Annotated in this window: 56 protein-coding genes, 3 tRNA genes and 1 other annotated feature (1 of these 60 running past the window's edge); of the genes, 20 read left to right on the top strand and 39 right to left on the bottom strand. The window is 52.6% G+C overall.

Annotated elements, in window-relative coordinates; all coding sequences use genetic code 11:
* The 4 genes from nhaR to dnaK form a co-directional block, all read right to left on the bottom strand.
* On the bottom strand, positions 1–251 hold the 5' end (the start) of the coding sequence (gene nhaR / locus RYZ59_RS09185; RefSeq protein ID WP_137383775.1) for a transcriptional activator NhaR. 649 nt of this gene lie to the left of the window's left edge; only the first 251 of its 900 coding nucleotides appear in the window; its start codon is at positions 249–251; the stop codon falls past the left edge of the window.
* 38 nt (positions 252–289) lie between these two features.
* Complete coding sequence (nhaA, locus tag RYZ59_RS09180; protein WP_318047594.1) at positions 290–1456, bottom strand: Na+/H+ antiporter NhaA; 1167 nt, start codon at positions 1454–1456, stop codon at positions 290–292.
* A 206-nt stretch (positions 1457–1662) separates the two neighbouring features.
* Entirely contained in the window at positions 1663–2796 is a 1134-nt protein-coding gene (gene dnaJ / locus RYZ59_RS09175) for a molecular chaperone DnaJ (RefSeq protein ID WP_181509547.1), read from the bottom strand.
* A gap of 85 nt (positions 2797–2881) precedes the next feature.
* Complete coding sequence (gene dnaK / locus RYZ59_RS09170) at positions 2882–4804, bottom strand: molecular chaperone DnaK (protein WP_003829739.1); 1923 nt, start codon at positions 4802–4804, stop codon at positions 2882–2884.
* A gap of 383 nt (positions 4805–5187) precedes the next feature.
* On the opposite strand from dnaK, the gene RYZ59_RS09165 reads away from it, so the two are divergent.
* The 3 genes from RYZ59_RS09165 to satP all read left to right on the top strand — a co-directional run bounded on the left by RYZ59_RS09165 (position 5188) and on the right by satP (position 7048).
* Positions 5188–5592 (top strand): DUF2541 family protein, encoded by a 405-nt coding sequence (locus tag RYZ59_RS09165; protein WP_318047596.1) that lies wholly within the window; start codon positions 5188–5190, stop codon positions 5590–5592.
* Positions 5593–5618: 26 nt separating this feature from the next.
* The gene (gene msyB, locus RYZ59_RS09160; protein WP_271441687.1) at positions 5619–6332 is read left to right on the top strand and encodes an acidic protein MsyB; all 714 of its coding nucleotides are present in this window, start codon (positions 5619–5621) and stop codon (positions 6330–6332) included.
* A gap of 149 nt (positions 6333–6481) precedes the next feature.
* Entirely contained in the window at positions 6482–7048 is a 567-nt protein-coding gene (gene satP / locus RYZ59_RS09155) for an acetate uptake transporter (protein ID WP_137383779.1), read from the top strand.
* A gap of 32 nt (positions 7049–7080) precedes the next feature.
* On the opposite strand, the gene RYZ59_RS09150 is transcribed toward satP, so the two are convergent.
* The 3 genes from RYZ59_RS09150 to tal form a co-directional block, all read right to left on the bottom strand.
* A complete protein-coding gene (locus RYZ59_RS09150; RefSeq protein WP_318047601.1) occupies positions 7081–8388 on the bottom strand; it encodes an MFS transporter in 1308 nt (435 codons plus the stop codon).
* A gap of 123 nt (positions 8389–8511) precedes the next feature.
* Complete coding sequence (gene mog, locus RYZ59_RS09145; RefSeq protein WP_318047602.1) at positions 8512–9099, bottom strand: molybdopterin adenylyltransferase; 588 nt, start codon at positions 9097–9099, stop codon at positions 8512–8514.
* Between the two features lie 110 nt (positions 9100–9209).
* On the bottom strand, positions 9210–10163 hold the full coding sequence (tal, locus tag RYZ59_RS09140) for a transaldolase (RefSeq protein ID WP_137383782.1): 954 nt from the start codon (positions 10161–10163) through the stop codon (positions 9210–9212).
* A gap of 274 nt (positions 10164–10437) precedes the next feature.
* Between tal and RYZ59_RS09135 the strand changes: the two genes are divergently transcribed.
* Both RYZ59_RS09135 and yaaA read left to right on the top strand, forming a co-directional pair.
* Positions 10438–11868, top strand: a complete 1431-nt coding sequence (locus RYZ59_RS09135) for a sodium:alanine symporter family protein (protein ID WP_318047604.1) — start codon at positions 10438–10440, stop codon at positions 11866–11868.
* A 77-nt stretch (positions 11869–11945) separates the two neighbouring features.
* Positions 11946–12719 (top strand): peroxide stress protein YaaA, encoded by a 774-nt coding sequence (gene yaaA / locus RYZ59_RS09130; RefSeq protein ID WP_318047605.1) that lies wholly within the window; start codon positions 11946–11948, stop codon positions 12717–12719.
* A 46-nt stretch (positions 12720–12765) separates the two neighbouring features.
* Here yaaA and RYZ59_RS09125 read toward each other — a convergent pair whose 3' ends face one another.
* The 7 genes from RYZ59_RS09125 to yjjY form a co-directional block, all read right to left on the bottom strand.
* On the bottom strand, positions 12766–13083 hold the full coding sequence (locus tag RYZ59_RS09125; RefSeq protein WP_318047607.1) for a DUF2502 domain-containing protein: 318 nt from the start codon (positions 13081–13083) through the stop codon (positions 12766–12768).
* 266 nt (positions 13084–13349) lie between these two features.
* A complete protein-coding gene (thrC, locus tag RYZ59_RS09120) occupies positions 13350–14636 on the bottom strand; it encodes a threonine synthase (RefSeq protein WP_318047609.1) in 1287 nt (428 codons plus the stop codon).
* Positions 14637–14639: 3 nt separating this feature from the next.
* Positions 14640–15569, bottom strand: coding sequence for a homoserine kinase (gene thrB / locus RYZ59_RS09115; RefSeq protein ID WP_318047611.1), 930 nt, complete (start codon positions 15567–15569; stop codon positions 14640–14642).
* 1 nt (position 15570) lies between these two features.
* Complete coding sequence (gene thrA, locus RYZ59_RS09110; protein ID WP_318047613.1) at positions 15571–18033, bottom strand: bifunctional aspartate kinase/homoserine dehydrogenase I; 2463 nt, start codon at positions 18031–18033, stop codon at positions 15571–15573.
* A gap of 23 nt (positions 18034–18056) precedes the next feature.
* Positions 18057–18183, bottom strand: a sequence feature (Thr leader region).
* Entirely contained in the window at positions 18113–18178 is a 66-nt protein-coding gene (gene thrL / locus RYZ59_RS09105) for a thr operon leader peptide (protein ID WP_032337689.1), read from the bottom strand. (Overlaps the previous feature by 66 nt.)
* Before the next feature lie 206 nt (positions 18184–18389).
* Positions 18390–19076 carry a tRNA/rRNA methyltransferase gene (locus tag RYZ59_RS09100; RefSeq protein ID WP_202039563.1) on the bottom strand — a complete coding sequence of 229 codons (687 nt, stop codon included), beginning with the start codon at positions 19074–19076 and terminating at the stop codon, positions 18390–18392.
* Positions 19077–19475: 399 nt separating this feature from the next.
* Positions 19476–19616 carry a protein YjjY gene (gene yjjY / locus RYZ59_RS09095; protein WP_001541509.1) on the bottom strand — a complete coding sequence of 47 codons (141 nt, stop codon included), beginning with the start codon at positions 19614–19616 and terminating at the stop codon, positions 19476–19478.
* A gap of 95 nt (positions 19617–19711) precedes the next feature.
* On the opposite strand from yjjY, the gene arcA reads away from it, so the two are divergent.
* Positions 19712–20428, top strand: coding sequence for a two-component system response regulator ArcA (gene arcA / locus RYZ59_RS09090; RefSeq protein WP_001194359.1), 717 nt, complete (start codon positions 19712–19714; stop codon positions 20426–20428).
* A 60-nt stretch (positions 20429–20488) separates the two neighbouring features.
* Here arcA and creD read toward each other — a convergent pair whose 3' ends face one another.
* From creD to creA, 4 genes are read right to left on the bottom strand one after another with little or no spacing between them, the layout of a single operon-like run.
* Positions 20489–21835, bottom strand: coding sequence for a cell envelope integrity protein CreD (gene creD, locus RYZ59_RS09085; RefSeq protein ID WP_318047615.1), 1347 nt, complete (start codon positions 21833–21835; stop codon positions 20489–20491).
* A 57-nt stretch (positions 21836–21892) separates the two neighbouring features.
* On the bottom strand, positions 21893–23317 hold the full coding sequence (gene creC / locus RYZ59_RS09080; RefSeq protein WP_318047617.1) for a two-component system sensor histidine kinase CreC: 1425 nt from the start codon (positions 23315–23317) through the stop codon (positions 21893–21895).
* Positions 23317–24006 carry a two-component system response regulator CreB gene (gene creB, locus RYZ59_RS09075; RefSeq protein WP_318047619.1) on the bottom strand — a complete coding sequence of 230 codons (690 nt, stop codon included), beginning with the start codon at positions 24004–24006 and terminating at the stop codon, positions 23317–23319. Before creB ends, creC begins: the two co-directional genes overlap by 1 nt.
* A gap of 12 nt (positions 24007–24018) precedes the next feature.
* A complete protein-coding gene (gene creA, locus RYZ59_RS09070) occupies positions 24019–24492 on the bottom strand; it encodes a protein CreA (protein ID WP_137383793.1) in 474 nt (157 codons plus the stop codon).
* A gap of 211 nt (positions 24493–24703) precedes the next feature.
* Between creA and robA the strand changes: the two genes are divergently transcribed.
* Positions 24704–25573 carry an MDR efflux pump AcrAB transcriptional activator RobA gene (gene robA, locus RYZ59_RS09065; protein WP_137383794.1) on the top strand — a complete coding sequence of 290 codons (870 nt, stop codon included), beginning with the start codon at positions 24704–24706 and terminating at the stop codon, positions 25571–25573.
* Here the strand turns inward: robA and gpmB are convergent.
* The gene (gpmB, locus tag RYZ59_RS09060; protein WP_137383795.1) at positions 25570–26217 is read right to left on the bottom strand and encodes a 2,3-diphosphoglycerate-dependent phosphoglycerate mutase GpmB; all 648 of its coding nucleotides are present in this window, start codon (positions 26215–26217) and stop codon (positions 25570–25572) included. The two genes, robA and gpmB, sit on opposite strands and share 4 nt — an antisense overlap.
* Before the next feature lie 71 nt (positions 26218–26288).
* Here gpmB and yjjX point away from each other — a divergent pair, with 71 nt between their 5' ends.
* On the top strand, positions 26289–26804 hold the full coding sequence (gene yjjX / locus RYZ59_RS09055) for an inosine/xanthosine triphosphatase (RefSeq protein WP_318047624.1): 516 nt from the start codon (positions 26289–26291) through the stop codon (positions 26802–26804).
* A gap of 55 nt (positions 26805–26859) precedes the next feature.
* Here the strand turns inward: yjjX and trpR are convergent, their stop codons facing one another.
* Together trpR and sltY are read right to left on the bottom strand one after the other, a co-directional pair.
* A complete protein-coding gene (gene trpR, locus RYZ59_RS09050; RefSeq protein WP_005123945.1) occupies positions 26860–27186 on the bottom strand; it encodes a trp operon repressor in 327 nt (108 codons plus the stop codon).
* Positions 27187–27275: 89 nt separating this feature from the next.
* Positions 27276–29213 (bottom strand): murein transglycosylase, encoded by a 1938-nt coding sequence (gene sltY / locus RYZ59_RS09045; RefSeq protein WP_318047627.1) that lies wholly within the window; start codon positions 29211–29213, stop codon positions 27276–27278.
* A 206-nt stretch (positions 29214–29419) separates the two neighbouring features.
* Between sltY and ettA the strand changes: the two genes are divergently transcribed.
* Positions 29420–31087, top strand: coding sequence for an energy-dependent translational throttle protein EttA (gene ettA, locus RYZ59_RS09040; protein ID WP_202039571.1), 1668 nt, complete (start codon positions 29420–29422; stop codon positions 31085–31087).
* 100 nt (positions 31088–31187) lie between these two features.
* Here ettA and nadR read toward each other — a convergent pair whose 3' ends face one another.
* The 3 genes from nadR to serB form a co-directional block, all read right to left on the bottom strand.
* Complete coding sequence (gene nadR / locus RYZ59_RS09035; RefSeq protein WP_411961646.1) at positions 31188–32417, bottom strand: multifunctional transcriptional regulator/nicotinamide-nucleotide adenylyltransferase/ribosylnicotinamide kinase NadR; 1230 nt, start codon at positions 32415–32417, stop codon at positions 31188–31190.
* Positions 32418–32567: 150 nt separating this feature from the next.
* Positions 32568–33950 (bottom strand): DNA repair protein RadA, encoded by a 1383-nt coding sequence (gene radA / locus RYZ59_RS09030; protein WP_318047628.1) that lies wholly within the window; start codon positions 33948–33950, stop codon positions 32568–32570.
* Between the two features lie 11 nt (positions 33951–33961).
* Positions 33962–34930: a phosphoserine phosphatase gene (gene serB, locus RYZ59_RS09025; protein WP_101741335.1), complete on the bottom strand. Its 969-nt coding sequence runs from the start codon at positions 34928–34930 to the stop codon at positions 33962–33964.
* Between the two features lie 116 nt (positions 34931–35046).
* Between serB and RYZ59_RS09020 the strand changes: the two genes are divergently transcribed.
* Both RYZ59_RS09020 and lplA read left to right on the top strand, forming a co-directional pair.
* Positions 35047–35688 (top strand): YtjB family periplasmic protein, encoded by a 642-nt coding sequence (locus RYZ59_RS09020; protein WP_137383800.1) that lies wholly within the window; start codon positions 35047–35049, stop codon positions 35686–35688.
* A gap of 21 nt (positions 35689–35709) precedes the next feature.
* On the top strand, positions 35710–36726 hold the full coding sequence (gene lplA, locus RYZ59_RS09015; protein ID WP_318047632.1) for a lipoate--protein ligase LplA: 1017 nt from the start codon (positions 35710–35712) through the stop codon (positions 36724–36726).
* A gap of 99 nt (positions 36727–36825) precedes the next feature.
* Here lplA and deoD read toward each other — a convergent pair whose 3' ends face one another.
* The 4 genes from deoD to deoC all read right to left on the bottom strand — a co-directional run bounded on the left by deoD (position 36826) and on the right by deoC (position 41232).
* A complete protein-coding gene (deoD, locus tag RYZ59_RS09010) occupies positions 36826–37545 on the bottom strand; it encodes a purine-nucleoside phosphorylase (protein WP_000224864.1) in 720 nt (239 codons plus the stop codon).
* A 203-nt stretch (positions 37546–37748) separates the two neighbouring features.
* A complete protein-coding gene (gene deoB, locus RYZ59_RS09005; protein WP_042312511.1) occupies positions 37749–38972 on the bottom strand; it encodes a phosphopentomutase in 1224 nt (407 codons plus the stop codon).
* Between the two features lie 51 nt (positions 38973–39023).
* Positions 39024–40346: a thymidine phosphorylase gene (deoA, locus tag RYZ59_RS09000; protein ID WP_318047636.1), complete on the bottom strand. Its 1323-nt coding sequence runs from the start codon at positions 40344–40346 to the stop codon at positions 39024–39026.
* Positions 40347–40452: 106 nt separating this feature from the next.
* Positions 40453–41232 (bottom strand): deoxyribose-phosphate aldolase, encoded by a 780-nt coding sequence (gene deoC, locus RYZ59_RS08995; protein ID WP_217501068.1) that lies wholly within the window; start codon positions 41230–41232, stop codon positions 40453–40455.
* Positions 41233–41493: 261 nt separating this feature from the next.
* Between deoC and RYZ59_RS08990 the strand changes: the two genes are divergently transcribed.
* On the top strand, positions 41494–43044 hold the full coding sequence (locus RYZ59_RS08990) for a YjjI family glycine radical enzyme (RefSeq protein ID WP_318047639.1): 1551 nt from the start codon (positions 41494–41496) through the stop codon (positions 43042–43044).
* Positions 43016–43879 carry a YjjW family glycine radical enzyme activase gene (locus RYZ59_RS08985; protein ID WP_318047640.1) on the top strand — a complete coding sequence of 288 codons (864 nt, stop codon included), beginning with the start codon at positions 43016–43018 and terminating at the stop codon, positions 43877–43879. The genes RYZ59_RS08990 and RYZ59_RS08985 overlap by 29 nt, the downstream gene beginning before the upstream one ends.
* A 130-nt stretch (positions 43880–44009) precedes the next feature.
* Here the strand turns inward: RYZ59_RS08985 and RYZ59_RS08980 are convergent, their stop codons facing one another.
* From RYZ59_RS08980 to holD, 8 genes are all read right to left on the bottom strand, one after another.
* Positions 44010–44786 (bottom strand): metal-dependent hydrolase, encoded by a 777-nt coding sequence (locus RYZ59_RS08980; RefSeq protein ID WP_318047642.1) that lies wholly within the window; start codon positions 44784–44786, stop codon positions 44010–44012.
* Positions 44783–45856, bottom strand: a complete 1074-nt coding sequence (locus RYZ59_RS08975; RefSeq protein WP_318047644.1) for a patatin family protein — start codon at positions 45854–45856, stop codon at positions 44783–44785. The genes RYZ59_RS08980 and RYZ59_RS08975 overlap by 4 nt, the downstream gene beginning before the upstream one ends.
* A gap of 242 nt (positions 45857–46098) precedes the next feature.
* Entirely contained in the window at positions 46099–46260 is a 162-nt protein-coding gene (locus RYZ59_RS08970; RefSeq protein WP_003019081.1) for a DUF1328 domain-containing protein, read from the bottom strand.
* 128 nt (positions 46261–46388) lie between these two features.
* Positions 46389–47006 (bottom strand): molecular chaperone OsmY, encoded by a 618-nt coding sequence (gene osmY, locus RYZ59_RS08965; protein ID WP_137383807.1) that lies wholly within the window; start codon positions 47004–47006, stop codon positions 46389–46391.
* 298 nt (positions 47007–47304) lie between these two features.
* The gene (prfC, locus tag RYZ59_RS08960; protein WP_016151601.1) at positions 47305–48894 is read right to left on the bottom strand and encodes a peptide chain release factor 3; all 1590 of its coding nucleotides are present in this window, start codon (positions 48892–48894) and stop codon (positions 47305–47307) included.
* Between the two features lie 92 nt (positions 48895–48986).
* Positions 48987–49664, bottom strand: a complete 678-nt coding sequence (gene yjjG, locus RYZ59_RS08955) for a pyrimidine 5'-nucleotidase (RefSeq protein ID WP_170974406.1) — start codon at positions 49662–49664, stop codon at positions 48987–48989.
* A 17-nt stretch (positions 49665–49681) separates the two neighbouring features.
* Entirely contained in the window at positions 49682–50128 is a 447-nt protein-coding gene (gene rimI, locus RYZ59_RS08950; RefSeq protein ID WP_271441712.1) for a ribosomal protein S18-alanine N-acetyltransferase, read from the bottom strand.
* Positions 50097–50510 (bottom strand): DNA polymerase III subunit psi, encoded by a 414-nt coding sequence (holD, locus tag RYZ59_RS08945; protein ID WP_318047648.1) that lies wholly within the window; start codon positions 50508–50510, stop codon positions 50097–50099. The genes rimI and holD overlap by 32 nt, the downstream gene beginning before the upstream one ends.
* Positions 50511–50612: 102 nt before the next feature.
* On the opposite strand from holD, the gene rsmC reads away from it, so the two are divergent.
* The 4 genes from rsmC (at position 50613) to RYZ59_RS08925 (ending at position 52141) form a co-directional block, all read left to right on the top strand.
* Positions 50613–51644 carry a 16S rRNA (guanine(1207)-N(2))-methyltransferase RsmC gene (gene rsmC / locus RYZ59_RS08940; RefSeq protein WP_318047650.1) on the top strand — a complete coding sequence of 344 codons (1032 nt, stop codon included), beginning with the start codon at positions 50613–50615 and terminating at the stop codon, positions 51642–51644.
* Between the two features lie 177 nt (positions 51645–51821).
* Positions 51822–51908 (top strand) — tRNA-Leu (locus RYZ59_RS08935).
* Between the two features lie 28 nt (positions 51909–51936).
* Positions 51937–52022 (top strand) — tRNA-Leu (locus tag RYZ59_RS08930).
* Between the two features lie 33 nt (positions 52023–52055).
* A tRNA-Leu gene (locus RYZ59_RS08925) sits at positions 52056–52141 on the top strand.
* Between the two features lie 39 nt (positions 52142–52180).
* On the opposite strand, the gene RYZ59_RS08920 is transcribed toward RYZ59_RS08925, so the two are convergent.
* Positions 52181–52417, bottom strand: coding sequence for a DUF1435 domain-containing protein (locus RYZ59_RS08920; protein WP_271441714.1), 237 nt, complete (start codon positions 52415–52417; stop codon positions 52181–52183).
* A 253-nt stretch (positions 52418–52670) separates the two neighbouring features.
* On the opposite strand from RYZ59_RS08920, the gene RYZ59_RS08915 reads away from it, so the two are divergent.
* On the top strand, positions 52671–53747 hold the full coding sequence (locus tag RYZ59_RS08915; protein ID WP_318047653.1) for a GGDEF domain-containing protein: 1077 nt from the start codon (positions 52671–52673) through the stop codon (positions 53745–53747).
* A gap of 108 nt (positions 53748–53855) precedes the next feature.
* Positions 53856–54644, top strand: a complete 789-nt coding sequence (gene fhuF / locus RYZ59_RS08910) for a siderophore-iron reductase FhuF (RefSeq protein WP_318047655.1) — start codon at positions 53856–53858, stop codon at positions 54642–54644.
* 30 nt (positions 54645–54674) lie between these two features.
* Here the strand turns inward: fhuF and RYZ59_RS08905 are convergent, their stop codons facing one another.
* The gene (locus tag RYZ59_RS08905) at positions 54675–56018 is read right to left on the bottom strand and encodes a PTS sugar transporter subunit IIC (RefSeq protein ID WP_318047657.1); all 1344 of its coding nucleotides are present in this window, start codon (positions 56016–56018) and stop codon (positions 54675–54677) included.
* A 365-nt stretch (positions 56019–56383) separates the two neighbouring features.
* Here RYZ59_RS08905 and RYZ59_RS08900 point away from each other — a divergent pair, with 365 nt between their 5' ends.
* On the top strand, positions 56384–56842 hold the full coding sequence (locus RYZ59_RS08900; protein WP_318047659.1) for a YbaK/EbsC family protein: 459 nt from the start codon (positions 56384–56386) through the stop codon (positions 56840–56842).
* A 37-nt stretch (positions 56843–56879) separates the two neighbouring features.
* Here the strand turns inward: RYZ59_RS08900 and bglJ are convergent, their stop codons facing one another.
* Positions 56880–57569, bottom strand: coding sequence for a DNA-binding transcriptional activator BglJ (gene bglJ, locus RYZ59_RS08895; protein WP_318047661.1), 690 nt, complete (start codon positions 57567–57569; stop codon positions 56880–56882).
* Between the last annotated feature and the right edge of the window lie 102 nt (positions 57570–57671).

Here is a 57671-nt window from a genome sequence, read left to right as displayed (position 1 = left end):
ATATCCAGCATCTCCTGGCTTAACGTGAACATTTTATCCGCATAGCGAAAGACTAATTCCCCCAGTTCACTGGGCTCCAGTCCGCGCCCCTTACGCTTGAACAATTTTCCCTGTAAGCGTTCCTCAAGCGCTTTAATCTGCCCGGTAATGGTCTGTGGCGTCAGATAAAGCGCTTCTGCTGCACCAACCACCGAACCTTCTTTATACACATGCCAGAAGTAATACAGGTGGTTGTAATTGATATGAGACATACTCTCTCCCTGAAAATTGTCACAAAAGCGTCAGCCGATCAGGCTGACACGTTCAATCGAGTGCGTAACCAGCAATAACCGATCACTGCCGACAGTAAAGAACCGATCAGTATCCCCAGTTTTGCCCAGTTAATCAGCGCTGGATCAACGCTGCCGAACGCCAGGCTGGCAATGAAAATCGACATGGTGAAACCAATGCCGCACAGAATACCCACCGCCATGATCTGCTGGAAATTCGTGCCTTCAGGCAACTGTGCCAGCTTCAGGCGGAGCGCCAGCCAGCAGAACAGGCTAATCCCCAGCGGCTTACCGATGAGCAGGCCAGCGATAATTCCCAGCGGCAGAATCGAGGTCAATCCATCCAGCGTAACGCCCTGCAGCGAAACACCTGCGTTAGCAAAGGCAAACAGCGGCAGAATCAGATAAGCCACCCACGGATGCAGGACGTGCTCCAGACGCTTCGCCGGTGAGCGCCCATGTTTTTCCTTTAACGGAATGAAGAAACCCACAATCACCCCGGCCAGCGTCGCGTGCACGCCAGATTTCAGTACTGCAGTCCACAGCACCACGCCGACCAGAATGTAAATACCCGTCCGTCTTACGCCACACAGATTCAACGCAGCCAGGATAACAATGGCCAGAGCGGCAACCCCCAACGAAAGCAGTGAAAGGTCGCTGGTGTAGAACAACGCAATAATCACAATAGCGCCGAGGTCATCAATAATCGCCAGCGCCATCAGGAAGATTTTCAGCGCCAGCGGGACACGACTGCCCAGCAGCGCCAGCACGCCTAACGCAAAAGCAATATCCGTTGCTGCAGGGATAGCCCACCCTTCACGAGTGATGGGATCGGCATAGTTAAATGCCAGATACAGCAACGCCGGAACAATCATGCCGCCAATCGCCGCAATGATCGGGAACGCCGCCTGACGCAAACTGGCAAGCGATCCCTGCATCAGTTCACGCTTCACTTCCAGACCGATCAGCAGGAAAAACACCGCCATCAAGGCATCGTTGATCCACAACAGCATGTTTTTGTTGATCTCAAGCGCGCCAACCCGCAGTTGAACGGGCGTCTCCAGAAAGGCGTGGTACCATCCACTGGTGACCCCGATATTGGCCATCAACATAGCTACCGCTGCAGCGATGATCAGAATGATGCCGCCCGAGGCGTCGCTACTAAAAAAACGATGTAGATGTTTCACTTTTATTCTCTCTATTGGGTGAATACTTCGTAATTACTATCTTACACCCTCAAAAAGCTCGTTAAAATTAGATTATTCATGATGGATAGATCGGTTTTTACGATCTAAAAAAGAAAAGTTGATAAAGATTTTCCGAACGGAAAATAGAAATAAAAAAGCCTGAAACTTTTCAGTCCCAGGCTTTTTATTCGAGATAAAACTGCGAATTAGCGCGTCAGATCGTCAAAGAACTTCTTCACACCGTCGAAGAAACTTTTGGAGCGCGGACTGTTTTGTTCGCCGGTCGGGCCGCCAAAGCTGTCCTGCAGATCTTTGAGCAGTTGCTTCTGCTTGTCGTTCAGGCCCACTGGGGTTTCAACCACCACGCGGCACAGCAGGTCGCCCTGAGCGCCACCGCGTACAGACTTGACGCCCTTTCCACGCATGCGGAAAAGTTTTCCAGTTTGCGTTTCGCCCGGAATTTTTAGCTTCACGCGACCGTCCAGCGTCGGGACTTCAATCTCGCCGCCCAGCGCAGCCATCGCAAAGTTAATCGGTACTTCGCAGTACAGGTTATTGCCTTCACGTTCGAAAATTGGGTGCTGTTTTACCTGCACCTGAACGTACAAATCACCTGCTGGCGCACCATGTTCACCGGCTTCACCTTCGCCCGCTAAACGAATGCGGTCTCCGGTATCAACCCCTGCCGGGATCTTAACGGACAGCGTTTTACTTTTCTCAACGCGACCATGACCGTGGCATTTGTTGCACGGATCTTTGATCAGCGTACCGCGGCCCTGACAGTGTGGACAGGTCTGCTGTACGGCGAAAAAGCCCTGACGCATCTGCACCTGACCAGAACCATGACAGGTTGGACAAGTCTGCGGCTGAGTGCCTGACTTCGCACCGCTGCCGTGGCAAACGTCACACTCTTCCAGCGTAGGAATACGGATCTCTTTGGTGACGCCACGCACGGCTTCTTCCAGAGTGAGATCCATGTTGTAACGTAAATCAGCACCACGTGAGGCGCGCTGACGACCACGACCGCCGCCAAAGATATCGCCAAACACGTCACCAAAGATATCGCTGAAGTCAGCCCCGCCGCCAAAACCGCCGCCGCCGCCCATGCCGCCTTGCTCAAACGCTGCATGACCGTACTGATCGTAAGCCGCACGTTTTTGCGCATCGGTCAGGATCTCGTACGCTTCTTTGATTTCTTTAAACTTAGCTTCGGCCTCTTTATCACCCTGGTTGCGGTCCGGGTGAAATTTCATGGCCAGGCGCTTGTAGGCCTTTTTGATTTCACGCTCTTCCGCTGATTTGGAAACGCCTAAAATCTCGTAATAGTCTTGCTTAGCCATCTCTTTTTATCTGCCCCTAACATGCGTGCACGGGCGGAGAGGAAACCTCTTCGCCCGTGCCAGTAATTACCCGTTCAAAGGGCGATTATTTTTTGTCTTTCACTTCTTCAAACTCGGCATCGACAACGTCGTCATCTTTCGCGTTGTTTGCAGAAGCATCAGCGCCTGCTGCACCAGCCTGCTGCTGTGCGTGCTGCTGCTGAGCGATTTCCATCAGTTTCTGGGAAACCTGTGCCAGCGCCTGCATTTTCGCTTCGATATCCGCTTTGTCTTCACCTTTCAGAGAAGTTTCCAGCGCGGTCAGTGCAGACTCGATGGCAGTTTTGTCGTCAGCTGGCAGTTTATCGCCGGCTTCTTCAACCTGCTTACGCGTGCTGTGCAGCAGATGGTCGCCCTGGTTGCGGGTCTGAACCAGCTCTTCGAACTTACGGTCAGATTCCGCGTTCGCTTCTGCTTCGCGAACCATTTTCTGAATTTCTTCTTCGTTCAGACCAGAAGAAGCCTTGATGGTGATCTTCTGCTCTTTACCGCTGTTTTTGTCTTTCGCGGAAACGTGCAGGATACCGTCGGCATCGATGTCAAAAGTCACTTCGATCTGCGGCATACCGCGCGGAGCCGGGCTGATACCATCCAGGTTAAACTGACCCAGATCTTTGTTATCAGCGGCGCGTTTACGTTCACCCTGCAGCACGTGGATGGTTACCGCAGACTGGTTGTCTTCAGCGGTAGAGAACACCTGGCTGTGCTTGGTCGGGATAGTGGTGTTTTTCGCGATCAGTGGAGTCATCACGCCACCCATGGTTTCGATACCCAGAGACAGCGGGGTAACGTCCAGCAGCAGCACGTCTTTTACATCACCGGTCAATACACCACCCTGAACGGCAGCACCGATTGCCACTGCTTCGTCCGGGTTAACGTCTTTACGCGGTTCTTTACCAAAGAACTCAGCAACTTTCTTCTGTACCATCGGCATACGCGTCTGACCACCGACCAGGATAACGTCCTGAACGTCGGAAACAGACAGACCAGCATCCTGCAGAGCTACTTTCAGCGGCTCGATAGAACGGTTAACCAGGTCTTCTACCAGGCTTTCCAGTTTCGCACGAGTCACTTTGATGTTCATGTGTTTCGGACCGGTCGCGTCTGCAGTGATGTACGGCAGGTTCACGTCGGTCTGCTGAGCGGAAGACAGTTCGATCTTCGCTTTCTCAGCGGCTTCTTTCAGACGCTGCATCGCCAGCGGGTCGTTACGCAGGTCGATACCCTGATCTTTCTTAAATTCGTCAACCAGGTAGTTGATCATACGGCTGTCGAAGTCTTCACCACCCAGGTGGGTATCACCGTTGGTTGCCAGAACTTCGAAGGTTTTCTCGCCGTCAACTTCGTCGATTTCGATAATAGAGATATCGAAAGTACCACCACCGAGGTCATAAACCGCGATAGTACGGTTGCCGACTTCTTTATCCAGACCGTAAGCCAGTGCCGCTGCGGTCGGTTCGTTGATGATACGTTTTACTTCCAGACCTGCGATACGGCCCGCGTCTTTGGTTGCCTGACGCTGAGCATCGTTAAAGTATGCAGGAACGGTGATAACGGCTTCAGTTACCGGTTCACCCAGGTAATCTTCAGCGGTTTTCTTCATTTTTTTCAGCACTTCAGCAGAAATCTGCGGCGGTGCCATTTTCTGACCTTTTACGTCAATCCATGCATCACCGTTGTCAGCACCGATGATTTTGTACGGCATGATGGCTTCATCACGCTGTACTTCTTCGTCCTGGAAGCGGCGGCCAATCAGGCGTTTAATCGCAAACAGGGTGTTTTGCGGGTTTGTCACTGCCTGACGTTTAGCCGGCTGACCAACCAGAGTTTCACCATCCTGGGTATAAGCAATGATAGAAGGCGTGGTGCGATCGCCCTCGGCGTTCTCCAGCACACGTGCAGTAGTGCCATCCATAATCGCTACACAAGAGTTGGTAGTACCCAGGTCGATACCAATAATTTTACCCATCTAAACGTCTCCACTAAAAATTCGGTCATCATGTGGTTGTGAATCTGTAATAAGGGCGAAACGTGCGGTTTCAACTACCCTGAATCGATTTTTTTCAGACTCACCACTGCGGTTGTCTACAAGATGGGGTCGTAACCCACGTCATCAAGGGGGGCATGAAAATTTTTTTTAGCGTCGTGGCAATAAAATGAGGGAAAAATGGCTGAAATGTACAATTGCGAATAATCACCACCCCAAATGTATACACAAAGCCAATAACAAAAAACCAATCATTCATATAAAAATTGTAATAAAAAGAAAAGATTACAGGAATGAATCATTTTTCTGGCGGCGTTAAGATGACGGCAACGAACATATTTTTGAACCCGCCTAAGAGAAACACCATGAAAGCCGCATTAACACTTCCCGCCAGCCTGTTGGCGGGTCTTCTACTGAGCAGCGCCGCGCACGCTAACGATCATAAAGTTCTCGGTATGATTGCGATGCCCAGAAATGAAACCAACGATCTGACACTTAAAATTCCCGTTTGCCGCGTAGTGAAGCGCATCCAGCTTACCGCTGACCGTGGCGATATCCACCTGAACGGTGCGTCTGTTTATTTCAAAGCTGCACGCATGTCCAGTCAAAGCCTGAATGTCCCTTCATCCATTAAAGAGGGGCAGACCACCAATTGGATCAATATTAATAGCGACAACGACAACAAACGCTGTGTCTCCAAAATTACCTTCTCTGGTCAGTCGGTAAACTCGTCTGATATGGCAACGTTGAAAATCATTGGCGACGACTAATCCCTTCTGCATAAGTAGAACTCAGTATGAATGTCACGTATTTGAATGACGACGATCTCGCTTTTCTCCAGCATTGTAGTGAGGAGCAACTCGCCGACATCACCCGTTTACTCACCCATAACGAAAAAGGGAAAGCCCGTCTGTCGAGCGTTCTGAGTCATAACGAATTGTTTAAATCGATGGAAGGACACCCGGAACAGCACCGCCGCAACTGGCAATTAATCGCTGGCGAGCTTCAACATTACGGCGGTGACAGTATTGCCAACAAATTGCGCGGACACGGGAAATTATACCGGGCGATTTTGTTGGATGTCTCAAAGCGGCTAAAGCTCAAAGCAGATAAAGAGATGTCTACGTTCGAAATTGAACAATATCTGCTGGAACATTTTTTACGCAATACCTGGCAAAAAATGGATGCTGAGCATAAGCAAGAATTTCTGCAGGCGGTCGATGCAAAAGTCTCCGAGCTGGAAGAACTGTTGCCGCTATTAATGAAAGACCGCAATCTGGCGAAAGGAGTGTCTCACCTGCTCTCCGGCCAGTTATCCCGGATTCTGCGTACGCACGCTGCTGTTAGCGTCATCGGACACGGACTCCTGCGCGGCGCAGGGCTTGGCGGTCCAGTGGGGGCGGCCTTAAACGGCGTAAAAGCCGTGAGTGGAAGTGCCTATCGGGTCACCATTCCGGCCGTGCTGCAAATCGCCTGTCTGCGTCGAATAATCAACACCTCACAAGCGTGATGCTCGTCACAGGGGAAAATAATTCATTTTCCCTTCGTTAGATCATAGACAGTGCCCTCTCCCCTGATTATCATGCCGCGCCCCGAAGACTGTGATCGTTATTCGGGGAAACTATTTCACCATTCAATCAATGATGATTTTGAGGAATTATGGGCAACACTAAGTTGGCTAATCCGGCACCGCTGGGCCTGATGGGCTTTGGCATGACCACCATTCTGCTTAACCTGCACAACGCGGGTTTCTTCGCCTTTGACGTTATTATTCTGGCGATGGGAATTTTCTACGGCGGTATCGCGCAAATTTTTGCCGGCCTGCTGGAATATAAAAAAGGCAATACCTTCGGTTTAACCGCCTTTACCTCCTACGGTTCGTTCTGGCTGACGCTGGTTGCGATCCTGATCATGCCGAAAATGGGCCTGGCAGAGGCAACAAATGGTCAGTTTCTGGGCGTATACCTGGGTCTGTGGGGTGTGTTCACTCTGTTCATGTTCTTCGGAACGTTGAAAGCCGCCCGCGCATTACAGTTTGTCTTCCTGAGCCTGACGGTGCTGTTCGCGCTGCTGGCCGTTGGCAACATTGTCGGTAATGAAGCCATTATCCACGTTGCAGGTTGGGTTGGCCTGGTGTGTGGCGCAAGCGCCGTTTACCTGGCGATGGGTGAAGTACTGAACGAACAGTTTGGTCGTACCATCCTGCCGATTGGTGAAGCGCACTAATCGACGTTATCCCCCCTTTCGGGGGGATATACTTACAAGCGCTGTAACGCCCCCCGCGCGCTCGCATCGCGATGATAAATATCCTGTCGCAGCCAAATCCCCAGACCTAATCCCACCAGCGATAACGCCAGCACATACCAGGCCGGAGCCATTGGCGACACGCTCATTAACATCGTCACGGCGATTGGCGTCAGACCACCAAAAATGGCATAGGAAACGTTGTAGGAAAAGGAGATGCCGGTAAAGCGCACTTCTGCTGGAAACGCCCGCACCATGACATAAGGAACAGCCCCCACCACACCAACACACAACCCCACCAGTCCGTACAACAGGAACAGATGTTCAGGGTGGCTACCGGTCAGGTGATAAAAGAACCAACTGGAACAGGCCAACAGTAAGCTACCGATAATGAAGGTTTTGCTGGCGCCGACTCTGTCGACAATCAATCCGGCCAGCAGACAGCCAATACACAGCATAATGGTGGCAACACTGTTCGCCTGCAACGTTAGCGCGGGTGCAAAGCCATACTGCTTCTGCAACCAGACTGGCGACATCAGGATCACCACCACAATCCCGGCCGATAACAGCCAGGTCAGCAGCATTGAAATAACCACCGCTTTTTTATGCTTGCTCACCACCGACTTCACCGGCAGTTCCTGCGCCAGCGCCTTACGCTGCTGCATTTCAAGGAAGATAGGCGTTTCCTGCAGCCAACGGCGCAGATACATCGCCACCAGCCCAAACGCGCCCCCCAGCAGGAAAGGGATACGCCAGCCATAGTCATGCACCGCCTGCTGCGTCAGGCTGGTGTTCACCAGCGTCGCAACCACCGACCCCAGCAGAATTCCCACCGTCAGCCCGGCGGTCAGCGTGCCACAGGCAATGCCGATGCGGCGCTCCGGTACGTGCTCCGCCACGAACACCCACGCACCCGGTACTTCGCCCCCAATGGCTGCGCCTTGCAAAATGCGCATCAGTAGTAACAGCAGCGGCGCAACGATCCCCATTGAGGCGTAAGTGGGTAGCAAACCAATTGCCAGCGTCGGTATCGCCATCAGCAAAATGCTCAGGGTGAACATTTTCTTGCGCCCGACCAGATCGCCAAAGTGCGCCATGATGATGCCGCCCAGCGGACGGGCCAGATAGCCTGCGGCAAAAATACCGAAGGTTTGCACCTGACGTAGCCATTCCGGGATGTCGGCGGGGAAGAAGAGTTCGCCAACGACGGCGGCAAAGAAGACAAAAATAATGAAATCATAAAACTCCAACGCCCCACCGAGGGCAGCAAGCGTTAGGGTTTTATAATCCTGGCGATTCAGCGGTCGAGAGTGTTGTGACATAGCAAACCATGAGTCAGTGGAGTCATTGAACGTTCTGGCGATATGTGTAAATCAAAAATTACTATACCGTAAACAATTCAATACTCCACCGTGATTGCTATTTATATCACGAATAGACTACTTTCAGGCGTTTGTATCGCGAATTGCACTTTTAGGGCGAAAAGATGCTACGACAGCCGGTGTGGTTTCCACATATGGTCCATCCAACAGCTGTATACAATACGGTACACTTGCAAAAATACCCGGCACGATAACCTTACCGTCAGTATCTTTTACGCCTTCCAGCGTTTCTTTGATCGATTTCGGCTGCCCAGGCAGGTTCAGGATCAGCGCCTGCTTGCGAATGACCCCAACCTGTCGGGAGAGAATAGCCGTTGGCACAAAGTGCAGACTAATCTGGCGCATTTGCTCACCAAACCCAGGCATTTGACGGTCGGCAACAGCCAGTGTGGCATCAGGCGTCACATCGCGACGTGCCGGACCGGTACCACCGGTCGTCAGCACCAGATGACAGCTCATTTCATCCACCAGCTCGCATAACGTTTGCTCGATGATTACCTGCTCATCCGGGATCAACCGCGTTTGCAGTTCAAAAGGAGTTGTAAGGGCAGACGCCAGCCACGCTTCAAGGGCCGGGATACCTTTATCCTGGTAAACGCCACTGGAGGCGCGATCGGAAATGGAAACCAGGCCAATGCGTAAAGTATTCATGATTATTCCGTTTAAACAGTCTCGTTAAACAGAATGATACACTGCGAAGGGAAGGACAGACAGGTTTCAGAAGAGGTAGCGTGACCCCCGTCAGGGCCACGCGCTAATGATTACAGCAGATCGCCGATCATTTTTTCCAGTTTACCCTGGTCTACAGCAAACTTACGGATACCGTCCGCCAGTTTGTCTACAGCCATAGGATCCTGGTTGTGCTGCCACAGGAACTCAGCTTCAGTGATGCGTGCAGGACGCGCTTTCACTTCGCCAGAGAAGGACAGTTTACGTTCGATAGCGCCTTCGCTTTCCGCCAGCTCTTTCAGCAGTGCCGGAGCAATCGTCAGACGATCGCAGCCCGCCAGCTCAATGATTTCGCCGATGTTACGGAAGCTTGCGCCCATGACGACGGTTTCGTAACCGTGCTGTTTGTAGTACTCGTAAATTTCCGTTACGGAAACCACACCCGGATCTTCTGCCGGTGCGTACTCTTTCTTGTCAGTATTGGCTTTGTACCAGTCAAGAATACGGCCAACAAACGGAGAAATCAGGTATACGCCAGCTTCAGCACATGCACGCGCCTGCGCGAAGGAGAACAGCAGAGTCAGGTTACAGTTGATACCTTCTTTTTCCAGCTGCTCAGCGGCACGGATACCCTGCCAGGTAGAAGCCAGTTTGATCAGAATGCGATCGTTGCTGATGCCAGCATCGTTGTACAGTTTGATCAGACGTTTTGCTTTCGCGATAGACGCGTCGGTGTCGTAGGACAGGCGAGCATCAACTTCAGTAGAGATACGACCCGGGACCAGTTTCAGGATCTCCAGACCGATATTTACCGCCAGTTTGTCCGTCGCATCGACGATCTGCTGAGCACGATCGTCGCTCTGCTGCTTAGCCCATGCCACAGCGTCATCGATCAGCTTGCGGTATTCCGGGATCTGCGCTGCGTTAAGAATGAGAGAAGGGTTAGTTGTGGCATCCTGAGGCTGATACAGCTTCATTGCCGCGATGTCTCCGGTGTCGGCCACTACTGTGGTGAACTGACGAAGGGAGGTCAATTTGTCCGTCATGATAGCGATTCTCTTTAAACAGCTTGTTAGGGGGATGTAACCGATCTTCCCTGATGATAGCACGACGCACTCTCAGCGCAACCGCCGGGATTGTCCAACTCACTGCTCATTCCCGATTACGCATCTTAAAGCCCCTGATGCGCAATTAAGGGTTATACCCATTGTTATGGTAAACTCCCGCAATCAATCTCCTGACAAGGTATATACTGTTCGATAATTGGTAGCGCTTACATGGGAATATTAGCGCGTACCGGCATCAACAAGAGGGATGTTAATGCCTGATTTTTTCTCGTTTATTAATGAAATACTCTGGGGATCGGTGATGATCTACCTCCTGCTTGGCGCAGGATGTTGGTTCACCTGGCGTACCGGGTTTGTTCAGTTTCGCTACATTCGCCATTTTGGCAAAAGTCTTAAAAACAGCCTCAGCCCGCAACCGGGTGGCTTAACCTCGTTTCAGGCATTGTGTACCAGTCTCGCAGCTCGTATTGGCAGCGGAAACCTCGCTGGGGTTGCCCTGGCGATCGCCGCGGGTGGCGCAGGGGCCGTCTTCTGGATGTGGGTCTCAGCGATCATTGGCATGGCGACCTCCTTTGCCGAGTGCTCACTCGCGCAACTGTATAAAGAACGCGATAGTAAGGGGCAGTACCGCGGCGGGCCAGCATGGTATATGGCACGCGGCTTGGGTATGCGCTGGATGGGCGTACTCTTTGCCCTCTTTTTGCTCATCGCATACGGCCTGATTTTTAACAGCGTGCAGGCAAACTCTGTCTCCCGCGCATTGGCATTTGCGTTCGACATCCCTCCCCTCGCTTCCGGCATCACTTTGGCGATACTGTCATTCCTGGTGATCATTGGCGGTATTAAAGGTGTTGCTCGTCTGATGCAATGGTTTGTGCCGATCATGGCGCTACTGTGGGTCGGTTGCAGCCTTACTATCTGTCTTTGGCATATCGGGCAGATCCCCGAGATCATCGTCAACATCGTAAAAAGTGCTTTAGGGTGGCAGGAAGCTGCTGCCGGCGCAGCCGGTTATACGCTGAGTCAGGCCATTGCCAGCGGTTTTCAACGCGGTATGTTCTCTAATGAAGCGGGAATGGGCTCAACACCTAACGCAGCAGCTTCGGCTGCCTCCTGGCCACCGCATCCCGCGGCGCAAGGCATTGTGCAAATGATCGGTGTGTTAGGTGATACGCTGATTATCTGTACGGCCAGCGCCATGATTATTCTTCTGGCGGGGAATGGCACGACCTATATTCCAATGGAAGGCATCCAGTTGATGCAGAAGGCCATGGTCTCACTGACCGGCGAATGGGGAGCTGGGTTTGTCGCATTTATTGTGATTCTGTTTGCCTTCAGCTCTATCGTCGCTAACTACATTTATGCGGAAAACAACCTGGTCTTTTTACGTCTGGACAATATCCGGGTTGTCTGGCTGTTGCGTATTGCTACCGTCAGTACCGTGATCGCAGGCACCGTAGTCAGCTTCCCGCTGGTCTGGCAGCTCGCCGACATCATCATGGCCTGTATGGCGATAACGAACCTGACGGCGATTCTGCTGCTCTCCCCGGTTGTTCATACCCTTGCCAGCGACTATCTGCGTCAGCGCAAACTCGGTGTGCGCCCGGAATTTGATCCGCGCCGTTATCCTGAGATCAGACAACAGCTTGCGCCGGATAGCTGGAATGAGACGCCGCGCGAATAGCGCGGCAATCACAACCATCGATCAATTCTGTCGTTTTTTTTGCTAAAGTCGCAGTAAATTTCCTGCAAGGACTGGATATGCTGATTCTGATTTCACCTGCAAAAACGCTCGACTACCAAAGTCCGCTGGCAACCACACGTCATACGCTGCCTGAACTGCTGGACCACTCCCAACAGTTAATCCACGTGGCGCGTCAACTCTCTGCGCCGCAGATCGGCAAGCTGATGGGAATTAGCGATAAGCTTGCCGATCTGAACGCGACCCGTTTCCATGATTGGCAGCCAGACTTCACACCGGACAATGCGCGTCAGGCCATTCTGGCGTTCAAAGGTGACGTGTACACCGGATTACAGGCGGAAACCTTCAGCGAAGCGGATTTCGATTTCGCTCAACAGCATTTACGGATGTTGTCCGGGCTATACGGTGTTTTGCGTCCGTTGGATTTGATGCAGCCTTACCGTCTGGAGATGGGCATTCGTCTGGCTAATGCGAAGGGTAAAGATCTCTACCAGTTCTGGGGAGAGACTATCACCGATAAGCTTAACGAAGCGCTGGAAGCACAAGGTGATAACGTGGTGATAAACCTCGCCTCAGACGAGTATTTTAAATCCGTGAAGCCGAAAAAGCTGAACGCAGAACTGATCAAACCGGTATTCCTTGATGAGAAGAACGGCAAATTCAAAGTCATCAGCTTCTATGCCAAAAAAGCCCGCGGCCTGATGAGTCGCTACATTATTCAACATCGTCTGACGAAGCCTGAGCAACTGACCGCGTTTAACAGCGACGGCTATTTCTTTGATGAAGAGGCATCAGGGAGTGGAGAACTGGTGTTTAAGCGTCACGAGCAATAATGCAGCACATGTCGGATAAGGAGGCACCTTATCCGACAGCACAAACTTAATGGTGCCCGTTCGATCCCGGACGGTGGTCGTCGCGGCGATCGTCATGTCGATCGTTATGATGATCATCATAACGATTGTTGTGTGGCTGCGGACGCGGTCCGTGAGGTTGCCAGCGATGATCCCGCCACTCATAGTGTTTTCCCCACCAACCGTGATCGCGCCAGTTCCCGCCATCCCAGTAGTTACCCCGGCTGTCACGATCGCCAATCTGTAATTTAACCGCCGGTACCAGAGTAATTTCAGCCGCCTGCACGGCAAGGGGAGCAACCAGCATCATAGAAAGCGCAAGAAGCACAGGTTTGAATTTTTTCATTGGTGACTCCATTTTATCATTGCCCTTATCGGGTCGATAAAAGGAGATTACGTGAAGGGAATGAACGTTATTATCCTCCGCAATCCTAATCTCTAAGTTAGCGCATTTATTGGGAATTTCTCCTTTTTCGCTACCTATTTTCTCCTTATTTTCTCCATAAAAAAAGCCGGGTAAAACCCGACTCAGATTGTTAGCAGCATCGCCTACCTGTTACCGGATAACAGGTGTCGTCGGCCCGGTAAGCAGAGCGTCACCGGGCACAACAATTAACTGCGGGTCATCATCAGTTGACGCAGCGCGGCAAAATCAGCAGGCAGATGGTGAGAGAGCAGCGGTAAATCTGCACGTTCAGCCAGCTCTTTTGGTAGATCCAGCGTGACATTCAGAATCTGTTCAACGCTTTCTCTAAATTTCGCCGGATGTGCGGTGCCAAGGAACAGGCCATATTCGCCCGGATTCAACTGGTCACGCAGTGCACGATACGCCACCGCAGCATGTGGTTCTGAGGTATAACCTTTCTGCTGCAGCTCACGCATGGTGTCCTGCGTCGTTGCATCATCCACAGCTGCATAGCCCAACTCATTCAGGCGCCATATTTTACGGCGGAACAGTTCCTCCACACGCGGCCAGTTGTTTGGCTGGCTGACGTCCATGGCGTTCGATAAGGTTGCCTGAGTCGCTTTCGGCGCCCACTCGCCTTCGGCAAGAAAGCGTGGAACCGTATCGTTGACGTTAGTTGCCGCAATAAAGCGCTTCACCGGTAAACCCAGTGATTTCGCCAGCAGACCCGCGGTCAGATCGCCAAAGTTACCGCTGGGAACAGAAATAACCAGTTGATTACGCGCCTCTTGCGGCAGTTGGGCCACAGCCTCAAAGTAGTAACAGATTTGCGCCAGCAGACGGCTGATGTTGATGGAGTTAGCGGAATTCAGCCCCAAAGCCGCCTTCAGCTCTTCATCATCAAACGCCTGTTTCACCAGCGCCTGGCAGGCATCAAAATCGCCATCAATCGCCACAGTTTCAATATTGCCGCCCAGCGTACAGAACAGCTTTTCCTGTAATGGGCTGATCTTGCCATTTGGGTAGAGGATCACCACGCGCACATTTTTCAGGCCATAAAAAGCATGTGCAACCGCCGCCCCGGTGTCTCCGGATGTCGCGGTCAGGATAGTCACCGGTTTGTCGCCGCTGATGTGCGTTAGCATTTGCGCCATAAAGCGCCCGCCAAAGTCTTTAAACGCCAGTGTCGGACCATGGAACAGCTCCAGACAGCCGACATCACCTTCGACCTGAGCGACCGGTGCCGGGAAGGCAAACGCCGCACGCACGCGCTCTTCCAGGATCTCTTGTGGGATCTCCGTGCCAATGAATGCGGAAAGGATCTTCGCGCTGCGGCTAACGAAGTCCTGATTCAGCATCTCATCCACTTCTGTCAGATTAAATTCCGGCAGATCGTGCGGAAAAAACAATCCCTGATTCTTGCCAAGCCCTTGCGTGACGGCCTGCGCAAAGCTGACCTGTTCGTTGTGATCTTTCAGATTATAGAGTTTCATTGATTATCCCAGTACCCGTGCGCCCGCCGTATCCAGCCGGCAAATATGAACAAAGCCTTCCTGATTTTGCAGGTAATTTTTACCCAGCCAGTCTGCTACGCGCTGTGCCGTATCCGGCTTATCGCATAAGGCGAACAGCGTCGGCCCTGATCCGGAAATGCCGCTGGCCAGCGCGCCGATTTCCGCTACCGCCTGACGCGCCTGACTAAAGCCGGGCAGCAAGCGGGTACGGTACGGCTCAGCAATAACATCTTTCATCAGCTTCGCGGCAAGACCCGGCTGACGGGAATAGCAGGCGTGGATAAACCCAGCCAGATGCCGCCCGTGGGCAATACAGTCCTGACGACGATACTGCGCAGGTAAAATCGCCCGCGCTTCCGCTGTCGACACTTTAATGCCTGGATACGCCAGTACCCACAGCCACTCATCAAAGCCTGGCACCTGCTGGCTGATAATTCCGTTTTCTTCGATCATTAACTGCATGCCGCCCAAAAAGCACGGGGCGACATTATCGTAGTGAATACTGCCGGAGATACGCCCTTCCAATTCACCCATAATTGCCAACAAGCGCGTATCGTTGAGCGGTTTACCGCAATATTCGTTCATCGCCACCAGTGCGGCCACCACGGAACAGGCGCTGGAGCCTAAACCGGAACCAATCGGCATATTTTTTTCCAGCGTCATCGCCACTGGAACGGTTTTACCCAGTTCCTGACAAAAACGCTCCCAGCACTGGTAGACGATATTTTCCCGCGGCGCTGACGGCAGCTTATTCGCAAAGCGCCCGAGGTTGTTCAGGCTGAACTGGTCAGCCGCCTCAACCGAGACCACGTCACCCAACAGTGAACCATCTACGGGGGTGACCGCCGCGCCAAGCACATCAAACCCGACGCTCATATTGGCACTGGAAGCCGGGGCATAAACTCTCACCATGTCAGACTCCTAACTTCCATGAAAGGGTGCGAAGAAGATCGGCAAATACACCTGCCGCGGTGACATCATTACCCGCACCATATCCGCGCAGCACCAGCGGTAATGGCTGATAGTAATGGCTGTAGAACGCCAGCGCGTTTTCACCGTTTTTCACTTTGAACAGCGGATCGTTACCATCAACTTCAGCGATTTTCACCCGGCAGACGCCGTTTTCTTCGATATTGCCAACATAGCGTAATACTTTACCCTCATCACGGGCTTTCGCGACACGGGCGGCAAACTCGTCGTCCAGTTGCGACAAATTCGTCATAAACGCGGAAACATCACCAGAATCATCAAATTCTTTTGGCAGAACCGGCTCAATGACGATGTCAGAAAGCTCCAGCTCACGACCGGTTTCACGGGCCAGGATCAGCAGCTTACGCGCCACATCCGTACCAGAGAGATCGTCACGCGGATCGGGTTCGGTGTAACCCAGTTCCCGCGCCAGCGTGGTGGCCTGCGAGAAGCTCATCCCTTCATCCAGTTTGCCGAAAATAAACGACAGCGAACCGGAGAGGATACCGGAGAAACGCTGTAGCTCATCACCCGCGCTAAGCAGGTTTTGCAGGTTCTCAATAACCGGTAATCCTGCGCCCACGTTGGTGTCGTACAGGAATTTACGCCGGGATTTCGCGGCTGCGAAACGCAGCTGATGGTAGTAATCCATCGACGACGTGTTGGCCTTTTTGTTCGGCGTAACCACATGGAAGCCTTCACGCAGGAAGTCGGCATACTGGTCTGCTACCGCCTGGCTTGACGTACAGTCGACGATCACCGGGTTAAGCAGATGGTATTCTTTTACCAGACGGATCAAACGACCGAGGTTGAAAGGCTCTTTTGCGCACTCCAGTTCCGATTGCCAGTTTTCCAGATTCAGACCGTGGACGTTGGTCAGCAGCGCCTTCGAGTTCGCCACGCCACACACGCGCAGATCGATATGTTTCTTTTTGAGCCAGGTTTGCTGACGTTTAAGCTGCTCCAGCAGCGCACCGCCAACGCCGCCTACGCCAATCACAAACACTTCAATCACCTGATCGGTGTTGAACAGCATTTGATGGGTCACGCGTACGCCGGTGGTCGCGTCATCGTTATTCACCACCACCGAAATAGAACGCTCAGACGAGCCCTGGGCGATCGCTACAATATTGATGTTCGCACGAGCCAGCGCGGCAAAGAACTTCGCCGAGATACCGCGCAGCGTGCGCATGCCGTCACCAACCACTGAGATGATCGCCAGGCGTTCGGTCACCGCCAGTGGCTCCAGCAGCCCTTCTTTCAGCTCGAGGTAGAACTCATCCTGCATGGCACGTTGCGCACGCGCGCAGTCGCCCTGCGGGACGCAGAAGCTGATGCTGTACTCAGAAGAGGATTGGGTGATCAGCACTACCGAGATGCCCGCACGCGACATTGCGGCAAAAACGCGCGCCGCCATGCCCACCATGCCTTTCATTCCAGGGCCGGAAACGCTAAACATCGCCATGTTATTGAGGTTAGAAATACCTTTTACCGGCAAATCATCGTCATCACTGCTGGCACCGATCAGCGTACCGGGCGCTTGTGGATTGCCGGTATTTTTAATCAGGCACGGGATCTGGAACTGGGCAATAGGGGTAATGGTGCGCGGGTGCAGCACTTTGGCGCCGAAGTAAGAAAGCTCCATCGCTTCCTGATAAGACATCGACTTCAGCAGTCGGGCGTCGGGTACCTGACGTGGATCGCAGGTATATACACCGTCAACATCGGTCCAGATCTCACAACAGTCCGCGCGTAAACAGGCAGCCAGCACAGCGGCAGAGTAGTCAGAGCCATTGCGCCCCAACACCACCAACTCACCTTTTTCATTCCCGGCAGTAAAGCCTGCCATCAAAATCATATGATCTGCTGGAATACGGCTGGCTGCGATGCGACGCGTAGATTCGGTGATATCAACGGTAGATTCGAGGTAATGGCCTACCGCCAGTAGTTTCTCAACTGGATCGATAACGGTAACGTGATGCCCACGCGCTTCCAGCAGGCCTGCCATGATAGCGATCGACATTTTTTCGCCACGGCAAATAAGCGCGGCGTTAATGCTGTCCGGGCACTGTCCCAGCAGGCTGATACCGTGCAGGACATGTTTAATTTGGGCAAATTCTTGTTCAACGAAGGCTTTAAGCTGCGTCAGCGGAAAGCCCGGCTGCGCGGCGGCGAGACCAACCAAAAGCTCTGAGAAAATACGTTCGGCGTCACTGATATTGGCTAAAGCGTCCTGACCACCGATGGTCTTCTCAATCATCGCCACCAGATGGTTGGTAATTTTTGCGGGGGCAGAAAGAACAGTCGCGACCTGCCCCTGCCTGGCATTGCTTTCCAGAATATCGGCAACTCGCAGAAAGCGCTCTGCATTTGCCACTGATGTACCGCCGAACTTCAACACTCGCATGGTTTACCTCGTTGCCTTTGGTCGAAAAAAAAGCCCGCACTGTTTAGGTGCGGGCTTTTTCTTGTGTTTCCTGTACGCGTCAGCCCGCACCGTTACCTGTGGTAATGGTGATGGTTGTTGTAATGGTGATGCTGATGCGTTTCATGATGTTGTGTGCTCTGTAATTATTTATGACCTGTCTTATATTCTTTTAGGGTTAAAGTATCTGCTGACCTAAGTCAATAAATTTTTAAATTGATCACATTCCGAAACTTGTTCACGAGCAACTGCTTGCCCTTTTATTTTCAACCAATACAGCATGCGCACCCCACTTGAAGTCAGAATAAAACACTAAAAAACAATACAAATAAGACATTTTATTTTGTAATATTTTTTTCGATATCATGTAAAAAACGGTGCAACATTGCTGTATCTCGTTGACCTAACAACCCCATCCGCTGCTGTAGCCAATCCGTGAGCTTGATATCATCCGCAACGTCCAGCGTGGCTAATAATTGCAAAACCCGGGCACGTAACGCCTGCAACTGAAGCTCATCCGTCACCTCAATGTTTTTTGCCGGTTGTTGTATTAAACCTGCTAATTGATAGCAATAGACCATCACCGCCTGACCCAAATTCAGTGAAGGGTAGTCAGCCACCATCGGCACGCCGGTTAGCACATCCGCTAGCGCCAATTCTTCGTTTGTCAGGCCTGAATCTTCACGACCGAACACTAACGCGGCGTGATCCATCCACGTTGATTTTTCCTGTAACAGGGGAACCAGCTCGACCGGCGTGGCGTAATAATGGAACTTCGCGCGGCTACGAGCCGTGGTGGCGATGGTAAAATCAACGTCGTGCAACGCATCGGCTAACGTTGAAAAAACGTTAATATTATCAATAATGTCCCCTGAACCATGTGCCACCCATCGCGTCGCAGGCTCCAGATGAGCCTCGCTATCAACGATCCGCAATTGTGTGAATCCCATGGTTTTCATCGCACGCGCTGCCGCGCCAATATTTTCGGCTCTGGCTGGAGCAACCAGAATAATTGTTAAACGCATTTTGATACTCTTCTTGACCGGTCTGCAGATAATTATGTGATGTGCATCAACATATTACGCAGCGCGAATTTACATATTTTTAACAGAAATCACTGAAAAAGCATTTCACATTCAGTAAAAAATGCTAAACTATTTCCTGCCTGTACTATTGCTTTTTATGTTAACAGAAGTTGCATATCCTTCTGTTTATCCATGATAATTTGATTTAGAATGGTTCTCATAGATTGGATTCATTACATTTATTAATTAGCGCGTGCAACTAGTTGTAATATTGCAATTTTGTGATGAAAGCTATCATTTGGATACGTTGATTTCATCAAACTGTTAACGTGCTACAATTGAACTTGATATATGTCAACGAAGCGTAGTTTTATTGGGTGTCCGGTACGTCTTAGCCTGTTATGTTGCTGTTAAAATGGTTAGGATGACAGCCGTTTTTGACACTGTCGGGTCCAGAGGGAAAGTGCCCACGACCAAGCTAATGATGTTGTTGACGTTGATGGAAAGTGCATCAAGAACGCAATTACGTACTTTAGTCATGTTACGCCGATCATGTTAATTTACGACATGCATCAGGCAGGTCAGGGACTTTTGTACTTCCTGTTTCGATTTAGTTGGCAATTTAGGTAGCAAACATGCAGACCCCGCACATTCTTATCGTTGAAGACGAGTTAGTAACACGTAACACGTTGAAAAGCATTTTCGAAGCGGAAGGCTATGATGTATTCGAGGCGACAGATGGCGCGGAAATGCATCAGATCCTCTCTGAATATGACATCAACCTTGTGATTATGGATATCAATCTGCCAGGTAAAAATGGTCTTCTGTTAGCGCGTGAACTCCGCGAACAAGCTAACGTTGCACTGATGTTCCTGACGGGCCGTGATAACGAAGTCGATAAAATTCTCGGCCTCGAAATCGGCGCTGACGATTACATCACCAAGCCGTTTAACCCACGCGAACTGACTATCCGTGCTCGTAACCTGCTGTCCCGTACCATGAATCTGGGCACAGTGAGCGAAGAGCGTCGTAGCGTCGAAAGCTACAAGTTCAATGGTTGGGAGCTGGACATCAATAGCCGCTCTCTGATTGGTCCTGACGGCGAGCAGTATAAACTGCCACGCAGCGAATTCCGTGCCATGCTTCACTTCTGTGAGAATCCGGGCAAGATCCAGTCTCGCGCAGAACTGTTGAAAAAAATGACCGGCCGCGAACTGAAGCCGCATGACCGTACCGTTGACGTAACAATCCGCCGTATTCGTAAACACTTCGAATCCACGCCGGATACACCAGAAATCATCGCTACCATTCACGGTGAAGGCTACCGTTTTTGCGGCGACCTGCAGGATTAATATCATCCTGACTGGTATAAAAACGGCGCTTTATGCGCCGTTTTTCATTTCACTACGCCCCTATTTCCACAACCGTAATTCATCGTCCTCAGTTGCGTTCTCCTTTTTGGGCTTTGGCTGTGCAAGCGCGTGCCAGTCAAGATGACGTGTCAGGAACATCACCCCACAAAGCGCCAGTAACAGTACCCCCGTTCCCAACAGTAACGCGCTGTCCTGCGAACGCAACAGTACCCACATCACGCCATCCAGTCCCAGCAATGCTGCGGTAAAAAACAGACTGTTACGCCATCCCTGTAGTATCGCCTGTAAATACACGCCGTTCATCAGCGCGCCAACCAGGCTGGCGACAATCCACGCGGCAGTAAAACCCACATGCTCCGACAGCGCCAACAACAGCAAATAGAACATCACCAGTGATAATCCCACCAGCAGATATTGCATCGGGTGCAGACGCAGGCTGGTCATACTTTCGAGTACAAAGAAAGACATAAAAGTTAGCGTAATCAATAAAATGGCATACTTTGTCGCCCGATCTGTCAGTTGATACTGATCCGCAGGTGTAGCCACGGCAACGCTAAATGCGGGCATGCCCTGCCAGCCAATCTTCTCATCGCCGAAGCGTTCTCCCAGATTATTCGCGAACCAGCTACTTTGCCATTGCGCCTTAAACCCTGACTCACTAACTTCACGCTTAGCCGGAAGAAAATCACCGAGGAAGTTAGGATGTGGCCAGTTGCTGGTCACGGTCATTTCGCTATTACGACCAACCGGGACGACAGAAAAATCACCGGTTCCACTCAGATTAAGCGACAACACGACACTGAGATTTTTTTCCGCCCAGCCGGCATCCGGTAGCGGAATGTGGATCCCCTGAGCACGGCCATCCAGTCCTGTACCAGGTTCGACCGCCAGCGATGTTCCATTGATCTGCGAAGCCTTCACGACGCCAATACCGCGCGCATCGCCCACCCCAACCACCACAAAAGGTTTGCCGATGGTGATATTGGGATGGTTCAGTTCACTGAGGCGTTCAGCATTGAACCCGGCCTTCACCGATAAATCGTTGTGCCAGACCTGTCCTTCATAAATACCTATCTTACGCGCTTCAACGTTCTGGTTGCCCTCAACAACCAGCGACTCCGGCAACCAGAAGTGGATGTAGCTGCGCTTTCGCTGGATCTGTTTGTCACCTTCCAGCTCGGTATACAGTTCCGTCACCGGGACGGCAATCAGCGGGCCTACCACCTTTTGCGCTCCGCTGGTGCTCTGTCGGATAGCATCTTCCACCTCACTACGATAGTCCGACCGCTCAACAATAATCTGCCTGACCATTGTCAGTGGAATTAACAGCAGTAGCATAGCGCCACCTAAGGTGACTATTTTCCAAAACAGGGGGGATTTAAACATAGCGTTCTCCTTTGCGATATCAGCAAGGTAGAACAGCTATGTGCGGGGAATTTGAAGTTATGTGAAGTGACGGTGAAGTGTAAACGAGGCCTGCGCCCCGCCTTCTGGTCGGTTGCATAACGTCACGTCACCTTGATGCAATCGCGCAACCTCACTGACAAACGCCAGCCCCAGCCCACTGCTCTTCTGCCCATTCTCGCGGGGCAGCGAATAGAAGCGCTCAAAAATACGCGGCAACGCAAAGTCAGGTATGCCGCTGCCGTTATCACTGACCTGTATTGTGACGCGGTCCTCCTGCGGATGCGCGCTCAATACAATTGTCCCGTTCTCCGGCGTAAAATCGATGGCGTTATCCAGCAGATTACCCAACGCCTGCTCCAGCAGTGCGGCATCGGCGGCAACCGTCAGCGATGAAGGTACAACGGTAAGCATGATGTTTTTTGCCGCCAGTTGTACACTACGCGCCTCTTTGAGCTGAGCAAAAAGCGTATCTACTACCACCGGCGTCAACGTAATGTCCTGTCGGTTCTCCAGTCGCGCCTGGCGTAACAGCGTTTCGACCAGCACCTGCATGCGCGCATTCTGCGTCAAAATATTATCGGTAAATCGCGCGACCACGCCGGGCGGCGGGCCTTCGCGCAAAATTTCTGCCGCGCCGCGAATAGCCGCCAGCGGGCTTTTTAGCTCATGCGTCAACGCATAGACGTACTGCTCAATGTAATTCTTGCCCTCCAGCTTCAGACGCATACTTTCCAGCGCCTGTGCCAGCTTGCGTAGCTCACTGCTACCAAGATCAGGAAGCGCGACGGGGCGATTCTCTGTAACAGAATCAGCATAGCGTGCCAGCCGCGCGATCGACCGGTTTATCCACCATACCATTCCTGCGCCAATCACTAAGGCAATGCCCAGTAACACGGCGCTGGCCCACAGTATCCGCCGTTCACTGCGTTTAATCACCGGTGCCATTGCCGCATTGGGTTTGCCGACACTGAGCACACCAATAATACGTCCACGGTCAACAATCGGCGCAGCAACGTACATCACCGAACTTTCCGCATCGGCCGGGTTCTGTGGCGTACTTCGTGCGCCATACTGCCCACGCAGCGTTAACCATACGTCGTTCCAGCGAGAATAATCTTCGCCTACGGCTTTGTTGGCGGAATCAAACACCACCTTGCCCTGCGCGTCCGTCATGTAGACGTGATACTCATTGCGCACTTTGTTAATGCCACTGATATTGGCGCGAAAAGGACGATCGTGCAGTTGCGAAAATGCCTGCGCCAGCCTGCCGTGGGAGGGAGAGCCAGACAGCAAATCATCACGCGCCAGCGCGGCCAGCAGCGTAGCGGTATCTATCAACGTCCCTTCCGTCGCACGACGAACGCCGGGCTTAATCTCCTGTACAAAGATGGACAGAACGAACCAGGCGGCAACGGCGACAATCAGAAAGTAGCCCAGCAGCAAACGCATGCCAATGCGCATCAGGTGCTCCTCAGGCTGTATCCCATACCGCGATGTGTATTAATCGGTGATAGCTCCGGGTTGACGGCCCGCAGTTTGGCACGCAGCGTTTTAATGTGCGTGTCTACCGTTCGGTCAAAGGTATCCTGGGCATCGGCCCAGACTAAATCCATTAACTGTTGGCGTGAGTAGACGCGCCCCGGCGACAGCAGTAATGTTTTCAGCAACAAGAATTCATAGCGTGTCAGATTTAACGGCATCCCAAACCAGGTAATCTGTGCGGCAAGCTCATTGAGTTCAAAATCACCGCACCGCGTCGCCGGTGAAGGCGTGGAGAATTTTTTCACCCGCCGCAGCAACGTACGCACGCGGGCGCACACCTCACGCGGAGAGAAGGGTTTCGCCACATAATCATCCGCACCAATTTCCAGCCCCAGCAGGCGATCGACTTCATCGCTACGCGCAGTCAGAAAGAGAATTGGCAATGCCGGGTGACGTACCAGTAGTCGCCGGCACAGTTCAAAGCCGCTGATATCCGGGAGCCCGACATCCAGAATGATCGCATCCGGACATCTCTGGCGTGATTTTTCCAGCACGGGCAATCCACGCTCAAAGGCTTCAACGCTAAAACCTTCCTGCTGCAGCATGTAGATAAGCGTATCCGCAATCCCCTGCTCGTCCTCAACCAACCAGATCAGCGCCTGTTGCATTTTGCCTACCTGTTATCGCTGCCACGGCATGATGGGTACCGCGCTGATAGCATTTTTGGGCGATCCATCAACCACCTTATCTGAGTAGGCCAGATAGGCCAGCGTGTTGCGTTTCGCATCATAAAAACGCACGACCTGTAAGGATTTAAACACCAGAGACGTCCGTTTCTTAAAGACCACCTCGCCCTGGGCTTTGCCGTTTTTAATTCTGTCGCTCAGCTCCACCGGCCCCACCTGCTGACAGGAGATAGCCGCGTCGGAAGTATCTTCAGCCAAACCCAGCCCACCTTTAATGCCACCGGTTTTGGCGCGGCTAACGTAGCAGGTCACATTGGTGACATCAGGATCATCAAATGCCTCGACCACAATTTTATGATCCGGTCCAAACATTTTGAACACGGTATCGACAGATCCAATCTGCTCCGCATGGGCAACCTGCGCCATCATCAGCAGAATTGAGGAAATGACTAAGCTCTTATATTTCATATTGTTACCATTCTTAAATGTTACTCTGTGTAATTATTCGACATTCTAAGATAAAACGTATACAGATCACAGGATTACAATAATCACGCTTTCGTATGTGCGAAAAAAGCACTTATGAGCAAAAAAAACACTGAATGCTAAAACAGCAAAAAATGCTATTATCCTCATACCTGACGTCAGGTACTCGTTGTTGAAAGGATGAGGATATTTTATGGATCAGGCTGGCATTATTCGCGACCTCTTAATCTGGCTGGAAGGCCATCTGGATCAGCCTTTGTCGCTTGACAATGTGGCGGCAAAAGCAGGCTATTCCAAGTGGCATCTGCAGAGAATGTTCAAGGACGTGACGGGCCACGCTATTGGCGCCTATATCCGCGCTCGTCGTTTATCGAAGTCCGCAGTGGCGCTACGCCTGACTGCGCGTCCAATACTGGACATCGCCCTGCAGTATCGCTTCGATTCTCAACAGACGTTTACCCGTGCGTTCAAAAAGCAATTTTCCCAGACGCCAGCGCTGTATCGTCGCTCGCCGGAATGGAGCGCTTTTGGTATTCGCCCTCCGATGCGCCTCGGGGAATTTGCCATGCCAGCGCATGAATTCGTCACGCTGGAAGATACACCACTGCTGGGTACCACGCAGAGTTATTCCTGCTCGCTTGAGCAGATTTCAGATTTCCGTCATGAAATGCGGATTCAGTTCTGGCGCGACTTCCTTGCTCAGGCTCCAGCGATCCCGCAGGTTCTGTACGGACTCAACGAAACGCGCCCCAGCATTGAGAAAGATGACGAACAGGAAGTGTTTTATACCACCGCGCTCACACCCGAGCAGGCCAACGGATACGTGCAGTCGGCGCAACCCATCCTGTTACAGGGCGGCGAGTATGTGATGTTTACCTATGAGGGTCTGGGGACGGGCGTGCAGGAGTTTATCCTGACGGTGTACGGCACCTGCATGCCGATGCTGAACCTGACTCGCCGTAAAGGGCAGGATATCGAGCGATACTACCCGGCAGAAGATGCCAAAGCGGGAGATCGCCCTATTAATCTGCGCTGCGAATTCCTGATTCCTATCCGCCGTTAACGCTGTAGCTCATCCAACGCAGGGGCATCCAGATGCGAGATGTCCCCTGCCGTTTCAACCACCCAGCCCGGTGCCAGCCATAAGCTTTCCTGGTAATCGACACGAGAAATAGAGCAGTTGCGCAGACGCAAACGACGCTCAGCCCATGCCGGCAATCCCAGAATGGTACTCACCAGGCAGCCCAGCGCAATACCATGGCTCACCAGCAATGGACGACTCCCCGGCGGCAGCTCCAGGCAGGATGCCAGCGCCGCGTTGACGCGATCGCTCAGCTCCTGCATCGACTCCCCTTGCGGAATACGACCATCCACCGTACCGTTCACCAACTGGCGACGCCAGCCCTCTTCCTCCGGGGTCAGCGTATCAATATGACGCTGCTCCAGCACGCCCATATTGAGTTCACGCAGTCGTGAGTCATAGGTGATATCACAGCCACAGGCCTGGGCGATGATTTCTGCGGTGCGTCGTGTACGACCTAAATCACTACTGATGACATGCGTAATACCAAACGAGCGGGCGCGTTCCCCCACCTGCATGGCTTGCTGTTCACCTTTAGCGGTCAGTGGGCTGTCTGACTGGCCTTGAATACGTCGCTCGGCGTTCCACTGCGTTTCGCCATGGCGAACAAGGTATACCTGTAACATGCTTTTTTTCCGTTATATACTCGTCGTACTTTGAGTAGACTCTGCGATGAATTTTCAAACTGAGCTTAATTATGCACAAGGTTATCTCTGCGACCACCAATCCTGCCAAAATTCAGGCAATTCTGCGGGCATTTGAAGAGATTCTCGGGGAAGGATCCTGCCATATTGAACCCGTCGCCGTCGAGAGTGGCGTGCCGGAACAGCCTTTCGGAAGCCAGGAAACGCGCACTGGCGCACGAAATCGCGTTGATAACGCGCGCCGCCTACACCCGCAGGCTGATTTCTGGGTCGCTATTGAAGCGGGAATTGACGACGATGCCACCTTCAGTTGGGTGGTGATTGATAACGGCGTCCAGCGCGGCGAAGCCCGTTCAGCCACGCTGCCATTGCCGGCCGTCATTCTCGACAGAGTCCGCCTGGGTGAAGCACTCGGCCCGGTGATGTCGGACTACACAGGTATTGATGAGATTGGTCGTAAAGAGGGCGCAATCGGCGTCTTTACCGCGGGCAAACTGACGCGTTCGAGCGTCTATCACCAGGCGGTGATTCTGGCGCTCAGTCCGTTTCATAATGCGGTGTATTTATAGCATTGCGCCGGATGTTCACCCGTAGGCCGGATAAAGCAAAGCCGCATCCGGCGGATCAATTTTTCCCGAGCAGTACCTGCTCCAGCCAGTGACGCAGATCCACCGGTGCGGACTTGAGGCTGTTCGACCCCCGCGTAATGGTGGCGATCCCCGCACCTAGCTCGTTTTTAAGCTCGCGCTGGCTCATCTCGCCGCGCAGCAGCTCTTCAATGATACGCACACGCGTGCCCAACGCTTCGCGCTCATCCGGCGTTAACATCAAATTGAGCAGGGGCAGGTGTAAATCTTGTTCATAGGCGTGTTTAAGCAGGTCGACAAAACGTAACCACTCCTGGTGACGCTGTTCTGCCATCTCTGCTGAATAGGGTGATTGCTGAGTCATAAGATATCGCCATCGTTGCGGGGGAAGCGCGCTTGCCTCCCCCTTTTGTACTCTTTAACGAGTACGATAGCATAACACAATCGATACGATCAGTAACGACGTTGCCATTCTGCATCGCTCATCAACGTCGGTTTATCACCGAGGAAATAACGGTAGTACGCATCGTATGCCAGCACGTTCTTCACATATCCTCGCGTTTCCGAGAACGGAATACTTTCGACAAACGCCACGGCATCAATACGACCTGCGCTATTACCAAGCCAGGTGCGAACGCGTCCCGGACCTGCGTTATACGCCGCAGAAGCAAAGATACGGTTGTTGCCAAATTGCTGATACACGTACTGCAAATAGCTGGTACCGATGTTGATATTGGTATCAGGATCTAACAACTGATTTGGGCTGCTGTAACCGGGAATCGAGAACATTTTCACCGTATGTGTCGCCGTGCCCGGCATAATCTGCATCAGCCCGCTGGCGCCGACCGGTGATTTCACTTTCGGGTTCCAGGCACTTTCCTGACGCGCTATCGCCATTGCATAGCTTGGCGGAATATCCTTGCCGCTGGTGTAACGGGTAAAAAGATCTTTATAGGCCAACGGGAAGCGCTCTTCCAGATGATCCCACAGCTTACCGGCGATCGTCGCCTGAACGCTCAGATCCCACCAGTGATTGTTGAACGCGTAACGCGCCAGTTGAGCCTGCTCGGACCTGGTACGGCTGGTGACCAGATTCGCCCATTCACTGCGCGCGGTATTGTCCAGGTTCCAGTACATCAGTTCACGAACTCGCGCCATTTCCGGCCCCTGAATTAACGCAGAGTCAACGTTGGCAGGGGCTTTATCCACTTTCAGCGCGTACTCTTCGCCCAGACGCTGTGCCGCCACCATCGGGTAGAATCCGCGCTGCTGCATGAGCTGATGCAGGATCTCTTTCGCTTCATCATTGCGTCCCCGCTCCAGCAGCAGATCCGCCTGCCAGTAGCGCCACTCATCTTTTTCTTTTGCTTCCATTGGCAAACGCGCCAGCCAGGTATTCAGGCCACGACGATCGCCGGTTCCCAGCGCCATACGCACGCGGCGCTCCACAAGCGAGGTGGAATTGGAGCGCATAATCGCATCATCGCGCCATTTCGCCTGCTCATCGGTCACATCATTACCCATCAGACGCCAGGCAACGATATCGCGCAGCTCCTGAATTTGATCGTCATTAAGCTGTTGCGCTTGCGCCAATGAAGGGATCATCAAACGCGCATTTTCCACATCCTGACGCGCCACGCTGGCAAAGGCCACCGCCGCCATCTGTCGGGTGAAATCCGTCGCGCCGGTGGTACGCGCAAAGGTCATCACCGAATTTGGATCGTTGGCCAGCGAGATGATCGCAGAGGCAATGGTTTGGTATTGCGCAGGCATCTGTCCAGCTAACGCGGTCACCAAACCGGTATTCCCCGCTTTCATCGCCAGACGAATACGCTCCAGATACGCCAGCGGGTCCTGAGTGCCTGAGGCGCGCCATACGCCGAATAATTTGTCACACGCATTCGGCTGGCTTTTGCCGGTTAACCACAGCTCTTTTGCACCCTGCCAGGCTTCATCGGTTTGTCCGGTGCTCCATTTCGCATAGTAGTAGTTACATTGCGCCTCGGTAGTGCCAGGCTTATCCGGGCTGAACGCCAGCAGTCCACGCCAGTCTTCGCGGCGCGCCAGTTCATTCACGAAACGCGATTGCAGCGTACGCGCTGGAGGCAGCGTCGGGTTGGCGCGCACAAAATTGGTGACGGTAATCGTCGGCTGATTCATCAGATCGTCAGTGATCTGGCGATATTCCAGATAGGGATACAGAGGATAGTTCTTCAGGCCGGGCATCATCTGCTCTACGACGTCCATTTGTCGGTTATCCCAGGCCTGCTTAATTTGCGCATAGCGATTGCGCTGCTCATCCAGGGAATCGGCTCGCGCCACTTGACTGACCGTCAGCAGACATACGCTGGCCGCCAGCAGGCGCCAGGTAAATTGTTTGGCTTTGTCCACAAGCTCTTCCTCTTGTCATTTACGTCTGTGCAGCATCGTGCCGCTTAATTCATTCATGCTAACCAGACATTGCAGAATGCGCCACGTTACGGACACTTTTTTACTTTTGTTGCGAGTGAGATCTGCTGGCTGGGATTGAGCAATGAAAAAGGCTACACTTCGCCTTTGAAAACTCTATTCATCACTATAAAAGAGGCGAAGTCCACGTGGCTCAATTCGTTTATACCATGCATCGTGTCGGCAAAGTCGTTCCGCCGAAACGTCATATTCTTAAAAACATCTCTCTGAGCTTCTTCCCTGGCGCCAAAATTGGGGTGCTCGGTCTGAACGGTGCGGGTAAATCTACCCTGCTGCGCATCATGGCCGGCATTGATACCGATATCGAGGGTGAAGCACGTCCGCAGCCGGGTATCAAGATCGGTTACCTGCCACAGGAACCGAAGCTGAACCCGGAACACACTGTTCGTGAATCCGTTGAAGAAGCGGTTGCCGAAGTGGTCAACGCACTGAAAGGCCTGGATGAAGTGTACGCCAAGTACGCAGAGCCAGACGCCGACTTCGATAAACTTGCCGCACAACAGGGTAAGTTCGAAGAAATCATTCAGGCACATGACGGTCACAACCTGAACGTGCAACTGGAGCGTGCCGCTGACGCACTCCGTCTGCCGGACTGGGATGCCAAAATTGAGAAGCTCTCCGGTGGTGAACGTCGCCGCGTCGCACTGTGCCGCCTGCTGCTGGAAAAACCAGACATGCTGCTGCTCGACGAACCGACGAACCACCTGGATGCCGAATCCGTGGCGTGGCTGGAACGCTTCCTGCACGATTTCGAAGGCACCGTGGTGGCGATTACCCACGACCGTTACTTCCTCGATAACGTAGCCGGTTGGATTCTGGAGCTTGACCGTGGTGAAGGTATTCCGTGGGAAGGTAACTACTCCTCATGGCTGGAACAGAAAGATCAGCGTCTGGCTCAGGAAGCCTCTCAGGAAGCCGCTCGTCGTAAATCCATTGAGAAAGAGCTGGAGTGGGTACGCCAGGGTGCTAAAGGCCGTCAGTCTAAGGGCAAAGCCCGTCTGGCACGCTTTGAAGAACTCAACAATACCGAATACCAGAAACGTAACGAAACCAACGAACTGTTTATTCCACCAGGACCGCGTCTGGGCGATAAAGTCGTTGAAGTGACCAATCTGCGTAAATCCTACGGCGATCGCGTACTGATTGACGATTTGAGCTTCTCAGTACCGAAAGGGGCCATTGTCGGTATCATCGGCCCGAACGGTGCAGGTAAATCCACCCTGTTCCGCATGATGTCCGGTCAGGAACAGCCTGACAGCGGCACCATTGAGCTGGGTGAAACCGTGAAGCTGGCGTCTGTTGACCAGTTCCGTGATGCCATGGACAACAGCAAAACCGTGTGGGAAGAAGTCTCCGGCGGGCTGGATATTATGCGTATCGGCAACACCGAAATGCCAAGCCGTGCCTACGTAGGCCGCTTCAACTTTAAAGGTGTTGATCAGGGTAAACGCGTAGGCGAACTGTCCGGCGGTGAGCGTGGTCGTCTGCACCTGGCGAAACTGCTGCAGGTTGGCGGTAATATGCTGCTGCTCGATGAACCGACCAACGACCTGGATATCGAAACCCTGCGCGCGCTGGAAAACGCCCTGCTGGAGTTCCCGGGCTGCGCAATGGTTATCTCGCACGACCGTTGGTTCCTCGACCGTATCGCCACCCACATTCTGGATTACCAGGATGAAGGTAAAGTCGAGTTCTTTGAAGGTAACTTTACCGAATACGAAGAGTACAAAAAACGCACGCTGGGCGCTGATGCGCTGGAGCCGAAGCGTATCAAGTACAAGCGTATTGCTAAGTAATTGCCGTTAAGCGCCGGATGGCGGCGTTCCACCTTATCCGGCCTACGAGGTTAGTGCGACTTGTAGGCCAGATAAGCGCAGCGCCATCCGGCATTAAAACCTACCTCTGCTCACCCATCAGTTCTTTCACCAACTCCACACAGCGCAGGAACCGGCCATCATAGTCAGGCTCTTCCACGTGGACAAAATCGATGTTGTTTTCCTGTAGCATCTCCACCAGCAGGGACTGAAATGCCTTACGGTCAACCGAACTCCCAAGGCTGCGTAATCCATCCGCCACCCACGGGGTGTTGTTTTCCAGCAGGATCACCAGGTCAAAGCGGTATTCGTCAATCAATGCCTGCACAAACGGATGCTCACGCCCTTCGTACTTTTTACAGAATGCCTGAGTGGTCACAAAGTCAGTGTCGATAAATGCCACCTTATTGGCATATTTCACCGCAAAATCAATGTACTGTGCCTGTCCCAGCGCAATCTTATCGTAGTCCGAGTACTGCAACGCCATCTCATCGCCCCCCAAATGAGAAAAGACGTAATCACGGCCATATTCCCACGCACTGGTGGTGTTAAAGATGTTGGCGAGCTTATTCACCAGCGTCGATTTGCCGCTCGACTCTCCACCGAGGATCGCCACGGTGCGCACGAAAAACGGTTTCACTTCAGTTGGGATATATTCCCAGTAGCGGAATGGGTTTTCTCGAATTTGCCCGCCGCTGATACTCATAAATGTCCGTTTGGGATCAACCAGCACGGTTTCGATCCCCAGATGTTCGAGATACTGCGGGGCATCTGACTCTTCAGAGGTGTAGATCCAGTTAGGCTGAATCCCCTTCTCCTGCATAAACGTTTTGATCCCGTTGCTCCAGACATCCCAACCGTGCGGGTACGGCTCCATGCCCTCTTCATTGAAGGCATGAATACGGATATTTTTCTGATATTTGAAGGTCTGCAACAGCCAGCGCAGACGATCGGAGACCGTTGGCTGTTGTGACATGGCGCTGTCTTCAAACAGACTGCGGTCGCGCGTGTCGTCATAGCCCATGATGATATGCAGTTCATCAACCTGACTACAGGCGCGCTGGATAAGATAGATATGACCGGTATGCAGCGGATAAAACTTACCGAAGACCACGCCGATGTTTTTCTGCTGGCGAGGAAATTCCAATCCGAGAAAACGGTGCAGCGCCTCCAGTTTTTGCGCGCTGGGGCTTTTGATTTTGGCATTCAACAACTGGCTGAGATAGCCCTTGGTCATGCCACTGGCATCCGCCACTTGTTGCAGGGTACAGCCCTTTTGCTTAATGGCGGTTTTCAGATAATCAAATGACACAAGAGCCTCCTGCTGGAAAAATCGCGTAACACTGCCTGATGGCGCTTCGCTTATCAGGCCTACAGGGTGAAACAAATAATTGCCCTATGGATTTCTGTTGGCAGGAACGCAGCCAACGCACCTGCCGACAGAAAGACGACGGGTAATGAATTATAAGTCGTCAAACACGCTTAGCGCGTCAGAAAGTTTTTTAACACCAAAAACCTGCATCCCTTCCGGTACTTTTTTCGGTACGTTGGCGGCAGGCACAATCGCCCGACGGAAGCCGTGCTTCGCGGCTTCCGAAATACGCTCCAGACCGCTGGGAACCGGGCGAATTTCACCTGCCAGCCCCACTTCGCCAAAGACCACGAGATCGTGTGGTAACGGCCTGTCGCGCAGGCTGGAAACCATTGCCAACAGCAGCGCCAGGTCTGCACTGGTTTCGGTGACTTTGACGCCGCCAACCACGTTGACGAACACGTCTTGGTCAGACATTTGCAGGCCGCCGTGGCGGTGCAGCACCGCCAGTAAAATCGCCAGGCGGTTTTGTTCCAGCCCGACCGCTACGCGCCGAGGATTCGCCATCATCGAGTGATCGACCAGTGCCTGAATCTCTACCAGCAGCGGGCGCGTGCCTTCCCAGACCACCATCACCGAACTGCCGGAGGTGACCTCATCGCCACGGCTTAAGAAGATAGCGGAAGGGTTGCTGACTTCGCGCAGTCCCTGTTCGGTCATCGCGAAGACGCCCAGCTCATTCACCGCGCCAAAGCGGTTTTTATGGCTACGCAGGGTACGAAAACGGGAGTCGGCGTCACCGTCAAGCAGCACCGAGCAGTCAATACAGTGCTCCAACACCTTTGGCCCGGCCAGCGACCCGTCTTTGGTGACATGGCCGACCATCACAATCGCTACACCACGCGTTTTAGCAAAGCGCGTCAGGTAAGCGGCGGTTTCCCGCACCTGCGCCACGCTGCCTGGTGAAGACTGAATATCCGCCATATGCATCACCTGAATGGAGTCGATAACCATCAGCTTCGGTTGTTCTTCTTCCGCAATCAGGCAAATTTGCTCAATGCTGGTTTCCGACAGCATATTCAGATTCGCCGTCGGCAGACCCAGTCGATGTGCACGCATCGCGACCTGCTGCAAAGATTCTTCCCCTGTGACGTACAAGGTTTTCATCTGCTCGGCAAGCTTACACAACGTTTGTAGCAGCAGCGTCGACTTCCCCGCGCCGGGGTTGCCACCAATCAGAATGGCACTACCCGGCACCACACCGCCGCCCAGTACGCGATCGAACTCTTTAAAACCGGTCGAAAAACGCGGCAGCTCCTCAAGGCTGATATCAGACAGCTTCTGCACCTTTGCGACACCCGCATTCCCGGCGTAGCCGCTGAGCCGCTCGTTACGCGCCACCGTCGGCGATGCCGCAAGGCGTACCTCAGTAATGGTGTTCCAGGCCTGACAGGCGCTACATTGCCCCTGCCAGCGTGGGTAATCGGCCCCACATTCATTACAAACAAAGGCGCGTTTTGGAGCTTTTGCCACGTTTTACCTCATTATTTCTGGTTCATGCTGCCGGAGAGAATGCAGAACACGCCCATCAGGTCAGCGTGACGGATAGTAATCTCCGTCTTTTCATTCACTTTGGGTTTAGCATGATACGCAATGCCCAGCCCGGCCGTTTTGATCATCGGCAGATCGTTGGCGCCGTCGCCGATGGCTACTGTCTGCGCCATCGGGATCTCATACTCCTGCGCCAGTCGGGTCAGGGTACTGGCTTTGTACTGCGCATCAACGATATCGCCGATCACGTTGCCGGTGAATTTACCGTCCATGATCTCCAGCTCGTTTGCCACAGCCGCCGTCAGACGCAGTTTGTTACGCAGATAATCGGCGAAGAAGGTAAAGCCGCCGGAGGCGATAGCCACTTTCCAGCCGAGCGTTTCCAGTTTTAACACCAGTTGCGTCAGGCCAGGCATCAGCGGTAACGTTTCGCGCACCTGATGTAAAATATTGGCATCAGCGCCCTTCAGCGTCGCCACGCGGCTACGCAGGCTGGCGGTAAAATCCAGCTCGCCGCGCATCGCGCGTTCGGTCACTTCCGCAACCATTTCGCCCGTTCCGGCCAGTTTGGCGATTTCGTCGATACATTCGATCTGGATAGCCGTAGAGTCCATATCCATCACCAGTAGTCCTGGCGTACGCAGATGGGGGATTTTACCTAATGGCGCAACATCCAGTTTGGCGTCGTGCGCCAGTTTTGTCGCGCGCGGTGTTAACGACCCCGCGAGGCGAATCACCTGATAATCCTCGACGCACCAGGCCGCAACGATCACCATCGCCGCACCCAGTTTGCTCTGGTATTGCGTTAAACGCTGTTTATCCAGCCCACGACCATACAGCAGCCAGCCACTGCGGCCCGCGTGGTAGTCCAGCGGCATGACTTCATCACCGCTTAAAGAAAGGGGCAGACCTGGCCACAGAGAGACATCTTCGGGTAGATCGCACCAGGTAATGTTAGGCATTAAAGCTCCTGTAAAATCGTTCGGGTCGGAATCATCCAGCGGAAAATAACGCATGAGGCTACCCTGTAACCAGCGCTTCTGGCAACATTAAGCCTCAAATTTTCAGCAGGTGGAATATGGCTCGCGCAAAACTGAAATTCCGACTTCATCGTGCAGTGATTGTATTGTCCTGTCTCGCGCTGCTCGTCGCTCTGATGCAGGGGGCTTCCTGGTTTAGTCAAAGCCACCAGCAGCAACGTAATCCGCAGCTGGAAGAACTGGCGCGTACACTGGCCCGCCAGGTCACCTTAAACGTCGCGCCGCTGATGCGTACCGAAACACCGGATGAAAAACGCATCAAAGCCGTACTCACGCAGTTAACGGAGAGTAGCCGCATTCTGGATGCCGGGGTGTACGATGAACAGGGCGATCTGATTACCCGCACTGGTGAGAGCGTCAACGTCCGTGACCGACTGGCGCTCGATGGCAAAAAAGCCGGGGGCTATTTTAATCAGCAAATCGTTGAGCCCATTCAGGGGAGAAACGGCCCACTGGGTTATCTGCGCCTGACACTCGACACCCACACGCTTGCTACCGAAGCGAAGCAGGTAGACAACACCACCAACATCTTACGCCTGATGCTGCTCCTGTCACTGGCTATTGGCGTAGTCCTCACACGTACATTATTGCAAGGCAAGCGTACCCGCTGGCAGCAATCCCCTTTCCTGCTGACCGCCAACAAACCGGTACAGGAAGAAGACAACGAGAAAAAAGAGTAATTCAAAGAAAGGAAATCGACCATGACCACACTACGCCTGCTTATCTCTGACTCTCACGATCCCTGGTTTAACCTGGCCGTTGAAGAGTGCATTTTCCGCCAGATGCCCGCCACGCAGCGCGTCCTGTTTTTATGGCGTAACGCCGATACGGTGGTTATTGGCCGTGCGCAAAACCCATGGAAAGAGTGTAACACCCGCCGAATGGAAGAGGACAACGTGCGGTTGGCACGTCGCAGCAGCGGCGGTGGCGCGGTATTTCATGATCTCGGGAATACCTGCTTTACCTTTATGGCCGGCAAACCGGAGTATGACAAAACCATCTCCACGGCTATCGTACTGAATGCGTTGAATTCGCTGGGTGTAAACGCCGATGCCTCCGGGCGTAACGATCTGGTGGTTAAAACCGCCGAGGGCGATCGCAAAGTCTCTGGTTCCGCATATCGGGAAACGAAAGATCGCGGATTTCACCACGGCACGCTGCTGCTAAATGCCGATCTCAGTCGACTGGCCAACTACCTGAACCCCGATAAAAAGAAACTTGCCGCAAAAGGGATTACCTCTGTGCGCTCGCGAGTTGCCAATTTGACTGAGCTGTCACCGGGCATTACCCACGAACAGGTGTGTCAGGCTGTTACAGAAGCCTTTTTTGAACACTACGGCGAACGCGTAGACGCCGAAATTATCTCTCCCGATAAAACGCCGGACCTGCCGAATTTTGCCGAAACCTTCGCCCGCCAAAGCAGTTGGGAGTGGAACTTTGGTCAAGCTCCAGCGTTTTCACATCTGCTGGACGAACGCTTCACCTGGGGCGGCGTCGAGCTGCATTTTGACGTGGAGAAAGGTCACATCACACGCACGCAGGTGTTTACCGACAGCCTCAATCCCGCGCCGTTAGAAGCGCTGGCGGGTCGTCTGCAAGGGTGTTTGTATCGGGCGGATAGGCTGCAACAGGAGTGCGAGGCGCTGCTGGTTGATTTCCCACAGCAGGAGAAAGAGTTACGCGAGCTGTCGGCATGGATTGCCGGGGCGGTGCGTTAAGCACTGGCCAGAAAAATGCCGGATGGCGGCGATGCCTTATCCGGCCTACGAGAAGAATGGCAGGCCCGGCCAGCGCAGCGCCACCGGGCAAAACAACGCTTACTCTTTATCGCCCAGCAGAACGGATTCCAGTGCGATTTTGATCATGTCGTTGAAGGTCGTCTGACGTTCAGCGGCAGTGGTCTGCTCGTGAGTACGGATATGGTCGGACACGGTACAGATGGTCAGTGCTTTCGCACCAAACTCAGCCGCAACACCATAGATACCCGCCGCTTCCATTTCCACGCCCAGTACGCCGTACTTTTCCATCACGTCGAACATTTCACCGTCCGGAGAGTAGAACAGGTCAGCGGAGAACAGGTTGCCCACGCGCGCGTCAACGCCCAGCGCTTTTGCCGCATCAACTGCGTTGCGCACCATGTCGAAATCAGCGATAGCTGCAAAGTCATGATCTTTAAAGCGGATACGGTTAACTTTGGAATCGGTGCATGCACCCATGCCGATAACCACATCACGCAGTTTAACGTCCATACGCACAGCACCGCAGGAGCCTACGCGAATGATTTTCTTCACGCCGAAATCGGTGATCAGCTCTTTGGTGTAGATGGAGCAGGACGGGATACCCATACCGTGACCCATAACGGAAATCTTACGGCCTTTGTAAGTACCGGTGAAACCTAACATGCCGCGAACGTTATTCACTTCACGAACATCTTCGAGGAAAGTTTCAGCAATATGCTTTGCACGCAGCGGGTCGCCCGGCATCAATACGACGTCAGCGAAATCACCCATTTCTGCATTAATATGTGGAGTTGCCATTTTTTGTCCTTATCTTGTTGTTATTGCCTGATGGCGGCTACGCCTATCAGGCCTACAAAACGTATGCAAAACAGTGAAATACCCTAAGGATTTCGCGATGTAGAAAGGCGACGAATTCGTGAATCCCCGGGAGCATAGATTCACTATGTGACCGGGGTGAGCGAATGAAGTCAACGCATCGACAGCGCGAAAGACAATGGGTATTACAGCATGTTTTTACCGTAGTCCATCGGCGACGTACCAAAGTAGCTCGCCAGCGTCTGACCGATATCCGCGAAGGTTTCACGGTGGCCTAAAGAACCCGGTTTCACTTTCGGGCCGTAAATCAGCACCGGAATGTGTTCACGGGTATGGTCGGTCCCGGTCCAGCTCGGGTCACAGCCGTGGTCAGCGGTCAGGATCAGAATGTCATCTTCACCTACCAGCTCCATCAACTCAGGCAGACGGCGGTCGAACAACTCCAGACCGGCAGCATAGCCAGCGATATCGCGACGGTGGCCCCAGGAAGAGTCAAAATCAACAAAGTTAGTGAAGACGATTGTCTCATCACCCGCTTCTTTCATCTCTTTGATGGTAGCGTCGAACAGCGCGTCCAGACCGGTGGCTTTCACTTTTTTAGTGATACCGCAGTTCGCGTAGATGTCCGCAATCTTACCCACGGACACGACATGACCTTTTTTCTCATCGACCAGTTTCTGCAGCACGGTCGGTGCTGGCGGCTCAACGGCCAGGTCGTGACGGTTACCGGTACGCTGGAAGTTACCGGCTTTATCACCGATAAACGGACGTGCGATAACGCGACCGATGTTGTAACCACCTTCGGTCAGCTCTTCACGTGCGATTTCGCACAACTCGTAGAGTTTATCCAGGCCAAACGTCTCTTCGTGGCAGGCAATCTGGAACACGGAGTCAGCGGAGGTATAGAAAATCGGCTTGCCGGTTTTCATATGCTCTTCACCCAGTTGGTCCAGAATAACGGTACCGGAAGAGTGACAGTTGCCGAGGTAGCCCGGCAGGTTGGCACGTTTTACCAGTTTATCCAGCAGTTCTTGCGGGAAGCTGTTTTCATGATCGGAGAAATATCCCCAGTCAAACAGAACCGGGACACCCGCGATTTCCCAGTGGCCAGACGGCGTGTCTTTCCCGGAAGAGAGTTCATGCGCCCATGCGTAGGCACCAATCACTTCCGCGTTACCGTCCATACCAGCAGCAATTTTACCGGTAGAACCTTCGTGAGCTTTCACCAGGCCCAGACGGGTCAGGTTAGGCAGATTCAGTGGACCTTTGCGACCATTGTCAGCTTCACCTTTCGCACAGGCTTCTGCAATGTGTCCCATAGTGTCTGAACCTACGTCGCCAAAGCGATCCGCATCTTCAGTCGCACCAATACCAAAGGAGTCCAGCACCATAATAAATGCACGTTTCATCTTGTTCTCCATACATCTGCGCCGCAAAAAAGCGATCAGATCAGTATACAGTTAATCGGTTATACGACGATAGACTGTCGGTGTAATTTCTGGCGCTTTGTCGTCAAGGCTGATTGCCGCTTTGACCGCTTTCGCCGCTTCCTGCCAGCTGGCTTCGTCTTTGGCGTGGATTACCGCCAGCGGACGCTGTCCGTCTACACTGTCGCCCAGACGCGCCATGTCGGTGAAACCGACGCTGTAATCAATGGTGTCCGAAGCCTGACGACGACCGCCGCCCATGGAAACGACCGCCATACCCAGCGCACGGGTATCCATTGCGCTGACAAAACCTTCGGTATCAGCATATACCGCTTTGCTGAGCATTGCCGTCGGCAGGTACTTCGCATAGTTTTCCACGAAGTCGGTTGGGCCTTTCTGCGCCGCAACCATGCGGCCAAAAATTTCTGCCGCTTTACCGTTATCCAGTACGGCCTGCAATTTCGCACGGGCTTCGGCGTCATCTTTCGCCAGATTGCCGGAGATCAGCATTTCCACGCACAGCGCCATGGTGACGTCTAACAGACGTGGATTGCGGTATTCACCGGTCAGGAACTGCACCGCTTCGCGAACTTCGACCGCGTTACCTGCGCTGGAGGCCAGCACCTGGTTCATATCGGTTAACAGCGCGGTGGTACGTACACCCGCACCGTTTGCCACACCAACAATCGCTTCAGCGAGAGCTTCAGAAAGCTCGTAGGTCGGCATAAAGGCGCCGCTGCCCACTTTCACATCCATCACCAGCGCATCCAGCCCTTCCGCCAGTTTTTTCGCCAGAATGGAACCGGTAATCAGCGGGATGGAATCCACCGTCGCGGTAATATCGCGGGTGGCATAAAAACGTTTATCCGCTGGTGCGAGCGAGCTGGTTTGCCCAATAATCGCTACACCCACGTCTTTAATAATTTCACGGAAACGCGCGTCGTCCGGGAAGATGCCAAATCCAGGAATCGCTTCCAGTTTATCGAGCGTACCGCCGGTATGCCCCAGGCCACGCCCAGAGATCATCGGAATATAGCCGCCGCACGCTGCGACCATCGGGCCTAGCATCAGTGATGTTACGTCACCCACGCCGCCGGTGGAGTGTTTATCCACAATCGGGCCGTTCAGCTGCAGGCTTTTCCAGTCCAGCACGGTTCCTGAATCACGCATTGCCATGGTCAGCGAAACTCGCTCAGGCATTGTCATATCGTGGAAGAAAATGGTCATCGCCAGGGCGGCGATTTGCCCTTCAGAGATGGTGTTGTCGCGAATACCATTGATAAAGAAACGAATTTCTTCATCGCTCAGCGCATGACCATCACGTTTTTTACGAATAATTTCTTGTGCGAGAAACAAGGGAACCTCCCGATTATGGGCCGGGTAAGCAATGCGCCACCCGGCAAGTCGTATTCATGCCGGATGGCGGCTTGCGCCTTATCCGGCCTACGATGGGCAATAAAACTTAGTAGCTGCTTGCGCTCTTACCGTCACCATGACCCAGCGCTTTCAGCAGGCTCGCCAGCAGGCTGGATGCGCCAAAACGGTAGTGACGAGAATCAGCCCAGTCAGCGCCAAACAGTTCATCGGCAATCGACAGGAACTGCTGTGCATCTTCTGCAGTGCGCACACCGCCAGCCGGTTTGAAACCTACAGTTTTAGAAACACCCATGTCGCGGATCACTTCCATCATGATGCGTGCGCTTTCCGGCGTCGCATTGACCGGCACTTTACCGGTAGAGGTTTTGATGAAATCAGCACCGGCTTTGATGGAGATTTCAGACGCTTTACGAATCAGTGCTTCTTCTTTCAGCTCACCGGTTTCGATGATGACTTTCAGCAGCACGTTTGCCGCCGCACACGCGTCTTTGCAGGCTTTAACCAGATCGAAACCAATCTGCTCGTTACCGGCGATCAGCGCACGGTACGGGAACACCACGTCAACTTCATCTGCACCGTAAGCAATCGCCGCGCGGGTTTCAGCCAGCGCAATCTCGATGTCGTCGTTGCCATGCGGGAAGTTGGTTACGGTTGCAATGCGGATGTCCGGCGTGCCCTGCTCTTTCAGGGTCTTACGCGCAATAGGGATGAAACGCGGATAGATACAGATTGCGGCAGTGTTGCCAACCGGGGTCTTCGCCTGATGACACAGCGCGATCACTTTTTCATTGGTGTCGTCGTCATTCAGGGTGGTCAGGTCCATCAGTTTCAGTGCACGCAGGCTGCTTGCTGTTAAATCGGTCATAACATTCTCCAACGGCATCGCCGTATAAAATTTCACCTTGCGAGTTTGTTAGTATTCTAACATCCGCTCGCTATTACACTTCGATATACATCACAGTTAATGAAAACCACATACAGATTTGCATTACTCTAATGAGATCTACTTCAAATAAATCACCTTTCCTGGCGACATGCGGTGACATCAGGCGCATCCGGATCAAAGGTTGGCGCTGCGTTGCTTCCTACAATGACGCTTAACCTTCAGTACATAAAGGAATCAACGATGCCCACGTCAAGCGAACTCGCGCTGCAACAGCGCTGCCAACAAATCGTGACCAGTCCAGTGCTCAGCCCTGAGCAGAAACGCCATTTTCTGGCGCTAGAGGCTGAAAACGCGCTGCCGTATCCGCAACTGCCTGCACAAGCACGCCAGGCGCTGGATGACGGGGTTATCTGCGATATGTACGAAGGTCATGCTCCGTTCAAACCGCGCTACGTATTACCCGATTACGCGCGTTTTCTGGCCAACGGTTCATCATGGCTGGAACTGGAAGGCGCAAAGGATCTCGATGACGCATTATCCTTACTCACCATTCTTTACCACCATGTTCCGTCAGTGACGTCGATGCCGGTGTACCTCGGTCAACTCGATACGTTGCTGCAACCGTATGTTAGAATTCTAACACAAGACGAGATCGATATTCGAATAAAACGTTTCTGGCGTTATCTCGACAGAACGCTGCCTGATGCGTTTATGCACGCCAATATCGGCCCTGCCGACACGCCTGTAACGCGGGCAATTTTACGCGTAGATGCAGAGTTAAAGCAGGTTTCGCCCAATCTGACATTTATTTATGATCCGCAAATTACCCCTGACGATCTGCTGCTCAACGTCGCGCAAAATATTTGCGAATGCAGTAAACCGCACATTTCTAACGGTCCTGAAAATGATAAAATTTTCACAAAAGGCCACTATGGCGTCGTCAGTTGTTACAACTCACTGCCACTTGCGGGCGGTGGAAGTACGCTGGTCAGACTCAATCTGAAAGCCATTGCAGAGCGCAGTACCTCTGTCGATGACTTCTTTACGCGCACCCTACCGCATTACTGCCAACAGCAAATCGTCATCATTGATTCACGATGTGAATTCCTCTACGAGAAATCACATTTCTTTGAGAATAGCTTCCTGGTACAGGAAGGGTTGATCGATCCCGAACGTTTTGTGCCTATGTTTGGCATGTACGGCCTGGCAGAAGCCGTAAACCTGCTGTGCGATAAGGCGGGGGAGAACGCTCGCTACGGCAAAGATGAGTACGCTAATCAGCTTGGTTATCGTATTAGCGCCCAGCTCGCTGACTTTGTGGCCAACACGCCGGTGAAATATGGCTGGAAGCAGCGCGCGATGCTGCATGCGCAGTCGGGTATCAGTTCTGATATCGGCACCACGCCGGGCGCTCGCCTGCCTTACGGTGATGAACCCGATCCCATCACCCATCTGCAAACCGTCGCGCCGCATCATGCGTATTATCACGCCGGGATCAGCGATATTCTCACGCTGGACGAAACCATCAAACGTAACCCGCAGGCGCTGGTACAGCTTTGCCTCGGCGCGTTTAAAGCCGGTATGCGCGAGTTTACCGCCAACGTCAGCGGAAACGATCTGGTCCGTGTGACCGGCTACATGGTGCGCCTGTCGGATCTGGAAAAATATCGCACCGAAGGATCTCGCACCAACACCACCTGGCTGGGTGAAGAAGCCGCGCGCAATACGCGTATTCTGCAACGACAACCCCGAGTGATCAGCCATGAACAGCAGATGCGCTTTAGTCAGTAAGCTGATTCCCTTCTCCTGCGTCGACGGGCCGGGGAGTCGCCTGGCCCTGTTCCTGCAGGGGTGCAATTTGCGCTGTAAGAATTGCCACAACCCGTGGACGATGGGACGTTGCAACGATTGCGGGGAATGTGTGCTGCATTGCCCGCATGAAGCGTTAAGTCTGAGCGCGGGAAAAGTATGGTGGCAATCTGATATTTGCCAGCAATGCGATACCTGCCTGCATATGTGTCCTCAGCTGGCCACGCCGATGACGCTGACCATGAGCGTGGATGAGGTGCTACAGCATGTTCGTAAAGCCTCGCCGTTTATTGAAGGAATGACGGTCAGCGGCGGCGAAGCAACCACCCAGTTGCCGTTTATAGTGGCGCTGTTTAGCGCGATCAAAAGCGATCCGCAGCTACAGCACCTGACCTGCCTGGTGGACAGCAACGGCATGCTGAGCGAAACCGGCTGGCAAAAGCTGCTACCGGTTTGCGACGGCGCAATGCTCGATCTAAAAGCCTGGGATAGCACGTGTCATCGACAGCTTACCGGACGCGATAACACGCTGATTAAAAAAAGCATTATCTTTTTGTCCGGGCTGGGCAAACTGGCGGAACTGCGCCTGTTGGTGATTCCTGGTCAGGTGGATTATCTACAGCATATCGATGCGCTGGCGGCGTTTATTCATCGCTTAGGTAACGTGCCTGTGCGGCTGAATGCCTTTCATGCGCATGGGGTGTATGGCGAAGCGAAGGACTGGCCGAGTGCATCGCCGGAGGATGTGGAACTCCTGGCGCAAAGATTGCGCGAGCGCGGGGTGGATAATTTGATTTTCCCAGCGCTGTACCTGTGATTATCGGATGCGACGACATCATTTGTAGGCCGGAAAAAACACAGCTGCCATCCGACGAAGATATGCCTGATGCGCTTCGCTTATCAGGCCTACAGAGCGCACACTTTTGTCGGCCGGATACGCCATCCAATCACACATCAAACAACGCCGTCGTATTGCGATACAGCACCTCAGCAATCACATCTGTGGGTTCAGCGCGCAGTTCGCATAATGCGGTAAAAACTCTAACCACCTGCTCAGGACGATTAGGCTGGCCCTGAAAACCGTTAAGCGGCATATCCGGCGCATCGGTTTCCAACAGCAGCGATTCCAGCGGCAACGCCGCCATCACCTCACGCGTTTTGCTGGCGCGTGGATAGGTGATGGTCCCACCGACACCGAGCTTATACCCCAGTTGTACAAAACGCGTTGCCTGTTGCAGGCTTCCGGCAAAGCCATGAACCACACCGGTTCGCGGGAGATCATGGCGTTTAAGATGCATAGCCAGCTTGTCATGGGTACGGCGCGAATGGAGGATCACCGGAAGATCGTAACGCTTCGCCAGCTTAAGCTGTGCTTCCAGCACCCTTTCCTGCTTATCAAACTGCGGATCGTCACGCCAGAGATCCAGCCCGATCTCACCGACCGCTACCAGCTTCTGCGGTCGGTGCTCCAATGCCTGTTGCAACCTGTCCAGACTGTCATCACCGTGATCTTCAATAACAATGGGGTGCAGGCCCAGCGCGGCATACAACGAAGGATAATTTTCCGCTAACGCCAGTACGCGTGAAAAGTTCATCGCCTGCGTTGCCGGAACAATAATATGGTGCACACCGACGTCAGCCGCACGCTGAATACTGGCTGGCTCATCGCCGGTAAAGGGGGGAAAGTCAAAATGGCAATGCGTATCGATAAACCGGGGACTCACGCCAGATCCTCATTATTAAACGTCGTATCGTTGGCCTGGGGCGCGCTGCTCGCAACAGACGCATGGGCATCGTTGGCAACGGGGGCTGGTGGAACCACCACCGGGCTGGGCACCACAATCTTCGGCGTCTGACGAGGCAACGGCGCGTTTTTCGCCAACAGTTTACCAATCGTTGCCAAAAAATAGCGCCCGCACAGGCGTCCGGTTTTGTAGTCTTCACGCAATGCCGGAATGCGGCTCCCCAGCGCCATACTATGGAGTGGCTTTGGTGGGTAGATCTCAAAAATACGCAGCTTGCCCGGCGGTTTTTCGATAAAGCGCTGAATAGCGCGGTAGCTGGCTTCATGATGTTGAACCAGATTCACCAGCGGCTGCAGACTGCTCTCCCCCAACCAGCGCTCCATACGTTTGAACCATTGTGGGGTGTAGTACATTTGCGAAGGCACGGTGCGGATAACCACCAGCGTTTTCGCCCCTTGCTTTGCCGCCTCCTGAACGGGTATGGCATCACTGACTCCACCATCCAGATAGTTCACGCCATCCAACACAACCCCTGAACGATAAAATCCCGGAATCGCACTGGATGCGCGAATGAGATCCAGCCAATTGTGCCGGTTCGGCGAAAAGTAGTCCGGCGTGTAGTCATCTCCCCGACAGGCGCACATATAAAACGCTTTACCTGCCTCAAACAGGCGCTCTGCGTTATCCAGCGCCAGCGGCATCTGCGCAGCGGTGGAGTCCACCAGCCAGTCGAGATCGATGAGATTTCCCCCGCGTACGAATCGTACCGGGTCAAAAAACTCACGTCGGGTGGTATAGCGCATGATCACTTTGCGCCCGTAGCCGGGTTGGTTACAGAGATAGGCCGACAGATTTTGCGCGCCAGCAGATGTCCCGTAGAAGAGATCGAAAGGATTAAATTGCGCACGCATGAACTCATCCAGTACGCCAGCGGTAAAGATCCCCCGTTGTCCCCCGCCTTCGCACACCAGCGCCATACTGCCTGGTTGAAATGGACGTAACGATAACGGCGCTATATTACCGAGCGTGACGGGTATTCTCTGCCCCACCTCTGCCTTCCTGTTTTTTGTAATAGAGCAACAAGGTAACGCAAATTGCCCGGCGCTAAAACCGTAAAAGCCAGTCCAATGGACTGGCTTAGTAGCAATTTTTCTTTACAGCTAATCCCCAACATAATTCGAGTTACAGGAAGGCGGCAAGGGCGTGAGTCCCGATGAGCTTACTCTGGTAAGTGATTCGGGTAAGCGCGCGTAGCCAACGCACCTGCAACTTGAAGAATAAAGGGGATACGCTAGGGCCGTTTACGCCCGGTGAACAAGCTGACCAGAAACAGGATGATCCCCACCACAAAAACAATTTTTGCAGCGCCTGCTGCAGTACCCGCCAGTCCACCAAATCCCAGAGCGGCGGCAATTAACGCGATAACCAGAAATATGATGCCCCATCGAAACATATGCTTCTCCTTTACCATAGTTAATGTCGACCGCTTGATATGAGCGCTCAGGCAGCTCATCGGCGATATTTTTAGTGTGGTGCACAATACGCCTCCCGACAAACGTCAGGAGGACGAATTAAGTCGAATTACTGAGTTTTGAGGTCGTTTTTGACGCTTTTCACGCCATCAATTGCTTTAGCAATACTCTCAGCACGCTCACTTTGCGCCTGTGAATCGACGGTTCCTGAAAGCTGGACCACACCGTCGGTCGTCTCTACTTTCACTTTACGAGAAGGGACAATGTCATCGGCCAGCAGCTTGGCTTTCACTTCGCTGGTGATGGCCGTATCACCGGCATAGCCTTTTACGGAGGTGCTTTTGCTGTCACGCACGTGCAGTTTGTCGCTAACGGAGGTCACGCCCTCAACGCCTTTCGCGACTTTAACGGCCTCTTCGGCCTGAGCCTGGCTTTCAACGAAGCCACTCAACGTCACCACTTTCTGGTCCGTTTTGACGGAGATATCGGTGCTCTTAATGCTTTCGTGGTCCACCAGCGCGGCTTTTACTTTGGCGGTGAGGGTGCTGTCATCCATGAAATTACCGACTTTGTTCATAGAGCTATCGACTTTCTGCCCCGCACTTTCGAGCCCGGATTGCGCTTTATCCATTGTAGCATTTTCTGCATAAGCAGAACCCGTTGCGACAGCGGAAGTCAGCATCACGGCCAGTAGCGTTTTAGAAATCTTAAGTCCTGTCATTGTCATCGATGTATTCCTGTTTGTTGTGCTTATAGCGATGTTCTGCCGCTTAGCGGTCAGAACCAGCAACGAATCTCGTGACTGAAATAAATATCAGCTAAAGGGGCTGAAAAATGCTTAATGAAGAGCATTAAAAGCCGATATTTATGTCATCACATTGTTAAATATAGTTCACGATTTCGCGGCTGATGCCTGAGTTGATTAAAAAACGAACAAGAACAGGGGATTTAAGAACATTCCGCAAGGGATTTAAAAGACAGGGAAAGTTGCAGGGCACGGCGGATACCGCACCCTGGAAGGCCGATTAGTGTTCGCGCGTTTTGCGGAACTGAACGTCAGGGTAACGTTCCTGGGTGAGATTCAGGTTAACCATGGTCGGCGCGATATAGGTGAGGTTATCGCCGCCATCCAGCGCCAGCTGAATTTCGTTTTTACGCTTAAATTCTTCGAATTTTTTCACGTCAGAACACTCTACCCAGCGCGCAGTCGCCACGTTGACCGACTCATAAATTGCTTCAACGTTGTATTCGCTCTTCAGACGAGAAACTACCACGTCGAACTGCAGCACACCGACGGCGCCAACGATCAGATCGTTGTTGGCAATCGGACGGAAAACCTGTACTGCGCCCTCTTCTGACAACTGAACCAGCCCTTTCAGTAACTGCTTCTGCTTCAACGGATCTTTCAGACGGATACGGCGGAACAGTTCCGGTGCGAAGTTCGGAATACCGGTGAACTTCATCATCTCACCCTGAGTAAAGGTATCGCCGATCTGGATCGTGCCGTGGTTATGCAGACCAAGAATATCGCCAGGATACGCCTCTTCCACATGAGAACGGTCACCGGCCATAAAGGTCAGCGCATCGGAGATCACCACGTCTTTACCAATACGTACCTGGCGCATTTTCATGCCTTTCTCGTACTTGCCGGAAACCACACGCATGAAAGCGACACGGTCGCGGTGTTTCGGGTCCATGTTGGCCTGAATTTTAAAGACGAAACCGGTGAACTTCTCTTCTGAAGCTTCCACAACGCGGGTGTCGGTTTTACGCGGCATCGGCGCAGGCGCCCACTCCACTAAGCCATCCAGCATATGATCAACGCCGAAGTTACCCAGCGCAGTACCGAAGAAGACCGGGGTGATTTCACCGGCAAGGAACAGCTCATGATCGAACTCGTTAGACGCGCCCTGCACCAGCTCCAGCTCGTCGCGCAACTGCTGCGCCAGGTCTTCACCTACGGCAGCGTCAAGTTCAGGGTTATTCAGCCCTTTAACAATGCGCACTTCCTGAATCGTATGGCCTTTACCGGTCTGGTACAGATACGTTTCATCTTTGTACAGGTGATAGACGCCCTTGAACAACTTACCGCAGCCAATCGGCCAGGTGATCGGCGCGCAGCCGATTTTCAGTTCGTTCTCGACTTCATCCAGCAGCTCCATTGGATCTCGGATGTCACGGTCGAGTTTGTTCATAAAGGTCAGGATCGGCGTATCGCGCAGACGGGTAACTTCCATCAGTTTACGGGTCCTGTCCTCAACGCCTTTCGCGGCGTCGATGACCATCAGGCAGCAGTCCACCGCCGTCAGGGTACGGTAGGTATCTTCGGAGAAGTCTTCGTGCCCCGGGGTGTCCAGCAGGTTCACCAGACAGTCATGATACGGAAACTGCATCACAGAGGTGGTAATCGAGATACCACGCTGCTTTTCCATTTCCATCCAGTCAGATTTTGCATGCTGGCTGGAGCCACGGCCTTTTACCGTACCGGCGGTTTGAATCGCCTGTCCGAATAACAGTACCTTTTCAGTAATTGTCGTTTTACCGGCATCCGGGTGAGAAATAATGGCAAAAGTGCGGCGTTTGGCCACCTCTTGCAAATAAGGAGACAACGTCATAGTCAAATCTTCTTAGGTAAGCACGGCAACGGGCCGTGCAAGTTGAAAACGAAAAATTGCGGCTATTTTACCCATCAATGGGGGGGAGGCAATCAGTGTTTACACAGGAGCTGCTCCAGTTCGCTTAACGACACGACAGTCCAGGTCGGCTGAATGCCCGCTGGCTGCTCGCGGCGGTGCGTATTTAGCCAGCAGGTGGATAGCCCGGCGTTAATGCCACCAAGAATATCGGACTCTGCGGTGTCGCCCACCATCAGCACGCGGGAACGGTCAGGGTTGCCCGCCTGCGCCAGCGCATGGTCAAAAATACGGGGATCGGGTTTTGCCACTCCCACCTGCTCAGAAATCACCAGCAGGTCGAAATAGTCGCGCAGGCCCGTACGTTCAAGGCGGATTTGCTGTAATGCAGTAAAACCGTTGGTAATGATGCCAATCTTTGCTTTACCGCGAATCGCATTAAGCAGCGACACGGCACCCGGTAACGGCGAACAGATTTCCGCCATGGCATTAATAAATGCATCGTTTAGCTGGCCTGGCTCGACCTTCAGGCGCTCAGCCCAGCTCTGAAAACGAGCATGCTGCAGCTGTAATGAGGTAATTGCGCCGTTTTGATAATCCACCCACAGCGGTTTATTCACGGCCTGATAGTCCTGAAAATCTTCAGCGGTAAAGGTGATGCTATAGTCGAGAAACATCCGCTGTAAGCCGGTAAACGAGTCAAACGTAAACAGCGTTTCGTCGGCATCAAAGAAAATCCAGTCCCACTTCATCATCATTACACCTTGTCTTACATGCTGATTGGCAATGCCATTATGATGGCATCTTCGTGACCATCGGCTGTCGGATAGTAATTGCGCCGAATCGTCGCCTCGTTAAAGCCAAGGCTTTCATACAATGCGATTGCCGCAGCATTCGAGGCACGAACCTCAAGCCACAGCGTCAGAATACCGCGCTTTTCCAGCTCATCGATCAGGTATTCCAGCAGCTCACGCCCCAGGCCCCGGCGCTGAAAATCAGGATCAACGGCGATGTTGAACAGCGTAGCTTCATCCAGCACGACCTGCGTAATCGCAAAGGCTGCCATCGTGCCGTCAACGGTCAGTTGAAAGTTGAGATAACGATCGCCCTGGTTGCTGGCAAATGTTTTTTCACTCCACGGAAAGGCGTGAGCGCGTTTTTCAATCTGAAATGCTGCAGGTAAATCAGTCGGTTCGAGGGAAGAAATCGTGTTCATATGCGCAGATTTGTTGCCATAACGCGGCGCGTGCCGCTGGGTTATCCCGTAATTCATTAAACGCAGGACTCTCAACCTGAGCGCCCTCCAGCAGCAGCGGCTCTGTGGTTCCCAGCCGCCAGCTATTACAGCGGCTACCTTGCGGCAGCATGGCGACGCGGTCAGGCGTCAGTTGTAAAACCTGATCCGGGCTCACGGTCAATGCGTGTAAAATATCACTCATTAACGGTTCGGTTAGCGCGGGTAACTGTGCAGCAACCATCACCAAACGGACATGCGCAGGAATTGAAATCGCGATCTCGCCCCGCAGCGCGCCAGGACGGCGCAGCGACCACTGCGTAATGCCCAGTTGCTGTAACTGCCAGTCTCGTCGGGATGTCATAGCGAAACACTCCTGTAATCAGGGGCGCAAATATAGCAAATTTGTCGAATCCGCGCCATCAAACAACTATAATCCCCCGCTGTACAATTTAAGGAGCACTCCATGTCTGCTTTTACCCCGGCAAGTGAAGTCTTGCTGCGCCACAGTGATGATTTCGAACAAAGCCGTATTCTGTTTGCCGGTGATTTGCAGGATGACCTGCCAGCCCAATTCGCAAGCGCCGCCAGCCGTGCGCATACTCAGCAATTGCACCATTGGCAGGTACTGAACCGCCAAATGGGTGATAACGTCCGCTTTAGCCTCATCGCAAAGGCCGATGATGTTGCTGACAGCGATACGCTGATCTACTACTGGCCGAAGAATAAGCCGGAAGCCCAGTTCCAGCTGATGAATATTCTGTCGCTGTTACCCGTCGGCACCGATATTTTTGTTGTCGGTGAGAACCGCAGCGGTGTACGCAGCGCAGAGCAGATGCTGGCCGAATACGCACCGCTGAATAAAGTCGACAGCGCCCGTCGCTGCGGTCTTTATCATGGACGCCTGGAAAAACAGCCCGTTTTTGATGCAGAAAAATATTGGGATGAATACACCGTCGACAATCTGACCATCAAAACCTTACCTGGCGTATTTAGCCGCGACGGCCTGGATGTCGGCAGCCAGCTGCTGCTCTCAACGCTGACGCCGCACACTAAAGGCAAGGTTCTGGATGTCGGTTGTGGCGCTGGCGTGCTCTCCGTCGCCTTAGCCAGCCACTCGCCGAAAGTTCGCCTGACCCTGTGCGATGTCAGCGCATCCGCGGTTGAAGCCAGTCGCGCAACGCTTGCGGCCAACGGTATTGAAGGTGACGTAATTGCCAGTAACGTCTTTTCTGACGTGGCGGGCCGCTTCGATATGATCATCTCTAACCCACCGTTCCACGATGGCATGCAGACCAGCCTTGATGCCGCGCAAACGCTGATTCGCGGGGCGGTTCGTCACCTGAACAGCGGCGGTGAGCTGCGTATCGTGGCCAACGCCTTCCTGCCGTATCCGAAGGTGCTGGATGAGGTGTTTGGCTTCCATGAAGTTATCGCGCAGACCGGTCGTTTCAAGGTTTATCGTACCATCATGACGCGTCAGGCGAAAAAAGCCTAACGGATGTACGCCGGATAAGGCGTTTATGCCGCCATCCGGCGTGACACCGAGCAACGCCGGCTAGCGCCCATTTTTACATCAATTAAATGCGTCCTGGGCAATTAACTATTGACGAAAAGATGAAAACAACTAGAATGCGCCTCCGTGGTAACGATACTTTTTGAGTGTCGATGGTATGCGAAGGTGGCGGAATTGGTAGACGCGCTAGCTTCAGGTGTTAGTGTCCTTTCGGACGTGGGGGTTCAAGTCCCCCCCCTCGCACCATAATCCACGTTGATATTGCTCGCACTGTGCGAAGGTGGCGGAATTGGTAGACGCGCTAGCTTCAGGTGTTAGTGTCCTTAGGATGTGGGGGTTCGAGTCCCCCCCCTCGCACCAACGAGGCAATATCAAAAAAAATAAGATGACTGTGCGAAGGTGGCGGAATTGGTAGACGCGCTAGCTTCAGGTGTTAGTGTCCTTAGGATGTGGGGGTTCGAGTCCCCCCCCTCGCACCAATTATCTTATTTTCCTTTCGGTTTTCTTCTCTGTGTTACTCATCCCTGATTCGCATTCATCATCACCAGAACAATACCGCCGATCAGTGCTGCACATGAAGGCAACAAAACGAAATGCCGTAAACGTTTGTGGTACAGCATTAGCGAAGTCAGCAGCAGTCCTAATACAATCATCGCCTTCCATGCGTCGAGTGACAGGTCAGTAAATGCCAGCCCGGCAATCACGATCCCCGGCAGCAAAACCCCCCATCCACTGCCCAGCGCACGTTGCAACATGGTTTCACCTATGAAATTGATAATGATAACCAATATCATATGATAAATTTTCTCATTTGTCAGCCAGGAAAGGCTATCAATTCTATGAGTTTTACTTAACGATTGATGACATAAATAGTTTAAGGTGATAAATTGCTCGCCGGTTAGCTTTTCATCAAAAAACAATAACGACCTGAACAAATGATTTTTCGCTCATCATTTTTTCCTTACAAACACACCTTCGTATATTGCAGATAAATAACAATATTTACCTATGACAGTACAATCCTGGCGAACTCTGCGCACTAAGAAATATCAACTTTCTTTACGTCTGTTTCTGCTTCTCAATGCAGTCTCCGCGCTGTTTACGCTTGTTTTCCCACTTTTTGCCGTCAAAGCCGTATCTGTCCCGGCGTTGCTCATCCTGGCCGCCAGTACATTGCTGTTGGCATGGCATGGGAAATATGTGAATAAAAGAATTAATCTTCCTTTTATTTCAATCATTTTCGGCTTGTTGTGGGCAGCCCATATTGTGTTGAAATTCACAACACTGGGTAATAATGATTATTATTTTCTGTTAATTGCACTTCTCAGCGTGCTGTTTATTGGCTCTATCGCTTTTGCCAACAATATCATCGCCTTTACGCTACATTCGCTACCCTCAGTCATCGTCTGCTTATGGCTTAACGGTAGCGAGCATGGTCTGCGAATTTTCTATTTTATGGCGTTGCCTATGGCCGGGATTGCCATTCAACATGTGATCCAAAAGCGCTACGACGGCTTTGCCCAACAGCTGATGTACAAACTGCTGGAAGAGCGAGAAACCCTGAACGGCCTCAGTATGCTCGATCCGCTGACGGGACTGTATAACCGTCGTGGGCTGCAACACCGACTCGATACGTTGCTGGCACTGAGCAACGCAAAGCATTACGTCTTATTGCTGGATATCGATCATTTCAAAGCCTATAACGACCATTACGGACACATGATGGGCGATCAGGCGCTGATTCGCGTTTCTGCCGCGATTCGTGATTCCGTACGCTCCCGGGATGTGGTCGCACGTTTTGGTGGCGAAGAATTTATGGTATTACTGACTGCCGTCGATCCCCAGCAGGCGCAGGCCGCAGCCGAGCGCATCCGCCAGAAAGTATACGACCTTAAGATTCCTCATATGTTTAATGAGAGCGTAGCAACCAATGTGACGGTCAGCATTGGCATTGCGCCTTTAGTGGATCAGGATATTGACTCCGCGATTACCAGAGCAGACAAAGCGCTTTATGAGGCCAAGAATATGGGGCGAAACAACACCCTTGTCAGCGATGAGCTGCGGATAAACTGCACCTCTTCCTGAGTTTTCCGTGCGGAACGGCCCGATATTGCGACAAAGATCTTGCCATCATTTACCCTCGCCTATAGGATTAGAAATCATTATCATTTAGATTAACATCCTTATATCGCCATGGCTTACCGTTCCGCACCCATCGTTGAAGATGTCATCTGGCACAGCCATCTCCCTGCAGAGATGCCCTCGCTGGCGGCTTCCGTGCGTGCGACCATCGCCCAAACCCGCGAACACTTGCTGGATTTCATTCGCCTTGACGAAACCCCGCCTCAAGGGGCAATGACATTACATGAATGGACGCAACCGACAACGCTAAGTTCGCTTCTGGCCGTTTATTCAGACCACATCTACCGCAACCAGCCCACGTTAGTACGCGAAAATAAACCGCTGATCTCCCTCTGGGCGCAATGGTATATCGGCCTGATGATGCCCCCGCTTATGGTGGCTCTGCTGACGCAAAAAGAAGCCATTGATGTCGCGCCGGAACATATGCATGTGGAGTTTCACGAAACCGGGCGTGCCGCATGTTTCTGGATAGATGTACATCAGGATCACCAGACCACGGCACTCTCACCGCAGCAACGTATGGAAACGCTGATTTTGTCAGCCCTGACACCGGTTGTTCAGGCGCTGGAATCAACGGGTGAGATCAACGCGAAACTTATCTGGAGCAATACCGGGTATCTCATCCACTGGTATTTAACGGAAATGAAGCCGCTGTTAGGCGAAGAACTGCTGACAACATTGCGTCAAACCTGCTTCTTTGAGAAACAGCTATCCAGTGGCCAGGATAATCCGTTGTGGCGTACCGTCGTTCCACGTGAGGGACTGTTAGTACGCAGAACCTGCTGTCAACGCTATCGCTTGCCCGATGTTCAGCAATGCGGTGACTGCACGTTAAAGTAAGCGAGGAGCCACAGCCCCTCGCCTGCACGATTACGCGACCTGCTGATTTTCCTCTTCTATCCGCTGAGCTTCTTCTTTTTCCTGCGCCAACAGTTGCTTCTCATAGACCTTAAAGAATGGGAAGTAGATGATGGCAGAAACCAGCGCCAACACGATCACCAGGATCGCCGCACGATAATCCCAGCCTAATGCCCATGCCGCCCCCACCGGGGCCGGGGCGGTCCAGGGAACTACAGAAATTACGCGGCCAATCAAATCCAGCTTCATCGCCGCCCAGGCCAGTACGGCATTCACCATCGGCGCAAGCAGGAACGGAATAAAGAACACCGGATTCATCACTATCGGCGTACCAAAAATCACCGGTTCGTTAATATTAAAAATGCTGGGGACTACGCTCAGACGCCCAATCGAGCGTAGATGAGCCGAACGACTACGCAGATAGCAAATCACCAGTCCCATCGTCGCCCCCGATCCCCCCACGACGATGAAGAACGTCCAGAATGCTTCCATAAAGATATGCGGTAACGGCGCGCCCTGCGCCAGCGCAGATTGGTTCATGCCGAGGTTGGTCAGCCAGAACATTTGCAGCATCCCGGACACAATCGCCGCCCCGTGAATCCCGGCAAACCACAGCAAGTGGCCTATCAATACCGCCAGCAGTATCGCCGGAAGAGAATCGGCAGCAGACACCAGCGGTTTAAAGATGGCCATAATGGCCTGAGGGATCAGCATATTAAACTGCGACTGTATCACCAGGCTCAGCGGGTACAGCGTCAGTACCACAACCAGTACTGGGATCAGGAGATCAAATGAGTTTTTGATCATCGGCGGCACTTGATCGGGCAAGCGGATCCCGATGTTGTGCGCCTTCAGGAAGCGCATCATTTCAACGCAATAAATCGCCACGAGGATCGCGGTGAAAATCCCCGTCCCTCCCAGGCTATCAACCGGCATCGTACCTTTGGTTTTCGGTGCGGCAATCAGCAAAAACGCCATGATGGAAAGCATCGCGCACATAAATGGATCCAGCTGATGCGACTTCACATAGTGTTTACCCAGGTTATAAGCAATGGCGGCACATATATAGACCGACATGATCCCCATCGTCATATCAAACGGCGTGAGTATCTGGCCTTCAAATTGTTTTGCCAGATCCAGCCATGCGCGGGCAAATCCCCAGGTGGTATCCGGCGAAAACGGCGGATAGGCAAAAACCAGCAGAAAAGATCCTACAATCATAAACGGCATCGCCGAAATGAAACCATCACGTATTGCCATCACATGGCGTTGTGAAGAAATGCGCCCGGCGACAGGGCTAACGTAGTTTTCAACAAAGCGGAAAATCACATTAAACACAGCATGGTTAGTAGACATAGCCGCTCTCCTGTTGTGCGAAACCCTGTACATGTGCTGGTATCAACACCACCACGTAAGGCCCATTACCCCTTTTCGCAACCGTGCCGGGATGGACGCCCGCGCTACCGCTATTAAAGTTAAGTTTCATAGATGGCTCTTATTATGTGATACAGAGGAAGTGACAGCTTCAGTATTAATCGCCATTTCAGCATTCTGCAACCGGTTACTGTAACCGGTTTCTTTGATTGTGAAGGTGATCGAAAAACTGCCAATGTTGCTATGTTGTTACAATAAAATATTTACAGTAACGCTGCCCCTATGACAAATTACGCCAGGCGGTTTTCTGCTATACAGGGCTGCGGATAAGCGAGAGGGAGAAAAGAGTGAGTTTGCAATCAGTGCGGCAGTTTTTAGCGCAACATGCGCCAGATATTGAAATCATCGAATTAGATCAAAGCACCGCCACCGTCGATCTGGCCGCAAAAGCCCATAACGTCGAACCAGGGCAGATAGCAAAAACGCTGTCACTCAAGGTGAAAAACGACATTATCCTGGTCGTCGCCAGAGGAGATGCTCGCCTCGATAATAAAAAACTGAAAAATACGTTTGGTGCCAAAGCGCGCATGCTGAGTAGCGATGAAGTGGTCATCGCAACAGGTCATCCCGTAGGAGGCGTATGTCCTTTCGGCCTGGAGACACCCATATCGGTGTACTGTGATGTCTCGTTGAAACACTACACTGAAGTGCTCCCTGCGGCTGGAGCCACTCACAGCGCGGTTCGCATCACGCCAGAGAGAATAGCAGAACTGACTGCGGCAACCTGGGTTGATGTGTGCCAGTGATCGATTTATCTTTCCATGCCAATAACTACGCCTCTTCTCAAGCGCGCCATAACGGGGCAGTACGACGAAAAGATGACGGTTCTGCAGAGCGTACATGCAGCAGAATATCGGCAGCATCCAGTAATCCGGCATCCGAACTAACGCCCAGTTTGGACATTACATTAAATTTATGCGCGCGAATCGTTTTAATGTTTCGCTCAAGCTCAATTGCGATCTGCAGCATCGAATAGCCATTCGACATATAGCGCAGAATTTCGCGCTCGGTTAGGCTAAGCATACGGCATTGATTGATATACCAGAGTTTCTTCGTGTCTTCTGTTTCCCCTCTGGCACAATCCAGTGCTGCAAATAATTCTTCCTGTAACATACTTAGCGTGGATGCTTTGCTAATCACGGCATCCAGTGGTGATGGTGACAGCGAGCCAATTAGCCGCGCTTCATCATCATCATCGGCAATGACTACCCGCTTGATGCGAGGGTGTTTCACCGCCAGCTCCGTCAGGTAAGCCAGTCCGGCGCGGCGATCGGTTCTTTTCGCAGAAAGTGAAAAAAAAACCGCGGAAAATGACGTCTGTGACATCGCCTGGCTGAAGGCTGGCTGCCGTGAAAAGAGATGAAGTTGGTATTGGTTGTTCGGTCTGGCATTAAATAAATTATAAATACCCACGCTGCTCATTACGCACTTTTCTACCAGTGCGACATTTCTTTTGATACTTCTGTCTTCCATTCCGTGGTCTCTCCATAAACTGAAGGGTGATGCTGCCAACTTACTGATTTAGTGTATGATGGTGTTTTTGAGGTGCTCCAGTGGCTTCTGTTTCTATCAGCT

It is taken from the genome of Citrobacter sp. HN-141, assembly GCF_033341895.1.
Lineage (GTDB): Bacteria > Pseudomonadota > Gammaproteobacteria > Enterobacterales > Enterobacteriaceae > Citrobacter.
Note: the sequence above shows the minus strand (reverse complement) of the source record. Positions and strands in the feature narration are given on the sequence as shown.

Coding starts and splice junctions, on each gene's coding strand:
- lplA (WP_318047632.1), top strand. CDS start 35,710: ATGACCACACTACGCCTGCTTATCTCTGACTCTCACGATCCCTGGTTT.
- prfC (WP_016151601.1), bottom strand. CDS start 48,894: ATGACGTTGTCTCCTTATTTGCAAGAGGTGGCCAAACGCCGCACTTTT.
- msyB (WP_271441687.1), top strand. CDS start 5,619: ATGAATGTCACGTATTTGAATGACGACGATCTCGCTTTTCTCCAGCAT.
- osmY (WP_137383807.1), bottom strand. CDS start 47,006: ATGACAATGACAGGACTTAAGATTTCTAAAACGCTACTGGCCGTGATG.
- thrC (WP_318047609.1), bottom strand. CDS start 14,636: ATGAAACTCTATAATCTGAAAGATCACAACGAACAGGTCAGCTTTGCG.
- creB (WP_318047619.1), bottom strand. CDS start 24,006: ATGCAACAGGCGCTGATCTGGTTGGTTGAGGACGAGCAGGGGATTGCG.
- deoB (WP_042312511.1), bottom strand. CDS start 38,972: ATGAAACGTGCATTTATTATGGTGCTGGACTCCTTTGGTATTGGTGCG.
- creC (WP_318047617.1), bottom strand. CDS start 23,317: ATGCGCATTGGCATGCGTTTGCTGCTGGGCTACTTTCTGATTGTCGCC.
- yjjX (WP_318047624.1), top strand. CDS start 26,289: ATGCACAAGGTTATCTCTGCGACCACCAATCCTGCCAAAATTCAGGCA.
- bglJ (WP_318047661.1), bottom strand. CDS start 57,569: ATGGAAGACAGAAGTATCAAAAGAAATGTCGCACTGGTAGAAAAGTGC.
- RYZ59_RS09165 (WP_318047596.1), top strand. CDS start 5,188: ATGAAAGCCGCATTAACACTTCCCGCCAGCCTGTTGGCGGGTCTTCTA.
- dnaK (WP_003829739.1), bottom strand. CDS start 4,804: ATGGGTAAAATTATTGGTATCGACCTGGGTACTACCAACTCTTGTGTA.
- yaaA (WP_318047605.1), top strand. CDS start 11,946: ATGCTGATTCTGATTTCACCTGCAAAAACGCTCGACTACCAAAGTCCG.
- mog (WP_318047602.1), bottom strand. CDS start 9,099: ATGAATACTTTACGCATTGGCCTGGTTTCCATTTCCGATCGCGCCTCC.
- yjjG (WP_170974406.1), bottom strand. CDS start 49,664: ATGAAGTGGGACTGGATTTTCTTTGATGCCGACGAAACGCTGTTTACG.
- RYZ59_RS09020 (WP_137383800.1), top strand. CDS start 35,047: ATGGCTCGCGCAAAACTGAAATTCCGACTTCATCGTGCAGTGATTGTA.
- RYZ59_RS08970 (WP_003019081.1), bottom strand. CDS start 46,260: ATGTTTCGATGGGGCATCATATTTCTGGTTATCGCGTTAATTGCCGCC.
- RYZ59_RS09135 (WP_318047604.1), top strand. CDS start 10,438: ATGCCTGATTTTTTCTCGTTTATTAATGAAATACTCTGGGGATCGGTG.
- yjjY (WP_001541509.1), bottom strand. CDS start 19,616: ATGACTAAAGTACGTAATTGCGTTCTTGATGCACTTTCCATCAACGTC.
- RYZ59_RS08990 (WP_318047639.1), top strand. CDS start 41,494: ATGCCCACGTCAAGCGAACTCGCGCTGCAACAGCGCTGCCAACAAATC.
- creA (WP_137383793.1), bottom strand. CDS start 24,492: ATGAAATATAAGAGCTTAGTCATTTCCTCAATTCTGCTGATGATGGCG.
- arcA (WP_001194359.1), top strand. CDS start 19,712: ATGCAGACCCCGCACATTCTTATCGTTGAAGACGAGTTAGTAACACGT.
- RYZ59_RS08920 (WP_271441714.1), bottom strand. CDS start 52,417: ATGTTGCAACGTGCGCTGGGCAGTGGATGGGGGGTTTTGCTGCCGGGG.
- rimI (WP_271441712.1), bottom strand. CDS start 50,128: ATGAACACGATTTCTTCCCTCGAACCGACTGATTTACCTGCAGCATTT.
- tal (WP_137383782.1), bottom strand. CDS start 10,163: ATGACGGACAAATTGACCTCCCTTCGTCAGTTCACCACAGTAGTGGCC.
- serB (WP_101741335.1), bottom strand. CDS start 34,930: ATGCCTAACATTACCTGGTGCGATCTACCCGAAGATGTCTCTCTGTGG.
- thrA (WP_318047613.1), bottom strand. CDS start 18,033: ATGCGAGTGTTGAAGTTCGGCGGTACATCAGTGGCAAATGCAGAGCGC.
- RYZ59_RS09150 (WP_318047601.1), bottom strand. CDS start 8,388: ATGTCACAACACTCTCGACCGCTGAATCGCCAGGATTATAAAACCCTA.
- thrB (WP_318047611.1), bottom strand. CDS start 15,569: ATGGTGAGAGTTTATGCCCCGGCTTCCAGTGCCAATATGAGCGTCGGG.
- RYZ59_RS08985 (WP_318047640.1), top strand. CDS start 43,016: ATGAACAGCAGATGCGCTTTAGTCAGTAAGCTGATTCCCTTCTCCTGC.
- deoC (WP_217501068.1), bottom strand. CDS start 41,232: ATGACCGATTTAACAGCAAGCAGCCTGCGTGCACTGAAACTGATGGAC.
- RYZ59_RS09125 (WP_318047607.1), bottom strand. CDS start 13,083: ATGAAAAAATTCAAACCTGTGCTTCTTGCGCTTTCTATGATGCTGGTT.
- rsmC (WP_318047650.1), top strand. CDS start 50,613: ATGTCTGCTTTTACCCCGGCAAGTGAAGTCTTGCTGCGCCACAGTGAT.
- RYZ59_RS08915 (WP_318047653.1), top strand. CDS start 52,671: ATGACAGTACAATCCTGGCGAACTCTGCGCACTAAGAAATATCAACTT.
- RYZ59_RS09100 (WP_202039563.1), bottom strand. CDS start 19,076: ATGCGTTTAACAATTATTCTGGTTGCTCCAGCCAGAGCCGAAAATATT.
- creD (WP_318047615.1), bottom strand. CDS start 21,835: ATGTTTAAATCCCCCCTGTTTTGGAAAATAGTCACCTTAGGTGGCGCT.
- fhuF (WP_318047655.1), top strand. CDS start 53,856: ATGGCTTACCGTTCCGCACCCATCGTTGAAGATGTCATCTGGCACAGC.
- robA (WP_137383794.1), top strand. CDS start 24,704: ATGGATCAGGCTGGCATTATTCGCGACCTCTTAATCTGGCTGGAAGGC.
- trpR (WP_005123945.1), bottom strand. CDS start 27,186: ATGACTCAGCAATCACCCTATTCAGCAGAGATGGCAGAACAGCGTCAC.
- gpmB (WP_137383795.1), bottom strand. CDS start 26,217: ATGTTACAGGTATACCTTGTTCGCCATGGCGAAACGCAGTGGAACGCC.
- holD (WP_318047648.1), bottom strand. CDS start 50,510: ATGACATCCCGACGAGACTGGCAGTTACAGCAACTGGGCATTACGCAG.
- satP (WP_137383779.1), top strand. CDS start 6,482: ATGGGCAACACTAAGTTGGCTAATCCGGCACCGCTGGGCCTGATGGGC.
- RYZ59_RS08905 (WP_318047657.1), bottom strand. CDS start 56,018: ATGTCTACTAACCATGCTGTGTTTAATGTGATTTTCCGCTTTGTTGAA.
- dnaJ (WP_181509547.1), bottom strand. CDS start 2,796: ATGGCTAAGCAAGACTATTACGAGATTTTAGGCGTTTCCAAATCAGCG.
- deoD (WP_000224864.1), bottom strand. CDS start 37,545: ATGGCAACTCCACATATTAATGCAGAAATGGGTGATTTCGCTGACGTC.